The following is a 57,089-nucleotide window of genomic DNA, read 5'->3' as shown; positions in this document are numbered from 1 at the left end:
GAGGAACCGAGACCGAGGGCCATGATCAGGCGCTCGCCGTAGCGGTCGGCCGCCGCGCCCCACGCGATGAGCGTCAGCAGCAGCCCGATACTCGGTGCAGCCACCACGGCCCCGGCTTCACTCAATGAGAGGTTTTCGGCCTCGCTCATCGCGGGGACGAGGAACGGGATGCCGTAGAGGAACGAGCAGCTCGCCGTCTGCGCGGCGTGCCCGAGCCCGAGGATCAGCCAGCGCCTGCGACCGATGGCGTGCTGCCCAACGTCCGTCATTCCGTCCCACCATATGAGAATTGACTCTTATATAGTGGACTTTACTTCGCATGGCTAAGCAACGCAAGGTTATGCGTTGCCGGCCGGGAGGACGTCAGAGCAGAGCGGCGTAGCCCGGTTTGATGACCTTATTGATCAGGTCCAGCCGTTGATCGAAATCGATGAACGCGGATTTCATGGCGTTGATCGTGAACCACTGGACGTCGGCCCAGCCGAAGCCGAAGGCCTCCGACAGCGCGGCGAACTCCGAGGACATCGAGCAACCGCTCATCAGCCGGTTGTCGGTGTTGACCGTGATGCGAAAGCGCAGCTTCGCGAGCAGTCCGATGGGATGTTCGGCGATCGAGTCCGCGGCACCGGTCTGCACATTGGACGAAGGGCAGATCTCCAACGGGATGCGACGATCCCGGACATACGCCGCGAGCCTGCCCAGTTGAACCTCGCCGTCGGCGGAGGTCTTGATGTCGTCGACGATGCGCACACCGTGGCCGAGCCGCTCCGCGCCGCAGTGCTGAATGGCCTCCCAGATCGACGCGAGCCCGAATGCCTCGCCGGCATGAATGGTGAAATGCGCATTGTTCACGCGCATGTATTCGAAAGCGTCGAGATTGCGGGTGGGAGGAAAACCGGCCTCGGGTCCCGCGATATCGAATCCCACGACACCGGCATCGCGATAGCGCACCGCGAGTTCGGCGATTTGCGCCGCCCGCGCGTGCTGGCGCATCGCGCAGAGCAGTGTGCCGGTGCGGATCGGCGTGCCCTTCTCCTCCGCGCGGCGCTCACCCTCCGTGAAACCGGCCTGAACAGCCTTAATCACCTGGTCGAGTGAGAGACCGCGCTCGACGAAGAGCTCCGGCGCGTACCGGACCTCCGCGTAGACGACGCCGTCGTCGGCGAGGTCCTCCACGCACTCCGCGGCGACGCGGATCAGCGCGTCCTCGGTCTGCATCACGCCGCACGTGTGCGCGAACGTCTCCAGGTACGACTCCAGCGATCCGGAGTTCGCCGCGGCCCGGAACCACCGGCCGAGCTCGGCGACGTCGGTGGTGGGCAGCCCCTCGTAACCGGTGGATTCGGCCAGCTCAACGACCGTGCGCGGGCGCAACCCGCCATCCAGGTGGTCATGGAGCAGCACCTTCGGAGCCCTGCGCAGGTCCTGCGCGGTAAGGGCGGTTCTCGTCGACATGCGTCGACGGTACCCGCGCGCACCCTGACCACCGGGGCAACGCGACCGGTCACCTGGGTGGCCGTCGAGTCTCACCTTCGACCTAACACTCAGCCCGGTTGACCAATTCGTTATTCGGCCATCGGAGTTGCACGTCGATGCCGAATTCACGGGGGCGATACGCAGAGCAATTGCGCGGTAGATAAGCTTCCGCCCACGTCCCATCTCCTTTTCCCCGCCGATGAAGGACAACCGCAGTGACGACTGACAACCACCTCGCAGCTCCGTCGTTCGACCGGATGCGCAACATGTTGGTGCGCGCGGCCGAAGTCCGGGAGAGCGAGCAGCAGCAGATCTTCGACGCGCTCGATGACATCTACGCCCGGCTCGCTCCGGTCGACTCGCTCGGAGCTGTGCGCAAGCGGCTGTCCGAGCTGCCCGACCGCACCGAGGTCAGCGTGCTGGCCGAGCGCCTCGACGAGGCCATGACCCGGCTCGAAGCGCAGGACAACGCCATCGCCGACGTCGCGAGGGCGGTGGAGTCCATCGTCGACAAGCTGGCGAAGCCCTTCGCCCAGCTCGACGGAAGGCTCGACGGCGTCGCGGCCCGGTTCGAGGGCGTGGCGGGCCGCATGGACGGTCTCGAGGACAAGCTCGAGAACATCCACCGCAGGCTCGACGAGCTCGGCAGCCACCTGGACAAGCAGGACGACAAGCTGGACGCGATGCCCAGCACGGTCGGCGGCCCGGTGCGCGAGCGCATCGACACGCTGGAGTCCGGTGTCAAGGAGCGCGTCGAGCGGCTCGACTCCGACACCAAGGAGCGGATCGGCAACAGCACCGAGACGCTGCGCACGGCCCTGACCGAGACCGCCGAGATGGTGGACTCCTCGGAGCGCCTCGACAACCTGGGCCAGCGCCTCGAGCAGGTCACCGGCAAGCTCGACGACGTGACCGCCAGGCTCGACAAGGTCGAGGAGGGCTTCACGGCCCGGATCGGCGACCTCGACGGCTCGGTGAAGTCCGGGCTCGCCAAGGTGGAGGGCACGCTCTCGAAGCAGCCGGACAACGACTACTTCAGCTCCGTGGTGCGCAAGAGCAACGAGGAGTCCGAGCGTCGCATCGGCGGTCAGCTCGACGAGGCCATGGCGACCTTCGCGGAGCTGATGCTCGGCGGCGGGCCCGCCCCGCAGACCGTGGCCGTCGCTCCGCCCGCTCCCCGGCAGCCGCGGCGCCGCAACGGCCGCGCGCAGAAGGGCCCCGAGTCGAAGGCCAAGACCAACGGTTCGGAAGCCGACGCCGAGGACTGAGTCCCCGCGCAGCTGACGATGCGGTGAAGGGCACCTTTACTGCGTTCAACGCAGTAAAGGTGCCCTTCACCGCATCCGGGGTGTGTTAGCCGCGGATCACGTCAAGGACTGTGCCCTCGCCCACGGCGGGGGCATCGTCGTGTCCGGGGTTGTGCTCGCCGATGTCGTAGGCGCCCTGCAACGCCGCGAGAGCTCCCGCGACGGCGTCGGGGGTGTCGGTGTGCAGTTCCAGCAGCGGCCGCCCCCGCTCGACGCGCTCACCGGGTTTGGCGAGGCACCGGATGCCGGCGGCGAGCTGGACCGGGTCCTCCTTGCGAGCCCTGCCGGCTCCCAGCCGCCACGCGGCCAGGCCGACCGCGTAGGCGTCGAGCCGCGTGAGGACACCGGTCTCCGAGGCCTCCACCACGTGCACGTGAGCGGGTTTGGGCAGCTCCGCGTCGGGATCGCCGCCCTGCGCGCGGATCATCCGGCACCACGTCTCGTAAGCCTCTCCCGACGCCAGCGCCTCCTCGGCGTCCAGGTGGGACAGCCCGGCGAGGGTGAGCATCTCCCTCGCCAGCGCCAGCGTCAGCTCCACGACGTCGGGGGGCCCGCCGCCCTTGAGCACCTCGACGGCCTCGGCGACCTCGACCGCGTTGCCGACCGCCGACCCAAGCGGGGTGCTCATGTCGGTCAGCAGTGCCGTGGTGGCCACCCCGTGCGCGGCGCCGATGTCGACCAGCGACCTGGCCAGCACCCGCGCCTGCTTTTCGGTCTTCATGAACGCGCCCGAGCCGACCTTGACGTCAAGCACCAGCGCGCCGGAACCCTCGGCGATCTTCTTGCTCATGATCGAGCTGGCGATGAGCGGCACCGACTCCACGGTGGAGGTGACGTCGCGCAGCGCGTAGAGCTTGCGGTCGGCGGGAGCCAGCGTCGGCGTCGCCGCGCACACCACGGCGCCGATCTCGGCGAGCTGCCTGCCGATCTCCTCGGCCGACAGCTCGGCCCGCCAGCCCGGGATGGACTCGAGCTTGTCGAGCGTCCCGCCGGTGTGCCCGAGGCCCCTGCCGGACAGCTGCGGAACCGCGGCGCCGCACGCGGCCACGAGCGGGGCCAGCGGCAGCGTGATCTTGTCGCCGACCCCGCCCGTGGAGTGCTTGTCGACCGTCGGCCTCGCCACGTGCAGCGACAGCCGCTCGCCGGAGTCGATCATCGCTCCGGTCCAGCGGGCCGTCTCGGCGGAGTCCATGCCGTTGAGGAACACGGCCATGGCGAGCGCGGCCATCTGCTCCTCGGCCACGATGCCGCGCGTGTAGGCGTCGACGACCCAGTCGATCTGCTCGGAGGAGAGCCGTTGCCCATCCCGCTTGGCGCGGATGACGTCGACAGCGGCGAACGGTTCCATGGCACTCACCCCGGAAGGTCGGCGGGCCCGAAAGCGTCGGGCAACACCTGTGACATCGGCAGAACACCGCTCGGTGTGTCGACCAGACAGCTCGCGCCACCGAGTTCGAACAGGATCTGCCTGCACCGGCCGCACGGCATCAGCAGGTCACCGGCACCACTGCGGCACGCGACGGCCACGAGCCTGCCGCCTCCGGACAGGCGCAGCTGCCCCGCCATCGTGCACTCGGCGCAGAGCCCGAGGCCGTACGACGCGTTCTCGACGTTGCAGCCCGTCACCAGCCTGCCGTCGTCGACGAGACCGGCGACGCCCACCTGCAGGCCGGAGTACGGCGCGTACGCCAGCTGAGCCGCACGCACCGCCTCCTGCCTCAGCGCCTGCCAGTCGGGCGCGGCCGCGCTCATCCGCCCTCGCCCCTGCGATAGGTACGGCCGATCCATTTGGGTACGCGCAATCGTTGTGCCGCGAGCGAGAGCACCAGCAGCGTCACCACGTACGGCGCGGCGCTGACGAGCTCGGGCGGCACCTGGTCGGAGAGCGCGAACCACACGATGAACAGCACACCGATGACGGTCGCCACGCTCGCCACCGCGTAGCGCTTGCCCCTCAGCTGCACCACGGCGAGCACGAGCAGCGCGATGCCGAGCAGCAGGAGCAGCGCGTGCACGGCGCCCTCGCCACGCAGCTGCATGGCGTCGGTGTAGCCGAACAGGCCGGCACCCGCGGCGACGCCGCCGGGCCGCCAGTTGCCGAAGATCATCGACGCGAGGCCGATGTAGCCGCGGCCACCGGTCTGACCGTCGCGGAACTGGCTGGAGGCCACCGCGAGGATCGCCCCGCCCAGCCCGGCCAGCGCACCCGACATCGTGATGGCGGCGTACTTGTACTTGTAGACGTTCACGCCCAGCGACTCGGCGGCGAACGGCGCCTCGCCGCACGAGCGCAACCGCAGGCCGAAGGCCGTGCGCCACAGCGCGTACGCGGTGGCCACGAACAGCACCAGCGCGACCACGGTCAGCAGCGACACGTCCGTGGTGAGCCCGCGCAGCAGGCCCGCGAGATCCGACACGAAGAACCACTGCAGCTGCTCGATGTCGCCGAGCAGCGTCGACAGCCCCGGAATGCTCACGTGGGGCACGTCCTCGATCGGCGGCGACTGCTTCTGGCCTCCGCCGGGGGCGTCGGTGAAGTACAGCTTCGCGAGGAACAGCGTCAGTCCCGGTGCCGCGAGCGTGATCGCCACACCGGAGATGATGTGGTCGACGCCGAAGGTCACGGTGGCGACGGCGTGGATCAGACCACCGACCGCGCCGAGCGCCACACCGGCGACGATGCCCACCCAGGGGCCGTACTGGTAGCCGAACAGACCGGCCCCGAAGGTGCCGAGCACCATCATGCCCTCGAGCCCGATGTTGATCACACCGGCGCGTTCGGACCAGAGCCCGGCCAGACCGGCCAGCGCGATCGGCACCGCGGCCGTGAGCGCGGCCGCCACCGTTCCGCTGGAGGTCAGGTTGCCCGCGCCCGTGAGCACGCGCACCAGCGACACCACGACGAGCGCGGCGACGGCCAGTGCGAAGTAGATCATCGGCGACCTGCGCCTGCGCGACGGTGCGACGGTGTCCTGCACGCCGACGGCGAGTCCACTGGCGGTCATCCCTGCACCTCCTCCGGCGTCTTGGTGGTACCCAGCGCACGACCGACGTCGCGCTGCTCGAGCCGGAGCTTGTAGCGGCGCACCAGCTCGTAGGCGATCACGACGGACAGCACGATCACGCCCTGCATGATCACGACGATCTCCTTCGGCACGCCGGAGAGGTCCAGCACGTTCGAGGTCTGGTCCAGCGCGCCCCACAGGAACGCGGCGAACGCCATGCCGATGGGGTGGTTGCGGCCGAGCAGCGCGATCGCGATGCCCGTGAAGCCGAGGCCCGCGGGGAAGTCCAATGCGTACGAGTGCGAGTCGCCCAGCAGCTGCGGCAGGCCGACGAGCCCGGCGACGGCCCCGGAGAGCAGCATGCTCGCCAGCACCATCTTCTTGACGTTCACGCCACTCGCGACGGCGGCCGACTCGGACTCACCGGTCGCCTTGAGGTCGAAGCCGAACCGGGTGCGGTTGAGCATGAACCAGTAGGCCACCCCGACCACCGCGGCCAGCGCGACCAGTCCGTAGACGTCCGACGACGAACCCGAATAGGGGATGCCGGGCACCTGGCCGCCCTCGGTGATCGGCGCCGTGCCGATGTTGTTGCTTCCTGCCACCGTCACCGCGAGGCGGTCGGGGTTGAGCAGGAACGCCACCAGTGCCGTCGCGATCGCGTTGAGCATGATCGTCGAGATGACCTCGCTCACGCCGCGCGTGACCTTGAGGAACCCGGCGATGCCCGACCAGACCGCGCCGACCAGCATCGCGGCGAGGATCGTCAGCAGGATGCGCACCACCGACGGCAGCGACTCCATGAAGGAGGCACCGGCGAGCGCGGCCGCGAGCATCGCGGCGAGCCGGTACTGCCCGTCGACCCCGATGTTGAACAGCCGCATCTTGAAGCCGATGGCCACCGCGACCGCCGACAGGTAGTACGTCGTGGCACTGTTGAGCGAGTTGGCGATCGTGCGCGGCCGCTCGAGCGAGCCGATCATGTCCTCGGCCACCGAGAACGGCGGGTGACCCGTGATCGACAGGATGACGCCGCACACGAGCAGCGCGAACACGAGCGCGCCGACGGGAGCCGCGAGGCCGAGCCCGACCGAACGCAGCGAGATCCTTCCCATCAGTTCTCCCCTGTCTCGCGGGACACCCGCGCCCGGTCGGCCCGCATGATCAGGGCTGCGCGATGGTCAGTCATGCGGTCCTCCGTCCCCCGCACCGGTCATGGCGGAGCCGAGTTCCTCCGGCGTGACGGCCGTCGGGTCGTAGGAAGCGACGAGCTTGCCCCGCAGGATCACCGCGAGGCTGTCGGACATGCCGATGAGTTCGTCGAGGTCGGCGGAGATCAGCAGCACGGCGAGGTGCTCGGCGCGGGCCTTGCGGATCTGCTCCCAGATCGCGGCCTGCGCGCCGACGTCGACGCCGCGCGTCGGGTGCGAGGCGATCAGCAGCACCGGGTCACCGCTCATCTCCCTGCCGACGATCAGCTTCTGCTGGTTGCCGCCGGACAGCGACGCGGCTGCCACGTCGATGCTGGGCGTGCGGACGTCGTACTCCTCGACGATCCGCTCGGTGTCGGCCCGCGCGCCCGCGCGGTTGAGCAGCAGACCGCGCGCGCTCGGCGCCCTGGTCTGGTGGCCGAGGATGCGGTTCTCCCACAGCGTCGCCTCGAGCAGCACGCCCTGGCGGTGCCGGTCCTCGGGCACGTAGCCGACGCCCGCGTCGCGGCGCTTGCGGGTCGAGAGCTTGGTGATGTCCTTGTCCTGCAACATGATCCGGCCCGACTGCAACGGGCGGATACCCATCAGGGCTTCCACCAGCTCGGCCTGCCCGTTGCCCTCGACACCCGCGATGCCCAGCACCTCGCCCGCGTGGATGGTGAACGACATGGCGTCGAGCACCGCCCTGCCGTCGGGCGAGGTGACGGTGAGGCCCTCGACCTCGAGCACCGGCGTCTCGGTGACCGTGGACTCGCGCAGCTCCGGCACGGGCAGCGCACTGCCCACCATCAGCTCGGCGAGCTGGCGCGCGGTGACCTCGCCGGGGCTGACGCTGGCGACCGTGGTGCCCCGGCGCATCACCGTGATGTCGTCGGCGACCGAGAGCACCTCGTCGAGCTTGTGCGAGATGAACAGGATCGTCAGGCCCTCGGACTTGAGCTCGCGCAGGTTGCCGAACAGCTCGTCGACCTCCTGCGGCACGAGCACGGCCGTGGGCTCGTCGAGGATGAGGATGCGGGCGCCGCGGAAGAGCACCTTGAGGATCTCGACGCGCTGGCGTTCCCCGACCCCGAGCTCGTCGACGAGCCGGTCGGGCTCCACGCCGAGCCCGTAGCGGGCGGAGATGTCCTTGATCTTGGTGCGCGCGGCCTTGAAGTCGATGCCGCCACCCGAGCGGGGCTCGTCGCCGAGCACCACGTTCTCGAGGACGGTGAGGTTGTCGGCGAGCATGAAGTGCTGGTGCACCATGCCGATGCCGACCGCGATGGCGTCCGCCGGGGTGGTGAGGTCCGTCGGCGAGCCGTCGATCGAGATCGTGCCCTCGTCGGGGCGCTGCATCCCGTAGAGGATCTTCATCAGGGTCGACTTGCCCGCGCCGTTCTCGCCGACGAGCGCGTGGACTGTTCCGGTCCGGACGGCCACGTTCACGTCGGAGTTCGCCACGACTCCGGGGAAGCGTTTGGTGATGCCGCTGAGCTCGACGGCGAGCGCAGGTTCGCTGGTGCTGATGGTGCACGCTCCTTGCCGGTGCTACACGCGAGCCGACGGGCCCGAGGGGTCGCCCCAGGCCCGCCGGCTCACGCGCGCGTTCCGCTTACGTGGTCGAAGGAACCTCGATCTCGCCCGAGATGATCTTCTGCTTGTACTCCTCGAGCTGCGGCTTGATGTCCTCGATCTTGCCGCCGCTCGTGGCGTACTGCACGCCACCGTCAGAGAGGTCGTAGACCGTGTTGCCGGCCTTGAAGGAGTCGCCGTCGACCGACTTGATGAAGTCGTACACGGCCAGGTCCACGCTCTTGACCATCGAGGTGATGATCACGTCCTTCACGTCGTTCAGCGACGGGAGGTTGTACTGGTCGGAGTCGACGCCGATGCCCATGGCGCCCTTCTCCTTCGCGGCACGGAAGACACCACTGCCCGAGCCACCGGCGGCCGCGTAGATCACGTCGGCGTCGGCGTCGAGCATGCCGTTGGCGGCGGTCTCACCCTTGGCGGGGTCGTTGAACCCGCTGTAGTCCGGCGGCTGGGTCAGGTACTTGACCTGCACCGTGGCGTCCGGGGTCACGGCCTTGACGCCCGCGGTGTAGCCGGCCTCGAACTTCTGGATCAGCGGGGTGTTCACACCACCGACGAAGCCGACGCTGTCGGTCTTGCTCTTGAGCGCCGCGGCGACACCCACGAGGAACGAGCCCTGCTCCTCGGCGAAGGTGAGGTTGGCGATGTTGGGGCCGTCGTCGGTGCCCGGCGTGAAGTCGTCGACGATCGCGAACTTCACCTCGGGGAAGTCCGTGGCGACCTTGCCGAGCGGACCCGCGTAGGCGAACCCGACGGCGATGATCGGGTTGTACCCGCCCTCGGCGAGCTGCCGGAGCCGGTCCTCCTTCTGGGCGTCGGTCTCGCCCTGGCTGGCCTCGAGCTCGGTGGCCTCGATCGAGAACTCGTCTTTGGCCTTGTCCAGACCACGAGCCGCGGAGTCGTTGAACGACTGGTCGCCACGCCCACCGATGTCATAGGCGAGCCCGATCTTGAGCTCGCCCGATGCTCCGCCGGAGTCGCCGCCGTCGTCGGACGCTCCACAGCCGGCCAAAGCCAGCACGCCGGCCATGGCGATTGCCGCCAGCGCTCCACCACGCTTTCGACGCACGGTGTGTCTCCCTCCCCGCGGTTGTCGCGGACGAACTGAGAACGGCCCGGCGCTACTGCCGGGTCGACTGGCGAACCGTACCGCTCTGTGAGATTGAGGGCATACGGATGCCACCCCGCGTAACCCAAATGTTTACTGGTGGACCGCGTGCGCAGTCATTCACACACTGTCGGTGACGACGGTCGTGATCACCCGACGCGGTGAACTCCCCGTGAGGAGACCTGGGACACGTCCGTTGTCGTGCTCAGTGTCTGGTCCGTCACAGACAACAACCCGACGTTGAGCCGGCTCGTACGCGCGGGTCTAGCATCCCCTCGTATCCACGCTCGACGACCCTGACCACGGCAAAGTCGCGGTCCCGCCGGGCTAAGTCCATCAGTGACGTTGGAGGCCGTACACCGATGTCCACCACTGCGAGCACCGCCGCCGAGGCGGGAGCGAGTGATCGGGCTGGCGCCTCACGCCGGAGCGGAACGTTCTACCGCGGCGACCCGGGCATGTGGTCCTGGGTGCTGCACCGCATCACCGGCGTGCTCACCTTCTTCTTCTTGTTCGTCCACGTTCTCGACACCGCGCTCGTGCGGGTGTCGCCGAACGCGTACGACGAGGTCATCGAGACCTACAAGACGCCGTTCGTCAACCTGCTCGAGGTAGCCCTCGTCGGCGCCGTGCTCTATCACGCGCTCAACGGGATCCGAATCATCCTCGTCGACTTCTGGTCGAAGGGCCCGAGGCTCCAGCGACCCATGCTGTGGGGCATCGTCGGTATCTGGGTGGTCGTGATGATTCCCGGCACCTACTTCATGCTCGAGCGCACGCTCAGCGAAATGTTCGGAGGCGGACACTGATGGCTGACGCGCTCGCGCTCGACAAGCCGCGCGCCCCGCGCAGGCCCGCCGCCCGGCGGAGCAACTTCGAGCTCTACAGCTGGCTGTTCATGCGCATCTCCGGCCTCGCGCTGGTGGTGCTGGTGCTCGGCCACCTCTTCATCATGAACATCCTCGACGGTGGTGTGCACCGGCTGAACTTCGCGTTCGTCGCCGGTCGCTGGGCCTCGCCGTTCTGGCAGTTCTGGGACCTGTCGATGCTGTGGCTCGCCGAGCTGCACGGCGGCAACGGACTGCGCACGATCATCGACGACTACGCCCGCAAGGACTCGACGCGCTTCTGGCTGAAGATGCTGCTCTACGTGTCGATGGCCGTCATTCTCGTGCTCGGAACGCTGGTGATCTTCACCTTCGATCCCAACATCTCGGCCAGCTGACACCACCACACGGAGTTCGGACATCATGCAGGTTCACAAGTACGACGTGGTGATCATCGGTGCCGGCGGCGCCGGTATGCGCGCCGCGATCGAGTCCGGTCAGCGTGCGCGCACGGCGGTGCTCACCAAGCTCTACCCCACGCGCTCGCACACCGGCGCCGCGCAGGGTGGCATGTGCGCCGCTCTGGCGAACGTCGAAGAGGACAACTGGGAGTGGCACACCTTCGACACCGTCAAGGGTGGCGACTACCTCACCGACCAGGATGCCGCGGAGATCATGGCCAAGGAGGCCATCGACGCGGTGCTCGACCTCGAGAAGATGGGGCTGCCGTTCAACCGGACCCCCGAGGGCAGGATCGACCAGCGCCGCTTCGGCGGCCACACGCGTGACCACGGCAAGGCCGCGGTGCGCCGCTCCTGCTACGCCGCCGACCGCACCGGTCACATGATCCTGCAGACGCTGTACCAGAACTGCGTCAAGCACGGCATCGAGTTCTACAACGAGTTCTACGTTCTCGACATCGTCATGACCGAGACCCCGGACGGCCCGGTGGCCTCCGGCGCCGTCGCCTACGAGCTCGCGACCGGTGAGATCCACGTCTTCAAGGCCAAGTCGATCGTGTTCGCCACGGGTGGCTTCGGCAAGGTCTTCAAGACCACGTCCAACGCGCACACCCTGACCGGCGACGGCATGGGCATCTACGCGCGCAAGGGCCTGCCGCTGGAGGACATGGAGTTCTACCAGTTCCACCCGACCGGCCTGGCCGGGCTGGGCATCCTCCTCACCGAGGGCGCCCGGGGTGAGGGCGCGATCCTGCGCAACGAGTCGGGCGAGCGCTTCATGGAGCGCTACGCCCCCACCATCAAGGACCTCGCGCCGCGCGACATCGTCGCCAGGTCGATGGTGCTCGAGGTGCTCGAGGGCAGGGGCGCCGGTCCGAACAAGGACTACGTCTACCTGGACTGCACCCACCTCGGCGCCGAGGTGCTGGAGACCAAGCTGCCCGACATCACCGAGTTCGCGCGCACCTACCTCGGCGTGGACCCGGTGGAGGAGCCGGTGCCGGTGTACCCCACCGCGCACTACGCGATGGGCGGTATCCCGACCAACGTGCACGGCGAGGCACTGCGCGACAACGACCACGTCATCCCCGGCCTCTACGCCGCGGGTGAGGTCGCGTGCGTGTCGGTGCACGGCGCCAACCGCCTCGGCACCAACTCGCTGCTGGACATCAACGTGTTCGGCCGCAGGGCGGGCATCGCGGCCGCGGAGTACGCGCACGGCCGCGAGCACGTGGAGCTGCCGGAGAACCCGGCGACACTGGTCGAGGGCATGGTCGAGCACCTGCGCACCGCCCACGGCGGCGAGCGGGTCGCCGACATCCGCACCGAGCTGCAGCAGACGATGGACTCCAACGCGGCGGTCTACCGCACCGAGGACACGCTGAAGCAGGCGCTGACCGACGTGCAGGCGCTCAAGGAGCGCTACGGCCGGATCGCCGTGCAGGACAAGGGAAAGCGGTACAACACCGACCTGCTCGAGGCGATCGAGCTCGGGTTCCTGCTCGACCTGGCCGAGCTGCTCGTCAACGCGGCGCTGGCCCGCAAGGAGTCCCGCGGCGGTCACGCCCGCGAGGACTACCCGAACCGGGACGACGTCAACTTCATGCGGCACTCGATGTCGTACAAGATCCTGCCGGACGAGGTCGACCCGGACGCCCCGCTGGGCCTGAGCGGGTTCATCTCGGACATCCGGCTGGACTACAAGCCGGTGACCTTCACCCGGTACGAGCCGATGGAGCGCAAGTACTGATGCCTTCCGACGTACTCGTTCCCGCTGAGGAAGTGAAATGACAGCCGTAGCTGAGAATCCCGTCCACGACACCTCCCAGATCCCGGCGCCGGAGGGCTCGCTCACCATCACGGTGAAGATCCAGCGCTTCAACCCGGAGCTCGACGACGAGCCGCACTGGGAGTCCTACGACGTCCCGGCGCTGCCGACGGACCGGGTGCTGAACCTGCTGATGAACATCAAGAACTATGTGGACGGCACCCTGTCGTTCCGTCGTTCGTGCGCGCACGGCATCTGCGGTTCGGACGCGATGCAGATCAACGGCATCAACCGGCTCGCGTGCAAGGTGCTGGTGAAGGACCTGCTGGCCAAGAAGGGCAAGCAGACCACCATCACGGTGGCGCCGATCAAGGGCCTGCCGACGATGAAGGACCTCTACGTCGACATGGAGCCCTTCTTCGAGGCCTACCGCGCGGTGAAGCCGTACCTCATCGCGTACGGCAACGAGCCGACGCGCGAGCGGACCCAGTCGGCCGCCGACCGCGAGCGCTTCGACGACACCACCAAGTGCATCCTGTGCGCCTGCTGCACCTCGTCGTGCCCGGTGTACTGGGCGGACGGGTCGTACTTCGGCCCGGCCGCGATCGTCAACGCGCACCGGTTCATCTTCGACTCCCGCGACGAGGGGGCCGAGGAGCGGCTGGACATCCTCAACGACGCCGAGGGTGTGTGGCGCTGCCGCACGACGTTCAACTGCACCGACGCGTGCCCCCGCGGCATCCAGGTGACCAAGGCGATCCAAGAGGTCAAGCGCGCGCTGCTGTTCAAGCGCATCTGAGTCCGCGCCGAGCCTGCGCCACATGCGGTGAAGGGCACCTTCCGTGCGTTGAACGCACGGAAGGTGCCCTTCACCGCATCAGGGGTTAGAGCTCCGAGCAGGCGGCTCGGGCGGCGTCCAGTGCCGCGACGAAGTCGTCGCTCTCGGTGTCCATGCGGCGCTGGACGTACTGGCCCACCTCGCGCAGCGCCCCGTTCACCGGCTCGTAGGCGCCGTCCACCTCGGCCGCGGCGGCCGCGAGGGCGGAGGCGGCCGAGAGCCGGAAGAACCCGGACAGATCGGCGTCCAGGTCGACCTCGGGTGTGCGGTCGAGGATGTCGCACGCGGCCGCGGCGTCGGCCTGTGCACCTTCGTCGCCGCTGGAGGAGCTGAACAGCCAGCCCAGTCCCACGCCGCCCCCGCCGACGACGAGGCCCGCGACCAGCCCGAGCAGCACCGGTCCGCGCCGGGACTTCGGAGCGGGCGCCTGTGGCTGGTACTGCGGCTGGAACGGCTGCTGCGGCTGTTGTGGCTGTTGTGGCTGCGCCGACGGCTGAAACGGGGGCTGTGGCTCGGTCACGGCTTGCTGACGTCCTCCTGGTCGGCGGGGCGGTTCCGGTCCGCACGCAGGGCGCGCAGGCCGCGCCAGCCGATCACCCCGATGACGGTGCCGAGCACGAACGACACCACGGCGAGCAGCAGGTGCACCCAGAAAAAGGTGGTGGGCGAGCCGTCGGCTGCCCAGGCGTTGTCCCCGTTCCACAGGTTCCTGACGAAGGTGATCCAGATGACCCAGGACCACACGCCGAAAGCCAGCAGAAAGAGTGACGTGCGGCGAGACATTCGCATACCGCCCAGTATCTATCTCGGCCCCCGAGCTAGCCTTCTCGGGTGCGCAGCGCTGTTCCCGTCCGGGTTCTGATCGTCACTCTCCTGTCCGGGCTCCTGGTCTCGGTCGGGTTGCCCGCGGTCGCGCAGACCGTGCGCGAGCAGCCCCCGGCCTCGTGCCCGAACGAGCTGCTGCCGCCGCCCCCGGTCGACACCTCGGAGGAGCCACCGCCGGGACAGGCGTCCCCGGAGCCCCTCCCGGTGCCCGACCAGCCCGCGGGCGGCGAGCGCATGGCCGAGTGCGGCGTCGTCGTGCCGCCGACGGCCCCGGCCCCGCCGCAGCCCGACCCGGCGGCGGCCTGGCTGGTGCAGGACCTCGACAGCGGCCAGGTGCTGGCCGCGAAGGACCCGCACGGCAGGCAGCGGCCCGCGTCGCTGATCAAGACGCTGCTGGCGCTCGTGGTGATCGACGAGCTCTCCCCCGAGCAGGTCGTGGTGCCCACCGTCGAGGACGCCAACCAGGAGTGCACGTGCGTCGGCATCGTGGCCGGTTCGCGCTACACCGTCGAGGACCTGCTGCACGCGTTGCTGATGCGCTCGGGCAACGACGTGGCACACGCGCTGGGCACCGCGCTCGGCGGAGTGCCCACGGCGGTCGGGAAGATGAACGACCTGGCCAAGCGGCTGGGGGCCACCGACACACGCGCGGCCACACCGTCCGGTTTGGACGGACCGGGGATGATGACCTCGGCCTACGACATGAGCGTGATCTTCGGTTACGCGATGCGCCAGCCCGAGTACACCGACGCCGTCGGCACGCAGCACATGGACTTCCCCGGCGGCACCGGTCAGCCCGCGTTCCCCATCTACAACGACAACCAGCTGTGGGGCAGCTACGAGGGCTTCCTCGGCGGCAAGACGGGCTTCACCGACGACTCACGGCACACCTACGCCGGCGCGGCCGAACGCGACGGCACGCGGCTGTCGGTGATCATCCTGCGTTCCGAACAGCGTCCCGTGCGCATGGCCGAGCAGGCCGAGGCGCTGCTGGACTACGGCTTCGCGCTCGCCGCGTCGGGCGCGGGCCCGGTGGGCCAGGTGACCATCCCGTCGTCGGCCGACGTCGCCTCGGCCACGGCGAGCGAGTCCAACGGCGACGACGTCTCCGCGGCGTCCACGAGCGCCTCGGACCCGTTCGGCACCACGGGCTGGATCGTGACGCTCATCGTGATCGTCATCGTCGGTGTCGGCCTGTTCGTCGGCCACCGCAAGGGCCTGCTGCAGCGGCCCGACGCGTAGGAAGCGCCGGACACGCACTGGGCCGCTCCAGCGGCTCAGCCCGCGCGGGTCTCCGAGCAGTTGTCCGTGGCGGCATCCTGTGCGGTGTGCTCGGGTTCCTGACGGCTTGGCAGGGTCTCCTTCGCGAACGCCCACAGCGCCAGCGCCACGGCGGCCACACCACCGGTGATGACGAACGCGGCGGTGTAGGACCACTGTTCGGCGATGGCACCCGCCGCGAGCGGGCCCAGCACGGCGCCGACGTCGGCGGCCATCTGGAACCCGGCCAGCACCGAACCGCCCCGCGCCTTGGCACCGAGCACGTCGGCGACGGCGGCGTTCTGCGACGGGTTCAGCGCACCGGAGCCGACGCCCGCCACGAACGACGCGGCCAGGAACAGCCACGGGTCGTCGGTCAGCCCCAGCAGGACCATGCCCACGACGAGCAACGTGAGCCCCACCAGCGCGGGCTGTTTGCGGCCCCTGCGGTCGGCGAAGCGGCCCGCCAGCAGCAGCACGGCGGCGTTGGCCGCCGCGAACACCGCCAGTGCGATGCCGGTGAACGACTCGTCCTTGGCCAGTACCGCGGTGACGAACAGCGGGATCAGCGACATCCGCACACCCAGCACCACCCAGCCGTTGGCGAGGTTCGACGCCAGCGCGGCACGGTAGGTGGGGTGGCGCAGCGCCTCGCGGAACGTCATCGCGGGCGCGCCGTCGTCGGCCTGGCGCGAGGCCAGCGCGGAGTGCCGCAGCTGCCACCACACGAGCACCGTGGTGAGCACCAGCGCGAAGCCGTAGAACAGGAACGGCGCGCGCAGCGACACCGCCACGAGCGCGCTGCCGAGCACCGGGCCCGCGATGCCGCCGAGCAGGAAGCTCGTGCCCCACAGCCCGGACGCGCGGCCCCGCAGGTGCACCGGCGAGATGCGGATGAGCAGGCCGATCGCCGAGACCGTGAACATCGTGGAGCCGACCCCGCTCGCCGAGCGGAACAGCAGCAGCTGCCAGTACTCGGTCGCGAACGCGCACAGGATCGTCCCGACGGCGACGATCGACAGGCCCCACAGGTAGGTCGGCCGCTCGCCGAAGCGCGTCACCAGCCGTCCACTGACCGGCGCGAACGCCAACCGCACCAGCGCGAAGGCGCTGACCACGAACGACGCCGCCGTCACGCCGACGTCGAAGCTCGCCGCGAAGTTCGGCAATGCGGGCCCGATCAGGCCGTAGCCGATGGCGATGAGGAAGCTCGCCCCCACCAGCACGTAGATCTCTCGCGGCAGCTTCGTCTGTTCCGGCGCAGGCACCGTGTCGTTCACACTCACCCCTTTACTAACAGGGCGAGCTTAATTGAGCTTCCCGAGTAGGAGCTCTCAGCGACGGCGGCTGCCGAGCCAGGCGAGCAGAGCCCCGGCGCCGAACGCGCCGGCGGCCACTCCCGCACCCGGCCCCCGCTGCACGGTGACGTTCGGCCGGATGATCGCCGGGGCGGGCGGCTCGACGCGGCGCACCACGTTCTCTCGCGCCGTCGCCGTCCATGCCGTCACGAACAGCAGGAACCGCGAGACCAGGTTCGCGAACACCAGCAGACCGATGATGGGACCGAACAGCGCGCCGCTCGGCGAGCTCGAGACGCTGGTCAGGTAGACCGTCGCCACCTGCTTGAGCACCTCGAACCCGATGCCGGCCAGCAGCGCTCCCTTGACCGCGCTGCGCGCGGTGACCTTCTCCCTCGGCAGCTGGGAGATGACCCACAGGAACACGAGCACGTTCGCGGCGAGGCCCAGCACGATCGTCGCCAGCCTCAGCAGGAACCGGGCCCAGCCGACGTCATCGAGGCCGACCAGTCCCAGCAGGTAGCTGCCGACACCACCGCCCACGGCGGCGAGCCCGAAGGACACCAGCAGCGCGACGCCGAGACCGACCAGCGCGAGCAGGTCCTTGAGCTTGGTGGACAGGAACGGCAGCTGCTTCTTGTCCTGGCCCCACTGCGCGGTGAGCGCGTCGCGCAGGTTCGTCATCCAGCCGAGCCCGGAGTACAGCGCCAGCAGCAGACCGAACACCCCGATCCCGGCGCGTGAATCGAGCGCGGCATCGACGATGGTGGCCAGGAAGCTGCCCAGGCCCTCCGGCGCCGAGTTGATGATGCCGTCGCGGATCTCCTGCAGCGCACTTTCGTTGCCGGCCAGGATGAAACCCGCGACCGAGAAGCCGACCATCAGCAGCGGGAACAGCGACAGCACGGAGAAATAGGTGATGGCGGCGGCGTAGTGGTCGCCGTAGCGCTCGGTGAAGGCGTCGTTGGCTCTGAGCACGTGGTCGAACCACGGGTACTTCCGGCGCAGCCGCGGCAGCAGCTTTTCCTTCTCTGCCTTCTCTTCCGTCACGCGATGACGCTAACCAGGGCAAACCACGCTCGCAACGCGAGCGCTCACGAGCGGTGCCCGGTCGACACCGGCGAGGCGCGGCCGTGGCACACCGGCTGTCGTCGTGGCCGCTCGCCATCGGCGACACCGGTGCGCCACGCCTCGCCCGTCAGACCAGCAACAGGTTCCTGCCGTAGGTGGTGGAGCGCTGCCGGGAGGGCCGCCCCGCCAGCACCGCGAGCTGGTCGAGCTCGGCCGTCGTACGCGACGAACCGTGCTCCGAACCGGCCATGCGCGAGATGGTCTCCTCCATCAGCGTGCCGCCGATGTCGTTGGCCCCGCCCCGCAGGATCTGCGCGGTGCCCTCGTCGCCGAGCTTGACCCACGAGCACTGCACGTTGTCGATGCGGCCGTGCAGCGCGAGCCGTGCAAACGCGTGCACCGCGCGGTTGTCGCGCACGGTAGGACCGGGCCGCGCGACGCCGGCGAGGTAGATCGGCGCGTTGTGGTGCACGAACGGCAGACCGACGAACTCGGTGAACCCGCCGGTGTCGTCGGCGATCCCCGCGAGCACCCGCAGGTGGCCGAGCCAGTGCCCTGGATGGTCGACGTGGCCGTACATCATCGTGCTCGACGACTGGATGCCGAGCCTGTGCGCCGTGCTCACCACGTCGATCCACGTCTGTGCCGGCAGCTTGCCCTTGGTGAGCACCCAGCGCACGTCGTCGTCGAGGATCTCCGCGGCGGTGCCCGGGATCGAGCCGAGCCCGGCCTCGCGCAACTCCGTGAGCCACTCCTCCACGCTCACGCCCGCCTTGGACGCCGCCGACACGATCTCCATCGGCGAGAACGCGTGGACGTGCATGTCGGGCACAGCGGCCTTGATGGCACGCACGACGTCGGCGTAGTAACTCACCGGCAGCTTCGGGTCGATGCCGCCCTGCATACAGACCTCGGTGGCGCCCGCCTCCCATGCCTCCACCGCGCGGGCGGCGACGTCGTCGGTGGAGAGGCGGTAGGCGTCGGCGTCCCGCTCGCGCTGTGCGAACGCGCAGAACCGGCACCCCACGTAACAGACGTTGGAGAAGTTGATGTTGCGGTTGACGACGTAGGTGATGTCGTCGCCGACCACGTCGGCCCTGAGCTCGTCGGCGAGGCGGGCCATCGTCTCCAGCGCCTCACCGTCGGCGGTGAGCAGTGCCATCGCGGCCGCGCTGTGCGACTGTTCCAGCAGCGCACCCGGGTAGTCGGCGGCCAGGCGCAGGCCCTCGCGCACGTCGGCATCGAGCCGCTCCGGCGCGGAGCCCGAGCTCGGCACCTGGTCGCGCAGGATGTCCCAGTCGCCGTAGACGCTGTCGAAGTCGCCGCGCCGGTCGCTCGTGCGGCCCTCGGTGTCGATCGCGGCGTGCAGGTCGGCCCTGCCCACCGTGGCGAGGCCGCCGTCGGGCTCCTGCCACCGGTGTCCCTCGATCACCGCGTCGTCGTCGGCGAGCCCGTCCGGAGTCGCGAGCGCGTCGACGTGGGTGTGCAGGCGCACGTCGAGCCACTTCTCGCCGCCGCGCACGTACTTCGGGTAGACCGCCAGCCGCTCGCGGAGGGTGAACCCGGCCTGCGCGGTCCACTCGGCCAGCGAGTCGATCGCGGGCCACGGCCGCTCCGGGTTGACGTGGTCGGGGGTCACCGGCGAGACGCCGCCCCAGTCGTCTATGCCCGCGCGCAGCAGCATCCCGTGCTCGTCGCCGACGAGGTTCGGCGGCGCCTGCACACTCACGCCGGGCGGCATCAGCAGCCGGGCCACGGCGACGGTCGCGGCGAGGTCCTCGAGATCGGCGTCCGGGGCCTCGCGCATCGCCGTGTCCGGCTTGGCGCGGAAGTTCTGGACGATGATCTCCTGGATGTTGCGGTACTGCCGCGCGCGCTGCCGGATCGCGTGCAGCGACTCGGCGCGCTCGGTGAGCGTCTCGCCGATGCCCACGAGGATGCCGGTGGTGAACGGCACGCCCACGCGGCCCGCGTCGTCGAGCACCCGCAGGCGCACCGCGGGCTCCTTGTCGGGGCTGCCGTAGTGCGGCCCGCCCTTCTCCGACCACAGCCGCTCGGCGGTGGTCTCGAGCATCATGCCCATGCTGGCCGCGACGGGCTTGAGCCGCTGCAGCTCCTCCCAGCTGAGCACGCCGGGGTTGAGGTGCGGCAGCAGGCCGGTCTCCTCCAGCACCGCGATCGCGCACGCGCGCACGTAGTCCACAGTGGATTCGTAGCCGCGCTCCTCGAGCCACTGCCGCGCCTGCGGCCAGCGGTCCTCGGGCCGGTCCCCGAGTGTGAACAGCGCTTCCTTGCAGCCGGCCTCAGCGCCGGCCCTGGCGATCTCCAGCACCTCGTCGCGTTCCAGGTACAGGGAGTGCAGCTTGCCCGGCACCGTCACGAACGTGCAGTAGTGGCAGCGGTCGCGGCACAGCCGCGTCAGCGGGATGAACACGCTGCCGCTGTAGGTCAGCACACCGGATCGGCCCTGGTCGGCCAGGTGCGCGTCGCGGACCTTCGCCGCCGCGGCGAAGAGCTGTTCGAGGTCGGCGCCCCTGGCGTGCAGCAGTACCGCGGACTCGGTGACGTCGAGTGCGACGCCGTCCGCGGCGCGTTTGAGCGCGCGGCGCAGGGCGGAGGGTGACGGCGACGGCTCGGGGGGCGCGATCGACACGGGTTCAGGCATGAACCCGAGAGTAGGCGCGCGAAGACCGGACCGTTAAGTGCCGGAGCTGTGAGTGATTACTCGCCCACGCGGGAATAAACAACCGCCTCGGCCGGGATCGGCGCGGGCTCGACGGCGAGGATCGACTCGGCGCGGGTCCTGCGCCGCTGGCGGAGCACACCCGCGGTCATGCCCAGCACGCCGAGCACCACCGCGATCAGGCCGACGGGGCCGAGCAACCCGAACGTCATCGCGTTCGGCTCGGCCTGCGCGGCGGCCGCACTGCCCGCTCCCGCGACGAGCAGGCTTGCCGGAACACCGGTGAGGACAGCGGCGTAGCCGAGCACGCGCGCTGCCGGATGGACCGGCTCACTGTCTGGGTTGCGCACCGGAGTGCCTCCCGGGTCGAGACTGCGGTTCCTGCGTTCGCTCACCTGGACGAGTGAGCGCTGCGTGGAAGAAAGTTACCGAGAGTGTTGACCTCGGCGATCTTCGTGCAACGTCGGCAGACACTAGCGACCCACAGGGACTAACCAACGACGGGGTCGGTGTTGTCGTGACCCCGCTCGACCCACCCCCGGCGTTCCCCCTCGTCAACGAGGGTCCGGGCGAGCGAGCCCAGCGCGGAGGACGCCTCACCGATGCAGGACTTGCGTGCGCGCACCGTGTCGGCGGTGACTCCGGGCGTCCGCCAGGTGCCACCCTGAGCCATCCAGTTCAGCAACAGCGGCTGCAGGCGGTCCATGGCCTTGGCGAAGCGGGCCTCGGGCGTCACACGGGCCTCGAACTCGTCCCACCACGCGCGCAGCAGCTCGCCCTGGTCGGCGGGCAGCAGCCCGAACAGGGCGTCGGCGGCGGCGCGCTCGCGCTCCTCCTGGCTGGTCCGGCCCTCGTCGTCGTAGAGCGGGGTGTCGCCCGCGTAGATCTCGACCAGGTCGTGGACGACGACCAGCTCCACGGTGTGCCCCACGTCGACGGGCTCGTCGGCGTACTCGGCGAGCAGCGTCACCATCAGCGCCAGGTGCCACGAGTGCTCGGCGTCGTTCTCGCGGCGCGCCGCGGCGGCCAGCGGCGACTGCCGCAGCACGGTCTTGAGCTTGTCGACCTCGGCGAGGAAGGTCAGCTGCTCGACCAACCGGGCGGGCAACCCCTCCGGCAACGGACTGACGTCGATCAGGGGCGTGTTCTCGGCTGTCGTCACGGCCCCGAGGCTGTCAGGTGTGCTCGGCCCCGGACAACCGGGTTCAGGACCGCTCGGCGAACGTCGCCGTGACCGGCGCGTGGTCCGACCACCGCTGGTCGTAGGTCTCGGCGCGCTCCACGACCACCGACGTGCAGCGCTGCGCCAGTCCCGGCGTCGCCATCAGGTAGTCGATGCGCCAGCCCGAGTCGTTGTCGAACGCCTTGCCCCGGTAGGACCACCACGTGTACGGGCCGGGGCCCTCCGGGTCGAGCCTGCGCTGCAGGTCGACGTAGCCGACCTCGCCGACCACGCGGTCCAGCCACGCGCGCTCCTCGGGCAGGAAGCCGGAGCTCTTCCGGTTGCCCTTCCAGTTCTTGAGGTCGATCTCGGCGTGCGCGATGTTCCAGTCGCCCACCACGAGCACCTCGCGGCCCTCGGCCTCGGCCTTGCCGCGCAGCTCGGCGAGGTAGGGCAGGAACGCCGCCATGAAGCGCTCCTTCTCGTCCTGGCGCTCCGTGCCGACGTCGCCGCTCGGCAGGTACAGGCTCGCCACCACGAGACCGGGCAGGTGCATCTCGGTGTAGCGGCCGCTGTCCTCGAACTCCGGCTCGCCGAAGCCGACGCGCACCGACTCGGGCTCGGCCCTGCTGTAGAGGCAGACCCCGTTGCGGCCCTTGGCCGAGCTCACCGCGTGCACCGTGTGCCAGCCGTCGGGCTCCCGGAGCTGGGGCGACAGGCTGTCGGAGTCGGCGCGCACTTCCTGGCACGCGACGACGTCCGCGCTCGTGGCGGCGAACCACTCGGTGAAGCCCTTTTTGGCGGCGGCACGCAGCCCGTTGACGTTGACGGTGGAGACGGTCAGCACGTCGCGCAGGTTACCCGGCGGCACCGACAACGACGCGTACTAACCGCACTTCGCGCCGTCGACGGGCTGGAGGAAGTCGTCGTGTGCCCAGCGGTTCTCGCCGAGCTGCCGGAAACCGTTGCGCACCACCGTGGTCGCCTCGGCCTCGGAGTCGTGCTTGTACTTGCCGACGATCTCGGAGTGGGTGCCCGGCTCGGCGCGCACGTTGAGGACGTCCGCCGTCACCGTCACCAGACAGGCGTCGGAGTCACCGCCCTCCGCTCCGGAGGACTCCTGGTCCGAACCGATCGCGAAGACCACGACCACGCCCACGAGCAGCGCGACCAAAATGATCGTCTTCTTCGGAATCCCGAGTACCACTGGCACTCCCCTGGAGGACGGCGTCAGGCGCTTCTCCAGGAGAGTAAGGGCGGACCGGCCGCCGCGACAGGCCCCGACGGAGCAACCACCCGGGCGCGCCAAGATCGTGACCGGCCGATCACCCTACGTCACGAATGGTCCGCACCAGCTCGTCGACGGCATCCAGCCGGTGGGCACTCACCACCGCGTCGCAGTACGGCCACGCCGCCGCCATACCGCCGGCCAGCGGGCGGTAACCGCGCTTCGCCGTGCGCGGGTTGACCCACACCACGCGGTGCGCGATCCGCCGGAGCCGCGCCAGTTGCGTCTCCAGCTCCGCCGGATCACCGGCCTCCCACCCGTCGGAGATCAGCACCACCACCGCGCCCCGCGCCAGGCCGCGCGCGCCGTGCCGGTCGAGGAACTCCCGCAGACTCGCCCCGATGCGCGTGCCGCCGGACCAGTCGGGCGCGGCCTCGCCCGCCTCGCGCAACGCGGTCGCCGGGTCACGCGCCAGGACGTGGGTGATGCGGGTGAGGCGCGTCGCGAACGTGAACACCTCGGCCTTCGCCCCGCCCGCCGCGCACACGAGCACCTGCAGCATCGCCCGCGCCTGCGCCTGCATCGAGCCCGAGATGTCGCACAGCACCACCAGTTTCCTCGGCTTGTACCTCGGGACCCTCCTGCGCAGCAGCACGGGCTCGGCGCCGGTGCGGCGCGCCCTGCGCAGCGTCTCCCGCATGTCGACCCAGCGGCCCGCCGCCGCGGCGCGGTGCCTGCGCGAGACCCGCAGCGGCGTGGCGATCCGGAACCGCCGCATGGCCTCGGCGAGCTGCGCCAGCTCACTCTCGTCGAGCTCGGCGAAGTCGCGGGCGGCGAGTCGCTCCACCGCCGAGCCGAGCGACGGGGTCTCCACGTCGCGTCCCGACGCCCTGCCGCCCTCGGCGGTGTCGAGCCGCCGCGCGGTGCTGCCACCCGAGCCGGTGACGGTCGCCGTGCCGCCCGCTCCCGCGGCGACCACGACCTCGCCCGTCTGCCCGAACACGGCGGCGAACACGCGGTCCAGCACCGCGGTGTCGCCGGGCGCCGACGTCAGCGTCGCCTGCGCGCACCAGTACAACTCCGCCGCGCTCGACGGCGACACCTCCACCACCGACCTGGCGAAGCGGGCCGCGCGGTCGGGTCCCACGGCGAGTCCTTCCTCCCGCAGCAGCGCGCAGAACCGGGCGACGAGCTCAGCCAGCATCGCCGACGGCCCTCGCGAACCCGGCCGCCTCGGCGACCGCGCGGTCCTCCTCGTACTTGAGCACCGCCGCGAGGCTGCGGCGCACCGCGTCGGCGTCGAACGACTCCACGCCGAGCACGTGCAGGGCGCTCGCCCAGTTGATCGCCTCCGCCACACCGGGCGGCTTGTAGAGCCGGAGATCGCGCAGCCGCGCCACCGCGTCGGCCACGCGGGGAGCCAGCCAGCTCGCCGCTCCCGGCACGCGCAGCCGGATGATCGCCGCGACCCGGTCCGGCTCGGGATGGGCGATCCAGTGGTACAGACACCGGCGTTTGAGCGCGTCGTGCAGCTCGCGCGTGCGGTTGGACGTGAGCACCACGATCGGCGGGTGGGCCGCTCGCCGGGTGCCGAGCTCGGGAATCGTCACGCTGGCCTCGGCGAGCAGCTCCAGCAGGAACGCCTCGAACTCGTCGTCGGCCCTGTCCACCTCGTCGATCAGCAGCACCGCGGGGTTCGGGCCACGGTGGTCGATGGCCGAGAGCAGCGGCTTGGCCAGCAGGTAGTCGTCGGTGAACAGGTCGGCCTCGGCCAGCGGCGTCCCGCGCGCCTCGGCGAGCCGGATCGCCAGCAGCTGGCGCGGGTAGTTCCACTCGTAGAGCGCGTCGGCCGCGGCGAGGCCCTCGTAGCACTGCAGCCGGATGAGCGGGGTCCGCAGTGCGCGGGCGAGGGACTTGGCCGCCTCGGTCTTGCCGACGCCGGGCTCGCCCTCCAGCAGGATCGGCTGCGCCATGCGCACCGACAGGAACAACGCGGTGGCAAGGGACTCGTCGGTGAGGTAGCCCGCGCCCTCCAGCACGCGCGCCAGGTCCGCGACGTCGGTGGGTTCGGTGGGTTCACTCATGGGTGCCGTAGCGAGCGGGATCGTCGGTGAACGCCTGCAGGCAGCCCGGCCCGCAGAAGTAGCGGTCGCGGCCCTCGTGCGTCGTCCGCAGCGCGCCCTCGGTGACCGCGACGGTCATGCCGCACACCGGGTCGACGGACTCGGCGGGCGCGCTGACCCGTTCCGGGGCCTCGGCCGCCGCGCGGGGCCGGGTGGCGACCAGCTGCGCGTACACCGACAGCGCGATCTCCTCCGGGGTCCGCGCGCCGAGGTCGAGCCCGGCGGGCGTGTGCACGCGCCCGGTGCTCACGCCGAGCGCCGCGAGCACCTGCTCGCCCCGACGAGGGCTGGCGATCAGTCCGATGTAGCCGACATCGGCCTCCAGCGCGGCCGCTAAAGCGGTGTCCTCGCCCGTGCCGTGGGTCGCGACCACCACCGCGGTGGTCTCCGGGGAGATCGGCTCCCCTGGCGCCGCGGCTCTGACGTCGTAGCCCAGCGCCGCGCCGACGGTGTGCAGCGCCCGCGCGATCGGGGCGTCACCGAACACCTCGACGAGCGCGGGCGGCAGCTGCGGTTCGAGGAAGATCTCCACGGTGCCGCCGGACAGGCACGGGTTGACGACCGTGACGACGCCCTCGGCCACGCCCCGGCCCTCGGCCGCGGGACTGATGCGCAGCAGCGTCGACTCGCCGCTGGCGAGCTGACGCATGCCCTGCAGGCGCACGGACGACTCCGCGCACGTGCCCCCGACGAACCCCTCGAGGGTGCCGTCGTCGAGCACGAGCGCGCGGTCGCCCGGCTTGGCGCTGGTCGGGCGCTGCGCACGCACGACGGTCGCCAGGACGAAGGGTCTTCGCTGCGCCCTCAGCGACTCGGCGTGCGCGAGCAGCCCGGTGTCGGTGCCGGTCATGTGATCGCCAGATCCGTCCGAAGTGGAGTCCCCTGCGCCGCGCTCCACACGGCGGCCGGGGTGAGAGGCATGTCGGCGTGCCGGACGCCGAAGGGGCGCAGCGCGTCGACGACGGCGTTCACCACGGCCGCGGGGGAACCCACCGTGGCCGACTCGCCGATGCCCTTGGCGCCGATGGGGTGGTGCGGCGAGGGCGTCACCGTCTCGCCGAGCTCCCACGACGGGCACTCCATCGACGTCGGCAGCAGGTAGTCCATGAACGAGCCGCCGAGGTGGTTGCCGTCCTCGTCGAACGCCATCACCTGCATCAGCGCCATTCCGACCCCGTCGGCGAGACCACCGTGCACCTGGCCCTCGACGATCATCGGGTTGATGCGCACGCCGCAGTCGTCCACGGCCACGAACCGGCGCACCGTCACCTGCCCCGTGTCGGCGTCCACGTCGACCACGCACACGTACGCGCCGAAGGGATAGGTCAGGTTCGGCGGGTTGTAGACGCACGTGGCGTCGAGATGACCCTCGACGCCCTCGGGCAGTTCGAGGTCCGAGTGCGCGGCCAGCGCGATCTCCTGGATCGTCCTGCCCGCCTCGACGTCGCCGCGCACGAACCAGCGGCCCTTCTCCCACTCCAGGTCATCGGCGCTCACCTCGAGCATCGCGGAGGCGACGATGCGCGCGCGTTCCCTGACCTTCCTGGCCACCACGGCCGCCGCGGCGCCGGACACCGGCGTCGACCGCGAGCCGTAGGTGCCGAGACCGAACGGCGTCTGGTCGGTGTCGCCGTGCACCACGTCGATGTCGTCGGGCGAGATGCCCAGCTCCTCACCGACGATCTGGGCGAACGTCGTCTCGTGCCCCTGCCCCTGCGTCTGGCAGGACAGCCGCAGCACGGCCTTGCCGGTGGGGTGCACGCGCAGCTCGGCGCCGTCGGCCATGCCCAGCCCGAGGATGTCCATGTGCTTGCGCGGGCCCGCCCCGACGGCCTCGGTGAAGAACGCGACGCCGATGCCCATCTGCTCGCCGCGCTCGCGCTTGAGCGCCTGTTCCGCGCGCAGCGCCGGGTAGTCCGCGAGGTCGAGCGCGGCCCGCAGCGCCGTCGGGTAGTCGCCGGAGTCGTACTCCCAGCCGGTCTTGCTGCGGTACGGGAACTGCTCCGGCCGCAGCAGGTTCTTCATGCGCAGCTCGGCCGGGTCCATCCCGAGGTCGAAGGCGAGCACGTCGACGAGCCGCTCCACGAGGTAGACGGCCTCGGTGATGCGGAACGAGCACGCGTAGGCGACGCCGCCCGGTGCCTTGTTGGTGTAGACCCCGGTCACCGAGCAGTGCGCGGCCTCGAGGTCGTAGGAACCGGTGAAGACGCCGAAGAACCCGGCGGGGAACTTCGTCGGCTGCGCCGTGCCGTTGAAGGCTCCGTGGTCGGCGAGCACGTTCACCCGCAGTCCGAGGATCCGGCCGTCCTTGGTGGCCGCGATCTCGCCGTGCATGTGGTAGTCGCGGGCGAAGGACGTGCTCATCAGGTTCTCGGAACGGTCCTCCACCCACTTCACCGGCTTGCCCGTGACGATCGAGCCGACCACCGCGCACACGTAGCCGGGGTAGATCCCCACCTTGTTGCCGAACCCGCCGCCGATGTCGGGCGAGATGATCCGGATCTTGTGCTCGGGCAGTCCCGCGACGAGCGCGTAGATCGTGCGGTGCGCGTGCGGGGCCTGAGTGGTGGTCCAGACGGTGAGCTTGCCCGTGACCGCGTCCATGTCCGCCACCGCGCCGCACGTCTCCAGCGGAGCCGGGTGCACCCGCGGGTACAGCATGTCCTGCGCGGCGACGACCTCGGCGCTCGCGAACACGTCGTCGGTGGCCGCCGCGTCGCCGGACTCCCAGTCGAAGATGTGGTTGTCGGTACGGCCCTCGAGGTCGTCCCTGATCACGGGCGCGTCCTCGGCCAGCGCCTGCCGCGCGTCGATCACGGGCGGCAGCGCCTCGTAGTCGACGTCGATGAGCTCCAGCGCGTCGCGGGCCGAGTAGCGGTCCTCGGCGACGACGAAGGCCACCTCCTGGCCCTGGAAGCGCACCTTGTCGGTGGCCAGCACGGCCTGCACGTCGTGCGAGAGCGTCGGCATCCACGCGAGGTTCAGTCCCGCGAGCGTCTCGCCGGTGATCACGGCCCTGACCTTGGGATGTGCCTGCGCGGCGCTGGTGTCGATCGACACGATGCGCGCGTGCGCGTAGGGGCTGCGCAGCACCGCGCCGTGCAGCATCCCCGGCAGCGTGACGTCGTCGACGTAGGTGCCCCTGCCCCTGATGAAGCGCGCGTCCTCCTTGCGCCGCATGTTGCCGTGGCCCAGCGGCGTCTCGGGCTGTTCGACGGCGGTCATGCCTGCACCTCCGTTCCGGCCTCCTCGACGGTGTGCTCCCGCACGCCCGCCTCGTGCTCGGCGGCCCAGCGCACGGAACGCACGATGTTCTCGTAACCGGTGCACCGGCACAGCTGCCCGGAGATCGCCTCCCGGATGTCGCCTTCGGACGGTGCCGGGTTGTGGTCGATCAGCCAGCGGGCGGTCATCAACATGCCGGGCGTGCAGAACCCGCACTGCAGGCCGTGGCACGCGACGAACCCCTGCTGCACCGGGTCGAGCCCGTCGGCGCCCTCGAGTCCCTCGACGGTGCGCACCTGACGGCCGTCGGCCATCACGGCGAGCACGGTGCACGACTTCACCGGCACGTCGTCGAGCCACACCACGCAGGTGCCGCAGTTGGAGGTGTCGCAGCCCCAGTGGGTGCCGGTGAGCCCGAGCTCGTCGCGCAGGAAGTGCGTGAGCAGCAGGCGCGGTTCGATGGTCCGCGTGTACGCGTGGCCGTTGACGGTGACCGTGACCTCCATGATCATCTCGCCTCCTCCTCGGGGTGCAGTCCGTTCCAGCGGGTGCGCGCGACGCGCAGAACGCGGTCCACGAGCGTCGCGGCGAGGTGCCGCTTGTACGCCTCGGGACCGCGCTGGTCGGCGATCGGGTTGCAGTGCCGCGCGGCGATGCGGCCGGCCTCGGCGAACCGCTCGTCGGTCGCCGGGCCTCCGGTGAGGAAGTCCTCGGCCTCGCTCGCGTGGAAGTTCGGGGCGCCGAGGGCGGTGAGCCCGATGCCGGTCTCGGCCAGCACGCCGTCGGCCAGGCGCAGCTCGGCTCCCGCCGCGGCTACGGCCCAGTCCCCGGCCCTGCGTTCCACCTTGAGGTAGGCCGACGCCGACGACCGGATCGGCACCCGCAGCTGCACGAGCAGCTCGCCCGGCTCGACGACGGTCTGGTACGGGCCGACGAAAAACTCCCGCACCGGGACCGTGCGAACGCCGTCCGCGGACTGGATCACGGCTTCCCCTCGCACCGCGGCGAACGCGGCCGACAGGTCCTCGGAGGGATCCGCCTGACAGAGCGAGCCGCCGACCGTGCCGCGGTTGCGCACCACGGGGTCGGCGATCACGCGCTCGGCGTCGGCGAAGATCGGGAAGTGCTCACCGACCAGCGCCGAGGAGAGCAGATCGGTGTGCCGGACCAGCGCGCCGATGCACAGCGTCGACTGTTCGACGCTGATGGTGGCGAGCTCGTCGAGGTCGTTGATGTCGATGAGCGCTTCGGGCTGGGCCAGCCGGAGTTTCATCATCGGGATGAGGCTGTGACCGCCTGCCACGACGCGGCTCTCCGCGCCGAATCTGTCGAGCAGGGTCAGCGCGTGCTCGACGCTGCTCGCCTTCTCGTACCGGAACTGTGCGGGTACCTGCATACGGCGAGCCTCGCGCCGCTCCGGCGGCGCGGCAATGGCCGGTTAAGCGTTCGGTTATGTAGCCTGATCAGGTGACAGAGGTCACTGCTACGGGCGGTGCTTCATGACCCTCGGCCAGCTCAGCGCCTTCGTGCTCGTCGCCAGGCTCGGCTCGGTGACCGACGCGGCCAGGACCCTCGGGGTGAGCGAGCCCGCGGTGTCGCAGGCACTGGCCGCGCTGCGCAGCCGCCACGGCGACAGGCTCATCGTGCGCACCTCCACCGGGATGACGCTCACTCCGGGTGGCAAGCGGTTGCTGCCCATCGCCTCGCAGATGGTGGCGCTGGGCGCCGACGCCGACGCCGCCGTGCGCGAGGCCACGGGCGCGGCCGAGGAACTGCGCGTGGTGGTCACGAGCACCATCGCCGAGTTCGTCGCCAATCCGCTGCTGGAGGCGTTCGGCATGCGCTCGGGCAACCGCGTCGACTGCTCGGCGGGGCTGGCGAAGACCTCCGAGATGGCGGTGCTGGTGGCCAACCGGCTCGCCGACGCCGCGCTCGGCCCGAAGCTCGACGAGCCCGAACTGGAGAGCGAGCCGATCTTCCGGTACTCCCTCGTCGCGGTGGCCTCGCCGGAGTTCGTGCCCAGCGGCGGACCGCCGGCGTGGCCGTGGCTGGTGGACCCGTCCGGCGCCGACGCGGACAGCGACTCGGCCCGGCTGCTGCGGCTGCTCGGCGTTCCGGACGAGCACGTGCGGGTCTACTCGAACCAGACGGCGGCGTGGTCGGCCGCGGCGCGAGGGGCGGGCGTGTCGATCGCGCTGGAGCACCTCGTGGCCCCGCAGCTGCGGCGGCGCGAGCTCGTGCGGGTGCCGACGGCGCGCACCCCGCTCGCGCTGTACTGGCACGTGACGACCCCCGCGCGCGACCGCTGCTCGCCCGCGGCGGCGTCGCTGCGGTACTTCCTCGGTACGCCGGGGGCGATGCAGGTGATGCGCTCGCCGGGCGGTGGCGTCCCGCCCTCGCGGTTCAGGCCGCCGGTCTACGTGACGATCTGGTCCTGACCCGGTTCGCTAGCCCTGTTTGGTGACCGAGAAGTCACTGCAGGAGGGCCCGCCCACGCGGCCGGTCATCGTGTCGTCCTGCACAGAGGCGACGCCGAGGTCGACCATGACGAAGCCCTCGGGCTGCGAGATCCAGGCGTCCTGACGGAACACGAACTGCCCGTCGGTCTCGGAGCCGATCACGGAGAAGCTGCCCGTCTCCGTCGGCGGCCCGCCCTCGACGGGGAAGAAGGAGAACACGGCCGGCACGGAGTCGCCCTCGGGCTCGGAGATCTCGAGTTCGATTCCTGTCTCGCCCTGCGAACAGGTGTAGGTCCCGCGCCAGATACCGGGCAGCTGCGCGAGATCGATCGACGAGGTGTCCGGCGCGGAGTCCCCTGAGTCGTCGGGGGCTTCGGAAGCGCCGCTCTGCTCGGCCGAGGCGGGCGCGGACGCGGTGCCGGCGACGCGTTCGCCGCACCCGGCGAGTGTCAGCACGAGCAGCAGGGGAAGCAGAACACGGGACCAGGTCGGCACGGCGGAAATACTAACGGCGCGCGGCCCCCTCCGGAGTGTTTCCGGAGGAAACCGCGCGCCGCGTGGTGGTGGTGCGACAGTCAGCTCGCGGGCTCAGCCCTGCGAGATCTTGCGGGCCAGGTTGGCGTCCAGCGTCGCGAGGAAGTCCTCGGTGGTCTGGTACTCCTGCTCCTTGCCGACGAGCAGTGCGAGGTCCTTGGTCATCTTGCCGCTCTCGACGGTCTCGATGACGACCTGCTCGAGCTTGTTGGCGAAGCCGACCAGCTCGGAGTTGCTGTCGAGCTTGCCGCGGTGCTCGAGGCCCCGGGTCCACGCGTAGATCGAGGCAATCGGGTTGGTGGAGGTCGGCTTGCCCTGCTGGTGCTGGCGGTAGTGCCTGGTCACCGTGCCGTGGGCGGCCTCGGCCTCGACGGTCCGGCCGTCCGGCGTGCGCAGCACCGAGGTCATGAGACCCAGCGAGCCGAAGCCCTGCGCCACGGTGTCCGACTGCACGTCACCGTCGTAGTTCTTGCACGCCCAGACGTAGCCGCCTTCCCACTTGAGGGAGGCCGCGACCATGTCGTCGATGAGGCGGTGCTCGTAGGTGAGGCCCTTGGCGTCGAAGTCCGACTTGAACTCGGCGTCGAAGATCTCCTGGAACACGTCCTTGAACATGCCGTCGTAGGCCTTGAGGATCGTGTTCTTCGTCGACATGTAGACGGGAAGGCCACGGTCGAGGCCGTACTGCAGCGAGGCGCGCGCGAAGTCCTCGATCGAGCTGCGGTAGTTGTACATCCCCATGCCGACGCCGCCGCCCTCGGGGAAGTTCGCGACCTGGAACTCGATGGGCTCCGAGCCGTCCTCGGGGGTGTAGGTCATGGTCACGGTGCCGGGACCGGGGACCTTGAAGTCGGTGGCCTTGTACTGGTCACCGTGGGCGTGCCTGCCGACGATGATCGGCTTGGTCCAGCCCGGGACGAGCCGCGGGATGTTCTGGATGACGATCGGCTCGCGGAAGATCACGCCGCCGAGGATGTTGCGGATGGTGCCGTTCGGGCTCCGCCACATCTTCTTGAGGCCGAACTCCTCGACGCGGGCCTCGTCCGGGGTGATCGTGGCGCACTTCACGCCGACGCCGTGCTTCTTGATGGCGTTCGCGGAGTCGACCGTGATCTGGTCGTCGGTGCGGTCCCGCTCCTCGATGCCCAGGTCGTAGTACTCGAGGTTGATGTCCAGGTACGGGTGGACCAGCTTGTCCTTGATGAACTGCCAGATAATGCGGGTCATCTCATCACCGTCGAGTTCGACGACGGTGCCCTCGACCTTGATCTTGGCCATGAGCAGCGGGGCTCCTCTCGCGGATCTTCGCGTTCGTCTTTCAGGCACGTAGTAGCGGTACAAGCGTACTGCTATTTCGAGTCCACCGTCGGCGGGCCCTGGTTACTCACCAGTACGGTTTCCGCCGCGAACTCGGGTCCCCCGCAATCTACGACGCGCGTGGGGGCCCGCGCATGATCCTGTGCTCAGGTTCTCGGCACGAGCTCGCCGAACGCGAGAAGGTGGGCCCATGCGACTGGCGATCAAGACCAAGCCCGAGCACACGACGTGGGCCGAGCTGCTCGACGTGTGGCGGGCCGCCGACGACATCGAACTGTTCGAGTCGGCCTGGAACTGGGATCACTTCTACCCGCTCTCCGGCGACGTGACCGCGCCCAACCTCGAGGGCTGGACGATGCTCGCCGCGATGGCGCAGGCGACCCGGCGCATCCGCATCGGCTGCCAGGTGACGGGCATGATCTACCGCCATCCCGCGGTGCTGGCCAACATCGCGGCCACCACCGACATCATCTCCGGCGGCAGGCTCGAACTCGGCCTCGGCGCGGGCTGGAACAAGCAGGAGTGCGACGCCTACGGCATCGAGCTGCCACCGCTGAAGCAGCGCTTCGACCTCTTCGACGAGAGCGTGCAGGCGATCATCGGGCTGCTCTCCCAGGAGACGACGACGCTGCACGGCGAGCACGTCCGCCTGACCGACGCCCGCTGCGAGCCCAAGCCGGTGCAGCGGCCGCACCCGCCGATCACGATCGGCGGCAAGGGACCCACACGCACGCTCCGCGCGGCGGCGCGCTGGGCGCAGACCTGGCACGCGGGCACCGAGTCGCCGCAGCACTGGCTGGAGCTGAGGGAGATCCTGCACGGCCACTGCGCCGACGTCGGCCGCGATCCCGGCGAGATCACCTGCGCGGTGAACGTCCGCGTGCACGCCGATCGGGGCATCGGCCCCGCGATCGAGGAAGCGGCGGGCTACCGCGACGCGGGAGTCGACCTGCTGGTCTTCAACCTCCCCCACCACAACGAACCGGCTTTCCTGGAAACCCTGGCCACCGCGGCCACCCCACTGACCTGACCCCGGTTGGCTACGTGGTGGCGAACAGGCCCAGCGTGGCCTCGGGGCGGATGCCCCTCAGCTCGCGGTCCCAGATCGCGTAGAAGCCCGCCTCCTCACGCGTGCGCAGCTCGACGCCCTCGGCGGCGGCGACGTCGGGCGAGTTGCGCACGGCCGCCTCCAGCACCTCCTTGGCGCCCGAGCCGTCGCCGAACTGCTCCTTGCCCCGGTGCAGGATCGAGTCCGGCAGCCAGCCCTCGAAGGCCTCGCGCAGGAGCTTCTTCTCCTCGATTCCCGGCCCGATCATCTTGTGCTCGGGCGGAATCGACAGCGCCAGCTCCACCACGTCGCGGTCCAGGAACGGCTCGCGAGCCTCGAGCCCGAACGCCATCGACGCGCGGTCGCAGCGCTGCAGGTTCAAGTGGTGCAGCTCGCCGACGGTCCGCACGAGCTCGGCCTGCAGCGCGTCGGGGTCGGTGAACGGCTCCTCGTGGTAGTAGGGGTAGCCGGCGAAGAGCTCGTCGGCGCCCTCCCCCGTCAGCACCGCGTGCACCCGCTTCGAGGCGTACTCGGCCAGCAGCAGGTTCGGCACCGCGCTGCGTACGAGCGACGGGTCGTAGTGCTCGATCGCCGTCACCGCCCTGGGCAGCGCGTCCACCGCGTCCTGCGGGGACATGAGGATCTCGTGGTGCTCGATGTTGTGGTGCTGCGCGTCGAGGAACTCAGCGACCACCCTCGCGGCTTCCAGGTCGGAGCTGCCCTCGGCGCCGACGGCGAAGGTGGGCAGCGACTGCCCGTTCTTGGCCGCGTACTCGGCGGCCACGGCGGCCACGATCGCCGAGTCGAGCCCGCCGGAGAGGAAGACGCCGACACCGACGTCGCTCATCATGCGGTTCTCGACGGCGGTGACGATGGACTCGCGCACAGCCTTGACCAGCGTGCGGTCCCACACGCCCGCCTCCTCCGCGCGGCGCGCGGGGCGCACGTGGGCGGGAATGGCGTCGGCGAAGCGGACGAGCCCACCGGACGGGCTCCAGCAGTGTCCCGGCGGGAAGCTCTCGACGAGCGGCCGGTCGGCCTCGTCGAAGGCGCGCAGCTCGCTGGCGAACAGGATCACGTCGTCGCGCCGCGCCCAGTAGAGCGGCTTCACGCCGAGCGGGTCGCGCGCGGCGAGGAAGTCACCCTCCTCGGTCGCGAACGCCAGCGCGAACATCCCGCGCAGCCGGGCAAGGCCGACCGGACCGTCGATGATCAGCGCGTGCAGCGCGGCTTCGCTGTCGGACCCGGTCTCGAACAGCTCGTGACCCAGGTCCTCCCTGATGTGGCGGTGGTTGTAGATCTCGCCGTTGGCCACGAGATATGTGGTGGCCCCGGAGTCCGTCAACGGCTGGTGTCCGCCCTCGACGTCCATGATGGACAGTCGCTGGTGACCGAGCCAGACGTTTCCTCTGCGAATTTCTCCGGTGTCATCCGGACCACGGTGTTTGATCCGGTGCAACATTCTCTGGCACTTATCTGTATCGATGTTGCCTACGGCGGCAACGATTCCACACACTGGTGCTCAGCACCTCCTCGGTTACGACCGAGTGTAGTTGAATTTCGCTCAGAAAACCGTGGCGTGCATTACTCCTGGTCTCTCGACTGCCGTTCGACCTGCTCCTACCCTGGTTTTCGACGGAGGAGGTCAACGATGCAAGCTTCCGTGGGAGACCGGATCCGCGTACATGGCCGCACCGTGGGGGCCGGTGAACAGCAGGGCGAAATCGTCGAGGTTCGGGGAGAGCAGGGCCACCCGCCTTATCTCGTCCGGTTTTCCGACGGCCACGAAGGTCTCGTTTTCCCGGGGCCGGACTGCGAGGTCGAAGGTCACCTGGACTGAGCGGAAACCGGCGCGGGCGCGGATGCGCGCTCGCGCAGCCCGAACACGGCGAACACCCCACCCACCACGGTCAGCAGCGCGGCGATCTCCGGTAGCAGCGCCGCGCCGCCGTGCCGGAGCACGAGCCCGCCGACGACACCGGACAGCCCCACTCCGAGATAGATCGCCGAGGCGTTGAGCGAGAGCAGCAGCCCTGCCGACGACGGGGCCAGTGTGATGAGCCGGTGCTGGATGGGCGGGTTGAACGACCACGTAGCCACGCCCCACAGGAACAGCACCACCGCCGCGCTCGCCGTGGTCGTCGCGACGACCGGCAGCAGCGCGAGGATCACCACGATCGCGACGATGACCGCGTAGACCGGGCGCCGGGAGCCCCACCGATCGGTCACGCGCCCGCCGAGGACGTTGCCGAGCGCGGCGCCGACGCCGTAGCAGACCAGCAGCACACTGATCGCCGAGCCGCTGACGCCCGCGGTCGCCCCGAGCACCGGCGTGATGAAGGTGTAGACGCTGAACGCCGCGAGGCAGCCGAACACGGTGGTGGCGAGCACGGCCAGCACGCGCGGGTCGCGCGCGACGGCGAAGCGCTCCGCGAGACTCACGGCCGGTGGCGCCGCGACCGGCGGCAACAGCACGCGGACCGCGCAGGCCGCCGCGAACGAGAACCCGGCCACCAGCGCGAACACGCCGCGGTAGCCGAGGGGCTCGGCGAGCAGGTTGCCCAGCGGCACGCCCGCGACCAGCGCGAACGTCAGCCCTCCGAACACGAGCGCGACCGCCCTGCCCCGGCGCTGCGGTGGACTCAGCTCCGCGGCCACCGCGCTCGCCGCCGGCGTGAACACGGCGGCCCCGATGGCGGTGACCACGCGGGCCGCGAACAACGACGTGTAGTCGGGCGCGAGCGCCGCGAACACGTTGCCCGCACCGGTGACGGCCAGTGCGGCGACCAGCAGGCGTCTGCGCTCCCAGCGGCCGGTCGCGGCGGCGAACAGTGGCGAGCCGACGGCGTAGGCGATGGCGAACGCGGTGACGAGCTGGGCCGCGGCCGTCTCGGAGACCGCCAGTTCCCCGGTGAGCGCGGGCAGCAGCCCCGCCACCACGTAACCGCTGGTGCCCACCGCGAACGCACCGAGGGCGAGCACGGCGGTCCTGGGTACTGGGGTGCTCATCGAGCTCCTTGTTTCACGGCCATCGAAGTTCGACAGCGACCGTACTACGATTCCCGTCGAACTTCGAAGGTCGTCGTACAATCGCCCGCATGAGCACCGAGGCTGTCCCACCGCCGCGCCTGCCGGATCGGTCCGAGATCCGGATCGAGACCGTGCTCGCCGCGCTGGCCGACCCGGTGCGACTGGAGCTCGTGCGACAGCTGGCCGCAACCGACCGGGAGCTCGCCTGCGGGGCCTTTGACGTCTCGGTGAGCAAATCCACACTGACCCACCACCTGCGAACCCTGCGCGAGGCCGGCGTCATCGGCGGCCGCCCCCAGGGCACCGCGAGGCTGAACTGGTTGCGGCGCAAGGATCTCGACGAGCTCTTCCCCGGCCTGCTGAGCGGCGTACTGGCCGCGCGCCGGTAGTCCTCGCGTTACCGCGTGGGCCCCGTGGGGATCGTCACCCGCGAGCGGGATGACACCGTCGCCGCCTTGCGTTGACACTGGATCGGGAGACAGCCCAGCGACAGAGGGGTCACACGCTGGCCTGTCTTTCTTTGTGCCTTCGGCCTTTATCGATCCAGCTCTTGTTTTTCGGAGGAAGACTGTGCCCATAGCGCTGCTCGCGCTGGCCATCGGTGCCTTCGGCATCGGCACTACCGAGTTCGTCATGATGGGCGTGCTGCCGCAAGCCGCCACGGACTTCGGGGTCTCGATCCCCGCCGCCGGATACCTGATCTCCGGCTACGCACTGGGGGTGGTGGTCGGCGCGCCCCTGCTGACCGTGCTCGCCGTGCGACTGCCCCGCAAGACCATGCTGATGGCGATGATGGGGCTGTTCATCGCGGGCAACACCTTGTTCGCCCTCTCGCCCAACCACGAGCTGGGCGTGCTCTTCCGCTTCCTGGCCGGCCTTCCGCACGGCGCCTTCTTCGGCGCGGGCGCGGTGGTGGCGTCGAGCCTCGTCGGCAAGGGAGAGAAGGCCAAGGCCGTCTCGATGATGTTCATGGGCCTCACGCTCGCCAACGTGATCGGCGTGCCGCTGGGCACGCTGCTCGGCCAGCAGGTCGGCTGGCGCGCGACGTTCCTGCTCGTCTCGCTGATCGGCGTCGCCGCACTGGTCAGCATCGTCAAGCTCGTGCCGCATCAGGGCAGGCCGGCCGAGGCCTCGCTGCGCGGCGAGCTCTCGGCGTTCCGCAAGCCGCAGGTGTGGCTGGCGCTGGCGATCGTCACGTTCGGCCTCGGCGGCGGGTTCGCCTGCCTGAGCTACGTGACGCCGATGATGACCGACGTCGCCGGCTTCCAGCCCACCACCGTGACCCTGCTGCTGTCCCTGGCCGGACTCGGCATGACGCTGGGCAACTTCCTCGGCGGCAGACTCGCCGACCGCGCCCCGATGCCCGCGCTGTGCGGAGCGCTGATCGGGCTCGGCGTGGTGCTCACGGCGTTCACCGTGACCGCCGAGAGCAAGGTCGGCGCCGCGATCACGATCTTCCTCGTCGGCGTCTCCGCCTTCATGGTCGGCCCGATCCTGCAGGCCCGCGTGATGGAGAAGGCCGGCGGCAGCCCGTCGCTGGTGTCGGCGGCCGTGCAGTCGGCGTTCAACATCGCCAACTCGATCGGCGCCTACCTCGGCGGTCTGGTGATCGCGGCGGGCATGGGTCTCGTCGCGCCGAACTGGGTGGGCGCGCTGCTCGCCGCGCTGGGCCTCGGCCTCGCCGTGGTGTCGGCGACGCTCGACCGGAGGGAGAACGCGGCCCTCGCCGCGGAGGCCGCGGCGCTGGCCTCGAACTCGGGCTCACTGACCGCCCGAGCCTGACGCCCCGATACCGCGGTGAAGGGCACCTTTACTGCGTTGAACGCGGTAAAGGTGCCCTTCACCGCATTCGTCGTGGTCGTTCCGGGCCACGCTCAGCCCAGCGGGCCGCCGGTGATCGTCAGCGCCACGAAGAGGATCAGCAACCCCATGCCCGCGTAGCTCAGCACGTCGACCGCGCGCCCCCGGATCTGCAGCAGGCCCGCCTGCTCGTCCGACAGCGCCGCCCGCAGCACCGCGGCAACCAGCAGCGCGCCGCCGATCAACGCGGCGCCCTGGCGCCAGTGATACATCCCGATCCGCACCGCGGCGATCGCCACGAGCAGCATCACCACCGCGAACGGCAGGTGGACCAGTAACCGGCGGCGGTCCGGCCGCGGCGTCGTCACGCTCACCTCGCCGCGGCCCGCTCGGCGGCCTCGACGACGTTCGACACGAGCATGGCCCGCGTCATCGGGCCGACCCCGCCGGGGTTGGGAGCCACGTAGCCCGCGATCTCCGCGACGCCGGGCGCCACGTCGCCGGTGAGCTTGCCGTCGACCCGCGAGACACCCACGTCGAGCACCGCGGCGCCCGGCTTGACCATCTCGGGCGTGATCAGACCAGGCGAGCCCGCCGCGGCCACGACGATGTCGGCCCGCCTGACCTCGGCGGCCAGGTCGCGCGTGCCGGTGTGGCACAGGGTGACGGTGGCATTCTCGCTGCGCCGGGTCAGCAGCAGCCCCAGCGTCCTGCCGACGGTGATGCCCCTGCCGACCACGGCGACCTGGGCGCCGGCCAGCGGCACGTCATGGCGGCGCAGCAGCTCGACGATGCCCAGCGGCGTGCACGGCAGCGGCGCCGGCTCGTTGAGCACCAGCCTGCCGAGACTGAGCGGAGCCAGCCCGTCGGCGTCCTTGGCCGGGTCTATGCGCTCGAGGATCGCGCCGGAGTCGAGGTGCGCGGGCAGCGGCAGCTGGACGATGTAGCCGGTGCAGGCGGGGTCGGCGTTGAGCTCGTCGATGACGGCCTCGAGCTTCGCCTGCGAGATGTCGGCGGGCAGGTCCCTGCGGATCGAGTTGACGCCGACCTTGGCACTGTCGGCGTGCTTCATCTTCACGTACGCGTGCGAGCCGGGATCGTCGCCGACAAGCACGGTCGCGAGCCCGGGGACGATCCCCCGCTCGGCGAGCGCGGCCACCCGCGGAGCGAGCTCCGCGAAGATGGCGTTCTTGGTGGCCTTGCCGTCGAGAATCGTCGCCGTCACGACCCCGATTGTTTCAAAGCCGCGCCGGTCGGTCGCCGCCCGCCCATGCCCGCGATGACGATGGCGACGAGCGCCACGGCGCAGCCGATCACCGTGGCCGCGGTGAGCTGCGTGGCCCCGGCGGGCAGGAACGTGTCCAGCACGACCGAGCCGATGAGCTGGCCCGCCACCGAGCTGAGCCCGAGCAGCAGCACCCCGATCCAGGTGACCACGACCGAGGCCGTCGCGATGAACACGATCCCGACCAGTCCGCCCAGGTAGAGCACGGGGTTGGTCGGCCAGCCCTGCGGCCCGCCCCTGCTGAGCAACGAGACGATCCAGGCGAGCACGAGCATCACGGTGCCCGCGGTGAAGTTGATCAGCGTCGCGGCCAGCGCGCTGCCGGACACGGCTCCGACGTGGCCGTTGAACGCCTGCTGCACGGCCATGCCCGCACCCGCGGCGCACGGCAGGACCAGCAGCCACAGCCGCGACGGGTCCGAGCCGGCGCCGAACTCGCCCACGAGCGATCCGCCCACCGCGAGCACGGTGAGCAGCGCTCCGGCCACCCTCGGCCACGAGGTCGGTTGCCTGCCCGCGGGGCCGAGCCCGGCGCGGTCGACCAGCAGCCCGCTCACGGTCTGCCCCGCCACGACGCCGACTGTGAACATCGCGACCCCGATCACCGCCACGGTGACGGACTGAGCCAGCACATAGGTGCCTCCCGCGATGCCACCCAGAAGGTGCCACGGCCGCAGGACACCCGTTCGCACCGCGGTGACGGCCCTGCCGACCCCCGCGCGCATCGACCGGGACACCGCGAGCCAGAGCAGCAGCAGGAGCAGGCCACCCCCGAACGAGAGCACCGCGGCGAGCGCGGAGTCGTCGAGCTCGGTGCCGAGCTGCCCGTTCACCCTGCTCTGCACCGCCATGGCGAGGCCGGTGACCAGTGCGAGCGACACACCTCCGAGGCGTTTCGCTCGAGGCGTGGGATGAGTCGCGACGGTCGAAGGAAGTTTCGCCGCCCGACCTGTACGCGGGGTAGCCATCGCCGCCCATTGTCGGCCCGGCCCCTTCGATCCGGTTGCCTCGATGCGGTGATCTGTGGCGAGCCACACTTCTCAGGGTTGACGCCGAATGCGAAGTATCAGGAACAACGGCGTGGATGTCGCAGTGCCCCGTGCATTGGCGCCACTAATTAGTCAAGATGATGACGTGGCACTTCCGACCCAGCTGAACGCAACCGAGCAGGACACCCTGGTCAAGCAGATCGGTCTCTCCTTGCTCCGCGCCGCCCCACGCGACTGGCGGCGTGTGACCGCGGAGTACCGCGCCGTGGGGAGGTACCACGAGCTGACCGGCGAGGTCGTGACGTCCGACGGCACCACCCAGGAGTGGATGGCGACGCATGACATCGCGACCCTGTTCGGCAGGCTGCGCGCTGGTATGTACCGCGAGGGCCGGGGCACCTGGTTCAACGCGCGCTACCAGCTCGACCACCCGTCCAGCTACAACCTCGAGTACGACCGCGACGAACCGCACTGGGACCTGGCTCCACCTCCCCAGGCTTACGCGGACGAGCTGCGGATGTTCCCCCGATCCGAGGACAACGTGCCGGACTGGCTGATGCGGCGCATGTCCGGCCTCGGCCCGGAAAGGCCTGGTCCGCGGTTCCGCATGGCCCGGATCTTCGATGGCGTCGGCCCCAACGGCCCCGTGATCAACCGGCCCGAACTCGACGTCGAGGAGCAGGACCGGATGCTCGACTACCTCGACGGCGCGCCCGTCGTGGTGCCCGGCCGCGGCTACGACATCGACCGGCTGGCGAACACGCCGGAGAGCACCGTGCCGATCGCCTTCCACAGCGACGGCACGTGGATCTGGCCCGCGGCGGTCAACTACTACCTGCGCGAGTACGGCGTCGCGCCGGAGCCCGACCTGCTGCAGCACATCCACGCCAACGGGTTCGCCATCCCCGACGTCGCCGACCCGGTGCGGCAGGCGGCGGCCGCCCACATCACCCGAGGCCAGGGAATGCAGCAGCGGCCCACGCCCCCTCCGCCACCGCCGCCCGCACCCGAGCCCGTGGTCGAGGACGTGCAGCACGACGAGGAGCCGCCGTTCGACGCGCACTTCGACGAGCACGCCGCCGAACGCACGCGCCTCGCCGAGCCGGCCCGCTTCGAGGAGCCCCGGCACTTCGACGAGCCGGAACGGTTCGACGAGCCCGAGCACTTCGACGACGCACAGCGAGCCGACGAGCGCGAATCGGACGACTACGACACCGCCGAGCACGCCGCGACCTCCGACTACGTCAACGACCGCGAGCACTACGAGCGCGACGAGCACGAGGACGACCTGGCAGAGCAGGGCACCACCTTCACGCCGGTGCCCGGCTTCGACAACGGCGCGCCGACCACCATCACGCCGGCGGCGACGGCCATCGACGTGAACGGCGAGCCGCAGCTCGAACCGCTGGTGGAGCCGCACCTCGACCCGGAACCGCCCATCGAGGACGAGCCGTTCGTGCCGCCGTCGCAGCAATCGACCAAGGCGGAGCACCTGCCCGCCAGGGCCGCGCTGGACGACGACGGCGGCCCGCCGACCCAGTTCTCGATGGCCCCGGCGCCGCCGATGCACGACGATCCTGAGCTCGACGACCTGCAGGAGAAGCTCGACGAACTCGGTGTGCCGCAGTCGGCGTACCGCATCGGCGAGCCGACCGAGCGTGGCTGGAGCATCGAGGAGGTCCCCGAGGGCTGGCGGGTCGGCTGGTACGACGATGGGCTCAAGAGCCCCGCCGTGTTCGGTGACGCAGCCGACGCGACCGCGTTCATGCTGGGCAAGTTGATGCTCGCCCCGGCAGGCGTGGGTGAGGTGCCACACGCGGCGCCTCCGCCGCCTCCCGCGCCTCCGGCACAGCCGCCGTCCCCGGCTCCCGTGCCGGAGGACCGCGAACGCCAGGCAGCACAGGCGCAGCAGGCACCCTCGCCCGCCCGGCCCATGATGGCGACGCTCTCGCCCGAGGTGGCCACCGGCGTGCGGCAGCCGCCCCCGGTGCGGGAGGGCGCCCAGCCCGACGTTCCGGCACGTCCGGCTCCGCCAAGGGACGAGCCCCAGGGCGGCAGGCGCGCGGTCGGCGGTGCGGCGATCCCGGCCGCGTCGGGCGGCCTGCCTCAGCGGGAGGCACCGCCGGCACCTCCGGCACCGCCTGCGGCGCCGACACCGCCCCGGCGCGAGCCGAGGCCTGCCGAGCAGGCCGAGTCCCGGTCCGGCGGAGGCGGGGGCCAGCAGTGGCCGATCCAGCCGATGTCCGGCGAACCGCCGCTGACGCTGTTCCGAGGCAAGGAGCTGCAGACCCTTCCGGTCGGCAGCGAGCTCGACCGCTTCGGCGGCGCGAACGGCAACCTCACCTACGCGGCGGGCACGCCGTTCGAGGAACGTTCGCTGGTGCCGGAGTGGATCAGCCGTCCGTACCACCTGTACCGGGTGCAGCGGCCGCTGGAGGCGCTGCACGGGGTCGCGATCCCGTGGTTCAACCAGCCCGGCGGCGGCGCGGCCTACCTGCTGCCCGCCACCATCGAGGAGTTGCTGGCCGAGGGCGACCTCATCGAGCTCGACCCCGGCGAACCGCCCATCGACTGAGCGCGGTGCGGTCTCGTCGTCCGGCTCACTGGACGACGAGACCGTGCGCCGCCGCGTAGGCGATGGCGGTGTCCAGGTCCACCAGCGCACCGGTGAGCCGGGCCTGCCGCAGGCCGTTGGCGTCGATCCGCGCTCCGCGCAGGTCGGCGTCGGAGAGCCGGGCGTCCAGCAGGCGCGCCCCCGACAGGTCGGCGTCGCGGAGGTTGGTCTCGCGCAGGTCGGCCTCGGTGAGGTTGGCCTCGCGCAGCCGGAGTCCCGACAGGTCGACGCCCTTGAGCTTCGCGCCGCCCAGCGACGCGAGCGACAGGTCGCAGTCCCGCACCGTGATCGGCCGCAATCTGCAGTCCAAAAAGGACGAGCCGAGCAGCGAACAGCCTGTCCACGCCGACGAACCGAGCCCGGTCCTGTTGAAGGTGCACGACCGGAACGCCGACGACGTGTGCCGGGACTCCCCCAGATCGGCGCCACTGAAATCGCACTGGTCGAACGTGCACCCGCGCGTCACCAGACCTCGCAGGTCCGCGTCGGTGAAGTCGCAGCGCACGAACGTCCGCTTCTCCCATTCCGCGCCAGGCAGCACGGCGTCCCGGTAGTCTTCGTCCACTTCGGACTCACTCATGCGGAGATTATCCCACTTCCCTGGTTGTCACCACGTGATGCGGTCGTAGAGCGCACGCAGCTTCGCCGCACGGCCGGGGTGGGTCGAGCCGACCCAGGCGATCCTGCCGAGCAGGTGCGTGCGGAAGTCCGGGTGCCCGTGCCGGTTCTGAGCGGCCGGGCCGGTGCGAACACAGTTGTGCAGGGTCGCGCGCAGGGCGTCGTAGTCCTCTCTCGGCGCCGCGGGAGCGGTGTTCACCACGAGACCGGCGACCCGCTGCCGCTGATGCGCTCCGGCGACCGACGTTTTCGTATCCCTGAGCCGGAATCCCTCGTCACTCGCGATCCGGCGCACGCCGGGCAACAGCCGGTGCAGCGCGAGCCGCGCGTCACCGGAGAACGCCAGGTCGTCGGCGTACCGCGTGTAGGTCGCGCCGAGCACGCGGGCGAGCCCGGCGAGCCGGACATCGAGGTGACAGGCCACCGCGTTGGCCGCCGACGGCGACGACGGAGCGCCCTGCGGCAGGTGCGGTCTCGCGAGGTGCTCAAGCAAGCGTCGGCGGACCAGGGCGTCCCCGGCACGAGGTGCCGCCGAGAGCACGTCGGCCGGGGTCTCGGTGGCGAGCAGACCGGCCAGCAGCTGCGCGACCCCAGCCGGATATCCGGCCAGGGCCAGCAGGCCCTGCAGTCGAGTGGCGGGAACCGCCGCGAAGAACCCCTCCAGGTCCAGTCGCACCACCAGGTCCCGCCTTGCGTGCGGGCCAGCGCACGTGGCCGCCGACCTGCCCTTGCGGAAGCCGTGAGCCGCATCGTGCACCGGCAGCGCGGCCAGCACGTGCCGCACCACTCGCCGCTGCAGTTCGGCCAACCTCGGCTTTGGCTGCTCCAGCAATCGCACGCCACCACTGCGCGTAGGCACCCAGCGGTAGCGGTAGTGCCGCAGTGAGGCACGCGCCCGCCGATTCCACCCCCTCGCGTCCGCGAACCAGTAGAGCTCACCCTCGGTCAGGTCAAGCGCCTGCGCGCACTCCCGCACCGTCCGCCACCGCGGAACGTCCCACCGCCACACGGGCCACGGCTCCACCGGCACGACGGCGGAGCCGGGCAACGTGCGCACCGGCAGCGGCGGATACCGGCGCAGGGCGTCGACGAAGCCCGCAACCGACGGCGACCCGCCGGGGAAGGTCTCCAGCAACCGCTGCGCGAGCAGTCGCGCATCGTCCCCGTCGAGCCTGCTGTGCCCTTCCAGCCGGGACGCGAGCTCGGTCTGTTCCCACAGCCCTGCGAGAGCGATTGCGGCGAGTTCCTCAGCCTGACGGCGGCGCGCGGCGACCCGGCGTTCGACCGCGCTCATCCGGCGGTCCTCTGGGGGAGGTGGGCGACGCGGAGGTGACCGCATCTCCGTTCGTCCTCGCGCCGGAGCCACGCGGAGCATGCGTACGCGCGTGGGGCGCGATCGTCATCCGATGTCGAGCTCCCCGGGGTTGCCCCGGAGTGGGTGGGTCCTCCCACCTGCTCACCTCCGCATCGCCACACCACCTCGACCATAACCGCTGCGGCCGTGTCGGGGAGGGCAGACGACCGAGCCAGGTGACCACCGCGAGCACCAGGAAGTGGATCGGACCAGGGCCACGGGTCATTGGAAGTCCCTGGACTTGGACGAGATCCGCATCGGCAGGTGCTGCAGCCGGTCGGCCAGCAGACTCACCACACCATCGGCTCGTTCGACCACGCCCCGGATCAGCATCGCCTGGCTCGACCGCGCGATCCGGTGGTAGCGCTGCCACAGACCGGCGGTGCAGACGACGTTGACCATGCCGGTCTCGTCCTCGATGTTGAGGAACGTGATCCCGCCCGCCGTTCCGGGTCGTTGCCGGTGGGTCACCGCGCCCCCGATGAGCACGCGTTGCCCGTGCTCGACCTCCTGCAGTCGCACAGCGGTGACCACACCGAGCGCGTCGAGGCGGTCCCGGATGAACTGCGTCGGAAAGCTGTCCGGCGACAGCCCCGTGGCCCACACGTCGGCGACGGCGAGGTCGAGTTCTCCCATGCCGGGCAACGTGGGCGCACTCGCTCCCGGTGTACTGCCCGGCAGCTTCTCCGGCCGTTCCTCGGCCACGGCTCCCGCCGCCCAGAGGGCCTTGCGCCGATCGCCCTCGAGACTGCCGAAGGCGCCCGCCGTCGCGAGTGCCTCGACCTGGGGCGTGGTCAGCCGCACGCGCCGGGCCACGTCGGTCATGTCGCGATAGGAGCCACCGCTGTCCCGCTCCTCGGCGAGTCGTTGCGCGAGCTCGGCGCCGATGGTGCGCACGGCACCCAGTCCGATACGAACCGCGAGCCCGGAACCGCCGTCCCCCAAGGGTTCCAGGCCCGCGTCGGCGAGGCTGGCGTTGACGTCGGGACCGCGCACGGTGACCCCGTGCCGCCGGGCATCGGCCACCAGCGACTGCGCCGAGTAGAAACCCATCGGCTGCGCCCGCAGCAACCCCGCGCAGAACGCCTCGGGGTGATAGAGCTTGAACCACGCACTGGCGAACACCAGGTACGCGAAGCTCAGTGCATGGCTCTCCGGGAAGCCGAAGTTGGAGAACGCCCGCATCTTCTGGAAGATGTGCTCCGCCATCTTCTCGCCGACACCATTGCGTGCGGCTCCCTCGTAGAACCGCTGCCGTAGGCGTTCCATCTTCCGGCCCGACCGCTTCGCCCCCATCGCGTGCCTGAGTTCGTCGGCCTCGGCGGCCGTGAAGTCCGCGACGTCGAGCGCGATCTGCATCATCTGTTCCTGGAACAGTGGCACACCCAGCGTCTTGTCCAGCGCGTTGGCGAGCAGCGGGTGGTCGTGCTCCCACTCCTCCTTCTTGGTGTAGCGCCGGATGTAGGGGTGCACGGAACCGCCCTGGATGGGTCCTGGCCTGATCAGGGCGACCTCGATGGCCAGGTCGTAGAACGTCCTCGGCGCGAGCCTCGGCAACGTCGCCAGCTGGGCCCGGCTCTCCACCTGGAACACACCGATGGCGTCGGCGCGGCTCAGCATCCGGTACACCTTCTCGTCCTCGAGCGGCATCTTGCTGAGGTCCACCTCGATGCCCTTGTGCTCGCGCACCAGGTCGATCATGTAGTGCAGCGCGGAGAGCATGCCGAGCCCGAGCAGGTCGAACTTCACCAGCCCCACCGAGGCGCAGTCGTCCTTCTCCCACTGCAGGACGCTGCGGTCCTCCATCCGCGCCCACTCGATGGGGCAGACCTCGCTCACCGGCCGGTTGCAGATCACCATCCCGCCCGAATGGATCCCGAGATGGCGGGGGAAGTCCTCCAGCTCCGCGGCGAGCCCGAGCACGCTGCCGGGGATGTCGTGGTCGGTCTCGTTCCGGGTGTTGCGCAGCGGTCCCCAGCGGTCGATCTGCTTACTCCAGGCGTCCTGCTGGCCCGGCGAGTGCCCGAGCGCCCTGGCGGCGTCGCGTACCGCCGAGCGCGCCCGGTAGGTGATCACGTTGGCGACCTGCGCGGTGCGGAGCCTGCCGTGCTTGCGGTAGACGTACTGGATCGCCTCTTCGCGCCGGTCCGACTCGATGTCGAGGTCGATGTCCGGGTAGCCGTCGCGGTCGGGGGCGAGGAACCGCTCGAAGAGCAGTTTCCACTTCACCGGGTCGACCTTGGTGATGCCGAGCGCGTAACAGACCGCGGAGTTCGCCGCGGAACCCCTGCCCTGGCACAGGATGTCGTTGTCCCGGCAGAACCGCACGATGTCCCACACGATCAGGAAATAACCGGGAAACCCCAGCCGCTCGATGATCTCGAGCTCGTGGTCGAGCTGCCGGTAGGCGTCGGGCCGCTGTGCCCGGGTGCCGTACTGCTCCAGCGCGCCCGCGAAGGTCCGCTCGCGCAGGAAGCTCGTTTCGTCGTGACCGTCGGGGACGTCGAACGGCGGCAGTTCGGGTGCCACCAGGTGCAGCGGGAACGCGAACCGGGTGCCGAGCAGCGCCGCTCGTTGCACCGCGCCGGGATAGCGGGCGAAGCGCGCCTGCATCTCCGCGCCGGAACGCAGGTGCGCGGTGCCCGCGGCGGCCAGCCAGCCCTCCATCTCGTCGAGCCCCCTGCGGGCTCGGATGGCGGCCACCGCCTGCGCCAGGTACGCCCGTCGCGGCACGGCGTAGTGCACGGCGTTGGTGGCCACGGTGGTCAGACCCAGCTCTGCCGCGATTCGCGCGAGCGCGTCGTTGTCCGCGGTGTCGAGCGGCCTGCCGTGATCGATCAGTTCCACGTACACGTCGTCGTGGCCGAACCGGTCCACCAGGTCTCGCAGCCGCAGCGCGGCGGCCTCGGGGCCTCGCTCGGCCAACGCTCTGCGGACCGAGCCTTTCCGGCAGCCGGTGAGGACCGCGCACCGGCCGGCCACCTCGGCCGCGATCGTGTCGAGGTCGTAGACGGGCCTCCCCTTCTCGGCTCGCTCGGACGGTGGCAGGTCCTCGTCGTGCCCCTTCAACTGCCCCGCGGTGATGGCGCGGCACAGGCTCGCATAGCCCTGCTCGCCCTTCGCCAGTAGCAACAGGTGCTCACCACCGGGGTCGGCGACCCCGTTCTGCGGCCCGGAGAGGCCGAGACTGAGCTCCGTGCCGAACACCGTGCGCACGCCGACCTCGCGCGCTGCCTCGGCGAACCGGGCGACGCCGTACATGCCGTCGTGGTCGGTGAGCGCGACGGCGTCGAGCTCCAGCCGCGCCGCTTCCTCGACCAGTTCCTCCGGATGGCTCGCCCCGTCGAGAAAGCTGAAGTTGGAGTGGCAGTGCAGCTCCGCATAGGGAACGCGGGTGTCGGCACCGGTGTGGTCCTCGCTGCGCAGGGCACCGAGATCGGCGGGCCGGAGGTAGCGCTCCCGTTTACGTGTCCACGCGGGACTGTCGTTGCCGTCGCCCATCGGCTCGCCCGGCCGCGTCTCACCGGAGAGGCTGCGTTCCAGTTCCCGCCACGGGACCGGCGGATTGTTCCAGCCCATGGCTACCCGCGGTTCTCCGGCGATGTTCGCGGCGCGGGGACCACGGGACACAACGTCTGGGCCGCGTGCAGCTCGACGAGCGAGTACCACGGGTCGACCGGGCTCTCGGCCCTGCGCTCGGCACCGCCGAAGAGGAATTCGTCGTCCACTAGTCGTACATCCCTTCTACTGTCCACAGGGGACTTCGCTTGGCCTGCCACTCGAGCAGCAGCGCGATGTCGGACCGCGAGCCGCTCATTCCCTCGAGCACCACCTGCATTCGCACGCGGGTCTTCGCCTCGGGCATCCACCACCGCGCGAGCACGGGCCACGGCCCCGCCCAGCCGAGAACCCGGCGTGGGGCTCCGCCGTCGATCGCCACCCGCTGTGGTCTGCCGGTCAGCCGGTGGCGGTCGGTGACGCTCACCTCCACGCCCGCCGCCCCGGAGACGACGACCGGCACCCGTTCCTCGAACACCGTGGCCGGAGACGGTGCGGGCAGCTGTTCCGGCCAGGGCGCGTCGTGCCCCTCGGACGGCGTGCGCTGATCGCCCCACGGCACCAGGCGGAACCGCTCGGCGGGACCACGTCCGCCCTCGACGACGGCGGTGAAGACGCTGTCCGGCCCCAGCAGGCCCTGCACGTGGACCAGCGCTCTGGCCGCCCGGTCGGCCTCCGGTGTGTGTTCGCCGCCGTCGCCGCCCTGCCACAGACCGAGCTGCAGCGATCTGCCCTCGACCGTCTCCCCCGGTTCCAGCCGTAGCTCGGAGACACCGGCCGTGGGCCGCTGTCCGTCGCCGGCCCGCAACCAGCCCTCGAACTGCCAGCGCACGCGGTCGGCGATGCCCTCGGGGGTGAGCGGCTCCGCGCACCGCCAGACCCGGCTGAGCTCCTCACCGCGCTCGGTGGTGGCGTAGATGCCCAGCCTGGTACAGGCGAGCCCGCGGGCGGCGAGTCCGGAGTGGAATCTCCCCGCCAGCGTCTTCGCCATGAACGCGGCAACGTCGATTCGCTCGAGCGGAGGATCGAACGTCTCGGTGACGAAGAGCTCCGGCGGTGGCCGCCGCCGGTGTGGCGGCCGTTCGTCCTGCCCGTTCGCGAGCCGGTGCGCGAGCACCCCGACGCTGCCGAACCGCGCGACCACGTCCCGTTCGGACAACGCGGCGAACGCTCCGAGAGTGCGCAGTCCCAAGCGGCGCAACAGATCCACCAGCTCGGCCCGCTCGGACCCCGGCTGGTCGAGCTCGGTGACGCTCAACGACGCGAGGAAGCTCGCGCCCGTACCCGCCTCGACGAGCAGCGAACGGTGCGCGGCGAGCGTCGCGGCGAACAACCCGTCGGAGACCCCGATCTGGCACTCGACGCCCGTCTCCCCCGAGACGTGGTCGACGAGCAACTCGACGAGTGTGTCCTCGCCACCGAAATAACCCGCCGCGCCGCTGACCGGCACCGCCACCAGTCCGGGCCGGACGGCTTCCACTCCGACGACCAGCTGCTCCACCGCCGCCACGACGGGTTCGAACAGCCGCGCGTCCCGGTCCGGGTCCTCGGCGAACACCGCGAGCTCAGGGCAGCGGGACTGGGCTTCCCTCCTGCGCATGTCCCGCCGGACACCGGCGGCCCGCGCGATCGCCGAGCACGCCACGACCCGGTTGGCCGCGAACACCGCGGCGGGCAGGTGGGCGGGAAGCCCGGCGGCCGCTCCCGCGGCGACCACCGGCCAGTCCGGGCACCACAGCACCAGCATGCGCGGCGGCCGGGAGAGAACCGGAGCGGTCATCCCACCTTCACCTCCTCCGCGGAGGGCGCAGCGCCCCCGGAGGGAAGAGCCGGGCGGACGGGGTCGACTGCCCGCACCACCACCCCGTCCGGCCCGAGCAACAACGAGGTACGGACAGGCCGCGCCGCGGCTCCCCGACCTCCGACCTCGACGGCCACCTCGCGTTCCCGCAGGTAGCCATGGCCCTCCTCGAGCCCCGACCAACTCACCGGAGCACACCGCAGCTCCACCTCGGCTCCCGGCCACGGACCGAGCGAGAGCAGCACCGCACCGCGATGCCGGGCGCGCGCCGCCAGCCTGCGCGCGGTCTGGGTCCCGCCGAACCGCCCCGGTGGCCCAGCGACGACCAGGTCCACTCCGTCGAGCAGTGCGGCGGTCGCCGAGGCGAAGTCCGCGCCCGGTCTCGGCACCAGGGCCAGCCGGCTCACCTCGACCCCGAGCTCCCGCGCCGCACTCAGCCCGACTCTCGGTACGCCCACCACCGCTGCCCAGGACCCACTCGAGGTCGCCTCGGCCAGCAGCGCGAGCAGCAGCGAGGTGGAACCGTGGACCGCGACCGTGCTGCCCCTGCGCAGCCCGCCCCACGGCAGCAGTCCGGCGAGCGCGGGAAGCACCGGCAGCACACGGCCGGTGGCCTGCGCGTGCACGGCGGTGGCCGCCACCCCGCTGGCCGTGCTGACCCCGGGAAGCGAAGCCAGCCGCGCCACCGCCGACAGTTCAGACAGCTCCGACGACTCCGGTGCCTCACCGGACCTGACGGCCGACAGCTCCGCCACCGATCCGCCTGACATCGACACCACCTCCCCTCGCCGACAGCACGAGCAGCGCTCACGCCCGAGACCTGAGCCCTGCGTTCATTTCGGTCGCCGCGGGGAAGACGGCTTGTATCGAACATGTGTTCGATACGCTCAAGTCAACACTGCCCTCATCTCGCTGTCAAGGCGAACAGACCCGTTGGCGCGAACGGAGCGCGCACGGCAGGAACGAGAGCACGAAGAGCGCCGTACAGCGACGGCGAAGGGAGAAACGCACACGGCCGGCGCGATGGAACAGATCCACCGCGCCGGCCGGGAAACGTCAGTGAGCGAAGTGCCTGGTGCCGGTGAGGTAGAGCGTCACGCCAGCGGCCTCGGCAGCCGCGACCACCTCGGCGTCGCGGACCGATCCACCCGGCTGCACCACGGCGCGGACACCCGCGTCGAGCAGCACCTGAAGACCGTCCGGGAACGGGAAGAACGCGTCCGAGGCCGCGACCGACCCCTTCGCGCGATCACCCGCGCGCTGCACGGCCAGCCGCGACGAGTCGACGCGGTTCACCTGACCCATGCCGACGCCGACGGTGGCGAGCTCGTTCGCCAGCAGAATCGCGTTGGACTTCACGGCCCTGATGGCCCGCCACGCGAAGGCGAGATCCGCGAGCGTGGCCTCGTCGGCGGCGGCACCCGTCGCGAGCGTCCAGTTGGCCGGATCGTCGCCAGGCGCGTCGATGCGGTCAGCCGTCTGCACCAGCACGCCGCCGGAGATCGGCCTGATCTCGACCTGCGCGCCGACCGGCTCGGGCAGCCGCAACAGCCGCACGTTCTTCTTCCGCGTGAGCACGTCCAGCGCCTCGGCGTCGAAGGCGGGCGCGAGCACGACCTCGGTGAACACGTCGGCGATCTGCTCAGCCATCTCCAGATTCACCGGCCGGTTGCTGGCGATGACGCCGCCGTATGCCGACACCGGGTCGCACGCGTGCGCCTTGCGGTGCGCCTCGGCGATGTCGGCGCCGACCGCGATGCCACACGGATTGGCGTGCTTGATGATCGCGACGGCCGGGTCGGCGAAGTCGTAGGCAGCCCTGCGCGCCGCGTCGGTGTCGACGTAGTTGTTGTAGGACATGGCCTTGCCGTGCAGCTGCTCGGCGTGCGCCAAACCGGGTTCTGCGTGCTGGTACACGGCGGCGCCCTGGTGCGGGTTCTCGCCGTAGCGCAGCACCTCGCCGCGCTCCCACGTGGAGCCAAGGAAGTCGGGGAAGCCCGAGTCGTCGGCGGGCGCGTACGAGCTCGCGAACCACGAGGCGACGGCCAAGTCGTAGGCAGCCGTGTGCGCGAACGCCTGTGCGGCCAGCCGCTTGCGCTCGGCGAGGTCGAATCCGCCTGCACGCACGCGCTCGAGCACCCGGTCGTAGCCGGCGGGGTCGACGACCACCGCGACCGAACCGTGGTTCTTCGCCGAGGCCCGCACCATGGCCGGACCACCGATGTCGATGTTCTCGACACAGTCCTCGGGGCTCGCGCCGGAGGCGACGGTCTTGGTGAACGGGTACAGGTTCACCACCAGCAGGTCGAACGGCGCGATGTCGAGCGCCTTCAGCTGCTCGACGTGATCGGCCCTGGTCATGTCGGCGAGCAGCCCCGCGTGCACCCTCGGGTGCAGCGTCTTCACGCGCCCGTCGAGCGACTCGGGGAACCCGGTGACCTCCTCGACCGGCGTCACCGGCACACCGGCGTCAGCCAGTACCTTCGCGGTGCCGCCGGTGGACACGATCTCGACGCCCGCCGCGTGCAGACCGGTCGCGAGCTCGAGCAGGCCCGACTTGTCCGACACCCCGATCAACGCGCGCCGAACCGGCCGCTGCCCCGCTCCTGGGGTCTGCTCGCTCACGAGAACCTCACCTTCCGTCCCTCCACCGTGCACCCCGCACGGCCAAGCTTCGCGATCACGTCCACGAGCAGGCGGCGCTCGACCACCTTGATGCGCTCGTGCAAGCTCGCCTCGTCGTCGTCGGCGTCCACGGTGACGGCCTCCTGGGCGATGATCGGCCCGGTGTCGACACCCGCGTCCACGAAGTGCACGGTCGACCCGGTGACCTTCACCCCCAGCTCCAGCGCGTCCGCGACCGACCGGATACCGGGGAACGCGGGCAGTAGCGCCGGATGCGTGTTGATCACCCGGTTCGGGAAGTGCCCCAGGAACCGGGAACCCAGGATCTTCAGGAAACCCGCGGAGACCACCAGATCCGGCTGGTACGCGGCGACGGCGTCGGTGAGCGCCTTGTCCCACGCCTCGCGGTCGGGATGATCGCCCATCTTGATCGAGAAGTTGGGAAGGCCCGCGCGCTCGGCACGCGCCAGCGCCTCGATGCCGTCACGGTCGGCCCCGACCGCCACCACGGTGGCCGGGTACGAGGGCTGATCGGTCGCATCGAGAACCGCTTGAAGCAGCGTCCCCGAGCCTGACGCGAGTACCACCAACCTCGCTGGGGTAGGCAGCTCCAACCTGCTAGCCAGAACGGTCTCCTTGCCGGGCAGTGCGCCGCGGCGCACATAGCTTGACCTGGTGACTCCACCCTAAACTCCGACGAGTTGATCTTGGCGGAGAGGTGTCAGCCCTGCTTGCCGGAGTCCTCGTCCTTGCTGGAACCCTCGTCGTCGCGGGGCTTCTCGGTGGGCTCGCCGTCGACGGGCTGCTCCGCCTCGGCCTTCGCCGGTTCGTCGGCGGGCTCGTCGTCCGGCTCGTCGGCGGGCTCGGCGTCGGGCTCATCGGCCGCGGCGTCCGCGGTCTCCTCGTCCCGATCGGCCGAGGCGTCGTCGTCGAAGTCGTCGTCCTCAGGCTCGTCCTGCTCGCCGGTCTCGTCGGCGTCGTCGTCCTCCGGATCGGCTTCGGCGACCTCGGTCTCGTCTGTGTCCTGCTCGCCGTCCTCAGGCCCGCCGTCAGCGGACGGTTCCGGCTCGACCGCTGCCTCGGGTTCCGGCTTGGGCTCGGGCTTGGGTCGAGGACCGGCGAACCAGGCGACCAGGCCACCCGGCACCGCGATCCACAGGAACGTGGCGATCGAGACCAGGCCCAACGGGATCGACACGGGATCGAACACGCCCGAGCCGAGCCTGCCGCCCGCGAGCGTGCCCACGACCACGGTGCCGAACCCGACCAGCGCACCCGCGACCCCGACCGTGCGCAGTCGCGCGACCGGACTGTCGTGGCAACGCCGCAACGTCCAGCCCACGAGTAGCCCCGCCGCGACCGGCAGCAGCACGAACACCGGCCACCACGACGCCTGCTCCTCCGGCATCGCCGCGAGCAACGGCACGCCCGGCACCGGCCCGCCGGTGAACTCGTACGGGCTCAGCGCCACCTCGCCGAGAGAGAATCCCGGACCGGCCGCGAACCCGAGCGCGAGCACCACCGCGTTCGGCACGTACCCCAGGGACAGCAACAACATTCCCGCCGCACTGCCCACGCCCGGCGCGTTCTCGGCGAACAGGGTCCCCACCGTCGGCACCGACAACGCGGTCCCGATCAACAACGTCAGCGACCCGGCGGTCAGCAACGCGACCAGGCCGAGCGCACCGGCACGCATACCGTGCAGGGCGAGCGGATCGAGGTGCCTGCCGATTCCGTCGACGAAACCGCACCGGCGGGCCACCCCGGCCGTGGCCGACGCACCCGCGACCAACGCGGGCACCAGGAAGGCGGTGAGCGGCTCGACGCTGACGCTGGCGCCGTTGGAGAGCAACGAGATTCCCAGCCCCAGCACGCCGTGGGCACCGGCCATGGTCGCGACGACCGGGATGGCGTGCGCGGGATCCGTGCACTCCAACCGCTGGGCCGCGCTCGACGCGGTGCGCGCCACGAGCAGGCACACCGCGATGGTCGGCAGCAACGGCAGAGCGCCGAGAGTCTGGCCCTCGATCTGCAACGGCACCTGGTAGGCGCTCAGCCAGCCCGGTGCCGCCGCGAACAGCACACCCGGAGCGTGGAACTGAGACCTGGTCGCGATGGCCGTCACCAGCGCGAACAGCGTGGCCACCACCGCATAACCCGTGACGGGAGGCCACAACGCGGCGGCGAGCAGCGCCCGAACCCGTCCCCCGCCAGGCGCACGCTCGCCGGCGTCAGCGGCCGAGGCGCGCGTACGCGTGGCGAGAAGGTCCATGCTTTGACCATCGCATCGGGGTTCGGCCGTCCGAGTGAGCCACGCCGCCAGAGCCGGATGACGACGCCCACACCCCACCCGGTCGGGTCAGTGCGAACACGACGAAGGCGCCCACGGCCTCGGCCGCGGGCGCCTTCGTGAAACGCAGGTCAGCTGTTGGACTGGCCGAACCCACCGGGCGGCGTGCCCGGCTGGTTCTGCTGCCCGCCCTCGGGCGACTGCTGCTGGAAGAACTGGCCCTGCTGCGACGCGTAGGTCGTCGGCTGCTGGCCGGGCTGCGGCGGCGCGACGGGCTGCGCGAACTTCGTCGGCTGCGGAATGCCGCCCGACTGGTCCGGCGCGGGCTGCTGCTGGCCGTACGGCTGCGGCTGCTGCTGCTGGCCGAACCCGCCCTGGTGCTGCTGGGGCTGCTGGCCGTACGGCTGCTGCGGCTGCTGCTGGCCGTAGGGCGAGGCCGGCTGCGGCGCGGGCGGCTTGATCACACCGGCGTCGAGCAGGAAAGCACCCACCGCCACGAGCATCTGGATGATGCCGAAGATCAGCACCATCACGCCACCGGCCTGCAGGTCGAACGGCGCCGTGAACACGGTGAACAGGAACGGGAGGGCGCCGCCGACCGCGAAGACGGCAGGCCACGGACCGGGCTTGACGTCACCGGGGAGGACGACGAAGACCGCGGTGAGCGCGCTGATGAACAGCAGTGCCGGGACCCAGCCGTAGCCGGCCCCGTAGAAGCTGGTGCTGCCGCCGATGTTGGCGAAGGCGAGGAACAGGTTCAGCACACCGAGACCCGCGGTGGCCAAGTACAGAATCTGGGGCAGGCCCAGCTTGGGTCCGCCGCCGGTAGACGGCGCCGCCCCGGGGTAGTGCTGTTGGTGCTGCTGGGGGCCCTGGCCGGGAAATCCACCCGGCGCGCCGCTCGGGAAGGTCATCCGTGTTCTCCTGTCGTGTACTCGCTGACAACGCGCGGTCAATCCTGGCCGGTTCGCCCAGCGCCCCAGGCTCGTCGCCATCCCGAGAACCAGGACGACTGCGGCAACGGAACGTTAGCGCACAGCGAACCGGAGAAGCGGCCGGCTCTTAGACGCTTCACCCAGGCGATCGGTTTCCTCTCGCCCGGCCTTTGTAAACGAAGGAGCCGGGCACCGCGCGGTGCCCGGCTCCTGCCGTAATTGTGCTCCCCGCTCTACAGGGACTTGTACAACTCCCTCGCCAGTTCGGCGGTTTCGGTGGGGGTTTTGCCGACCTTGACGCCTGCGGCTTCGAGGGCTTCTTTTTTGGCTTGGGCGGTGCCGGCGGAGCCGGAGACGATGGCGCCGGCGTGGCCCATGGTT

General features: G+C 70.5%; 52 protein-coding genes and 1 pseudogene (1 of these 53 running past the window's edge). 12 read left to right on the top strand and 41 right to left on the bottom strand.

Annotated elements, in window-relative coordinates:
• A protein-coding gene (locus tag JHE00_RS33800; protein WP_200326163.1) for an MFS transporter crosses the window boundary here: on the bottom strand, window positions 1-269 show its 5' end (the start). 925 nt of this gene lie to the left of the window's left edge; 269 of the gene's 1,194 nt are visible here — the first part of the coding sequence; it begins with the start codon at window positions 267-269; the stop codon falls past the left edge of the window.
• A gap of 94 nt (window positions 270-363) precedes the next feature.
• Window positions 364-1,455: an adenosine deaminase gene (locus tag JHE00_RS33795; protein ID WP_200326190.1), complete on the bottom strand. Its 1,092-nt coding sequence runs from the start codon at window positions 1,453-1,455 to the stop codon at window positions 364-366.
• Window positions 1,456-1,691: 236 nt separating this feature from the next.
• Between JHE00_RS33795 and JHE00_RS33790 the strand changes: the two genes are divergently transcribed.
• Entirely contained in the window at window positions 1,692-2,744 is a 1,053-nt protein-coding gene (locus tag JHE00_RS33790) for a PA containing protein (protein WP_200326161.1), read from the top strand.
• Window positions 2,745-2,829: 85 nt separating this feature from the next.
• Here the strand turns inward: JHE00_RS33790 and JHE00_RS33785 are convergent, their stop codons facing one another.
• The 6 genes from JHE00_RS33785 to JHE00_RS33760 form a co-directional block, all read right to left on the bottom strand.
• Window positions 2,830-4,131 (bottom strand): thymidine phosphorylase, encoded by a 1,302-nt coding sequence (locus JHE00_RS33785; protein ID WP_200326159.1) that lies wholly within the window; start codon window positions 4,129-4,131, stop codon window positions 2,830-2,832.
• A gap of 5 nt (window positions 4,132-4,136) precedes the next feature.
• Window positions 4,137-4,535 (bottom strand): cytidine deaminase, encoded by a 399-nt coding sequence (locus JHE00_RS33780; protein ID WP_200326156.1) that lies wholly within the window; start codon window positions 4,533-4,535, stop codon window positions 4,137-4,139.
• Window positions 4,532-5,788, bottom strand: coding sequence for an ABC transporter permease (locus tag JHE00_RS33775; RefSeq protein WP_200326154.1), 1,257 nt, complete (start codon window positions 5,786-5,788; stop codon window positions 4,532-4,534). The genes JHE00_RS33780 and JHE00_RS33775 overlap by 4 nt, the downstream gene beginning before the upstream one ends.
• A complete protein-coding gene (locus JHE00_RS33770) occupies window positions 5,785-6,903 on the bottom strand; it encodes an ABC transporter permease (protein ID WP_200326152.1) in 1,119 nt (372 codons plus the stop codon). The genes JHE00_RS33775 and JHE00_RS33770 overlap by 4 nt, the downstream gene beginning before the upstream one ends.
• Before the next feature lie 66 nt (window positions 6,904-6,969).
• Entirely contained in the window at window positions 6,970-8,508 is a 1,539-nt protein-coding gene (locus JHE00_RS33765) for an ABC transporter ATP-binding protein (protein WP_200326188.1), read from the bottom strand.
• Between the two features lie 85 nt (window positions 8,509-8,593).
• Window positions 8,594-9,643, bottom strand: coding sequence for a BMP family lipoprotein (locus tag JHE00_RS33760; RefSeq protein ID WP_200326150.1), 1,050 nt, complete (start codon window positions 9,641-9,643; stop codon window positions 8,594-8,596).
• A 401-nt stretch (window positions 9,644-10,044) separates the two neighbouring features.
• Between JHE00_RS33760 and sdhC the strand changes: the two genes are divergently transcribed.
• Genes sdhC through JHE00_RS33740 form a run of 4 tightly spaced genes read left to right on the top strand, consistent with a single transcriptional unit; the run spans window position 10,045 to window position 13,537 of the window.
• Window positions 10,045-10,491, top strand: coding sequence for a succinate dehydrogenase, cytochrome b556 subunit (gene sdhC, locus JHE00_RS33755; protein WP_200326148.1), 447 nt, complete (start codon window positions 10,045-10,047; stop codon window positions 10,489-10,491).
• Window positions 10,491-10,907, top strand: coding sequence for a succinate dehydrogenase hydrophobic membrane anchor subunit (locus JHE00_RS33750; RefSeq protein ID WP_200326147.1), 417 nt, complete (start codon window positions 10,491-10,493; stop codon window positions 10,905-10,907). The genes sdhC and JHE00_RS33750 overlap by 1 nt, the downstream gene beginning before the upstream one ends.
• Before the next feature lie 25 nt (window positions 10,908-10,932).
• Window positions 10,933-12,720: a succinate dehydrogenase flavoprotein subunit gene (gene sdhA / locus JHE00_RS33745; RefSeq protein ID WP_200326145.1), complete on the top strand. Its 1,788-nt coding sequence runs from the start codon at window positions 10,933-10,935 to the stop codon at window positions 12,718-12,720.
• A 37-nt stretch (window positions 12,721-12,757) separates the two neighbouring features.
• Window positions 12,758-13,537, top strand: coding sequence for a succinate dehydrogenase iron-sulfur subunit (locus JHE00_RS33740; protein WP_200326143.1), 780 nt, complete (start codon window positions 12,758-12,760; stop codon window positions 13,535-13,537).
• A gap of 85 nt (window positions 13,538-13,622) precedes the next feature.
• Here the strand turns inward: JHE00_RS33740 and JHE00_RS33735 are convergent, their stop codons facing one another.
• Both JHE00_RS33735 and JHE00_RS33730 read right to left on the bottom strand, forming a co-directional pair.
• A complete protein-coding gene (locus JHE00_RS33735) occupies window positions 13,623-14,096 on the bottom strand; it encodes a hypothetical protein (protein ID WP_200326141.1) in 474 nt (157 codons plus the stop codon).
• Window positions 14,093-14,365: an SCO4848 family membrane protein gene (locus JHE00_RS33730; protein ID WP_200326140.1), complete on the bottom strand. Its 273-nt coding sequence runs from the start codon at window positions 14,363-14,365 to the stop codon at window positions 14,093-14,095. Before JHE00_RS33730 ends, JHE00_RS33735 begins: the two co-directional genes overlap by 4 nt.
• 42 nt (window positions 14,366-14,407) lie before the next feature.
• Between JHE00_RS33730 and JHE00_RS33725 the strand changes: the two genes are divergently transcribed.
• On the top strand, window positions 14,408-15,643 hold the full coding sequence (locus tag JHE00_RS33725) for a D-alanyl-D-alanine carboxypeptidase (RefSeq protein ID WP_200326139.1): 1,236 nt from the start codon (window positions 14,408-14,410) through the stop codon (window positions 15,641-15,643).
• Between the two features lie 35 nt (window positions 15,644-15,678).
• Here JHE00_RS33725 and JHE00_RS33720 read toward each other — a convergent pair whose 3' ends face one another.
• From JHE00_RS33720 to JHE00_RS33660, 13 genes are all read right to left on the bottom strand, one after another.
• Window positions 15,679-16,941, bottom strand: a complete 1,263-nt coding sequence (locus tag JHE00_RS33720) for an MFS transporter (protein WP_200326138.1) — start codon at window positions 16,939-16,941, stop codon at window positions 15,679-15,681.
• A 54-nt stretch (window positions 16,942-16,995) separates the two neighbouring features.
• Entirely contained in the window at window positions 16,996-18,009 is a 1,014-nt protein-coding gene (gene yhjD, locus JHE00_RS33715) for an inner membrane protein YhjD (RefSeq protein ID WP_200326137.1), read from the bottom strand.
• A 148-nt stretch (window positions 18,010-18,157) separates the two neighbouring features.
• Window positions 18,158-20,695, bottom strand: coding sequence for a bifunctional FO biosynthesis protein CofGH (locus JHE00_RS33710; RefSeq protein ID WP_200326136.1), 2,538 nt, complete (start codon window positions 20,693-20,695; stop codon window positions 18,158-18,160).
• A gap of 56 nt (window positions 20,696-20,751) precedes the next feature.
• Window positions 20,752-21,108 carry a hypothetical protein gene (locus tag JHE00_RS33705; RefSeq protein WP_372440529.1) on the bottom strand — a complete coding sequence of 119 codons (357 nt, stop codon included), beginning with the start codon at window positions 21,106-21,108 and terminating at the stop codon, window positions 20,752-20,754.
• A gap of 95 nt (window positions 21,109-21,203) precedes the next feature.
• Window positions 21,204-21,875, bottom strand: coding sequence for an HD domain-containing protein (locus tag JHE00_RS33700; protein ID WP_200326135.1), 672 nt, complete (start codon window positions 21,873-21,875; stop codon window positions 21,204-21,206).
• 43 nt (window positions 21,876-21,918) lie between these two features.
• Window positions 21,919-22,722 (bottom strand): exodeoxyribonuclease III, encoded by an 804-nt coding sequence (locus tag JHE00_RS33695; protein WP_200326133.1) that lies wholly within the window; start codon window positions 22,720-22,722, stop codon window positions 21,919-21,921.
• 39 nt (window positions 22,723-22,761) lie between these two features.
• Window positions 22,762-23,082, bottom strand: a complete 321-nt coding sequence (locus tag JHE00_RS33690) for an SH3 domain-containing protein (RefSeq protein WP_200326131.1) — start codon at window positions 23,080-23,082, stop codon at window positions 22,762-22,764.
• Between the two features lie 118 nt (window positions 23,083-23,200).
• Window positions 23,201-24,307 carry a vWA domain-containing protein gene (locus tag JHE00_RS35735; protein WP_200326130.1) on the bottom strand — a complete coding sequence of 369 codons (1,107 nt, stop codon included), beginning with the start codon at window positions 24,305-24,307 and terminating at the stop codon, window positions 23,201-23,203.
• A complete protein-coding gene (locus JHE00_RS33680; RefSeq protein WP_200326129.1) occupies window positions 24,297-25,187 on the bottom strand; it encodes an AAA family ATPase in 891 nt (296 codons plus the stop codon). The genes JHE00_RS35735 and JHE00_RS33680 overlap by 11 nt, the downstream gene beginning before the upstream one ends.
• The gene (locus tag JHE00_RS33675; RefSeq protein ID WP_200326128.1) at window positions 25,180-26,076 is read right to left on the bottom strand and encodes an XdhC family protein; all 897 of its coding nucleotides are present in this window, start codon (window positions 26,074-26,076) and stop codon (window positions 25,180-25,182) included. Before JHE00_RS33675 ends, JHE00_RS33680 begins: the two co-directional genes overlap by 8 nt.
• Window positions 26,073-28,451 carry an aerobic carbon-monoxide dehydrogenase large subunit gene (locus JHE00_RS33670; RefSeq protein WP_200326127.1) on the bottom strand — a complete coding sequence of 793 codons (2,379 nt, stop codon included), beginning with the start codon at window positions 28,449-28,451 and terminating at the stop codon, window positions 26,073-26,075. The genes JHE00_RS33675 and JHE00_RS33670 overlap by 4 nt, the downstream gene beginning before the upstream one ends.
• On the bottom strand, window positions 28,448-28,957 hold the full coding sequence (locus tag JHE00_RS33665) for a (2Fe-2S)-binding protein (RefSeq protein WP_200326186.1): 510 nt from the start codon (window positions 28,955-28,957) through the stop codon (window positions 28,448-28,450). Before JHE00_RS33665 ends, JHE00_RS33670 begins: the two co-directional genes overlap by 4 nt.
• 2 nt (window positions 28,958-28,959) lie before the next feature.
• On the bottom strand, window positions 28,960-29,847 hold the full coding sequence (locus tag JHE00_RS33660) for an FAD binding domain-containing protein (RefSeq protein ID WP_200326126.1): 888 nt from the start codon (window positions 29,845-29,847) through the stop codon (window positions 28,960-28,962).
• A 103-nt stretch (window positions 29,848-29,950) separates the two neighbouring features.
• Between JHE00_RS33660 and JHE00_RS33655 the strand changes: the two genes are divergently transcribed.
• Window positions 29,951-30,889 (top strand): LysR family transcriptional regulator, encoded by a 939-nt coding sequence (locus tag JHE00_RS33655; RefSeq protein WP_200326125.1) that lies wholly within the window; start codon window positions 29,951-29,953, stop codon window positions 30,887-30,889.
• A 9-nt stretch (window positions 30,890-30,898) separates the two neighbouring features.
• Here the strand turns inward: JHE00_RS33655 and JHE00_RS33650 are convergent, their stop codons facing one another.
• Window positions 30,899-31,405 carry a hypothetical protein gene (locus tag JHE00_RS33650; protein ID WP_200326123.1) on the bottom strand — a complete coding sequence of 169 codons (507 nt, stop codon included), beginning with the start codon at window positions 31,403-31,405 and terminating at the stop codon, window positions 30,899-30,901.
• Between the two features lie 93 nt (window positions 31,406-31,498).
• Entirely contained in the window at window positions 31,499-32,722 is a 1,224-nt protein-coding gene (locus tag JHE00_RS33645; RefSeq protein WP_200326121.1) for an NADP-dependent isocitrate dehydrogenase, read from the bottom strand.
• A gap of 229 nt (window positions 32,723-32,951) precedes the next feature.
• Here JHE00_RS33645 and JHE00_RS33640 point away from each other — a divergent pair, with 229 nt between their 5' ends.
• Window positions 32,952-33,791: a TIGR03560 family F420-dependent LLM class oxidoreductase gene (locus JHE00_RS33640; RefSeq protein ID WP_200326119.1), complete on the top strand. Its 840-nt coding sequence runs from the start codon at window positions 32,952-32,954 to the stop codon at window positions 33,789-33,791.
• Window positions 33,792-33,801: 10 nt separating this feature from the next.
• Here JHE00_RS33640 and asnB read toward each other — a convergent pair whose 3' ends face one another.
• Window positions 33,802-35,325 (bottom strand): asparagine synthase (glutamine-hydrolyzing), encoded by a 1,524-nt coding sequence (gene asnB, locus JHE00_RS33635; RefSeq protein WP_200326117.1) that lies wholly within the window; start codon window positions 35,323-35,325, stop codon window positions 33,802-33,804.
• 135 nt (window positions 35,326-35,460) lie between these two features.
• On the opposite strand from asnB, the gene JHE00_RS33630 reads away from it, so the two are divergent.
• A complete protein-coding gene (locus JHE00_RS33630; protein ID WP_200326115.1) occupies window positions 35,461-35,649 on the top strand; it encodes a DUF1918 domain-containing protein in 189 nt (62 codons plus the stop codon).
• Here the strand turns inward: JHE00_RS33630 and JHE00_RS33625 are convergent.
• Window positions 35,637-36,818 carry an MFS transporter gene (locus JHE00_RS33625; RefSeq protein WP_200326113.1) on the bottom strand — a complete coding sequence of 394 codons (1,182 nt, stop codon included), beginning with the start codon at window positions 36,816-36,818 and terminating at the stop codon, window positions 35,637-35,639. The genes JHE00_RS33630 and JHE00_RS33625 overlap by 13 nt on opposite strands.
• Window positions 36,819-36,907: 89 nt before the next feature.
• On the opposite strand from JHE00_RS33625, the gene JHE00_RS33620 reads away from it, so the two are divergent.
• A complete protein-coding gene (locus tag JHE00_RS33620; RefSeq protein WP_200326111.1) occupies window positions 36,908-37,228 on the top strand; it encodes an ArsR/SmtB family transcription factor in 321 nt (106 codons plus the stop codon).
• 181 nt (window positions 37,229-37,409) lie between these two features.
• Window positions 37,410-38,621: an MFS transporter gene (locus JHE00_RS33615; protein WP_200326109.1), complete on the top strand. Its 1,212-nt coding sequence runs from the start codon at window positions 37,410-37,412 to the stop codon at window positions 38,619-38,621.
• A 92-nt stretch (window positions 38,622-38,713) separates the two neighbouring features.
• Here JHE00_RS33615 and JHE00_RS33610 read toward each other — a convergent pair whose 3' ends face one another.
• From JHE00_RS33610 to JHE00_RS33600, 3 genes are all read right to left on the bottom strand, one after another.
• Window positions 38,714-38,947 (bottom strand): DUF3017 domain-containing protein, encoded by a 234-nt coding sequence (locus JHE00_RS33610; protein WP_200326184.1) that lies wholly within the window; start codon window positions 38,945-38,947, stop codon window positions 38,714-38,716.
• A 62-nt stretch (window positions 38,948-39,009) separates the two neighbouring features.
• The gene (locus JHE00_RS33605) at window positions 39,010-39,864 is read right to left on the bottom strand and encodes a bifunctional methylenetetrahydrofolate dehydrogenase/methenyltetrahydrofolate cyclohydrolase (protein WP_200326107.1); all 855 of its coding nucleotides are present in this window, start codon (window positions 39,862-39,864) and stop codon (window positions 39,010-39,012) included.
• On the bottom strand, window positions 39,861-40,805 hold the full coding sequence (locus JHE00_RS33600) for a DMT family transporter (RefSeq protein ID WP_307832222.1): 945 nt from the start codon (window positions 40,803-40,805) through the stop codon (window positions 39,861-39,863). The genes JHE00_RS33605 and JHE00_RS33600 overlap by 4 nt, the downstream gene beginning before the upstream one ends.
• A 253-nt stretch (window positions 40,806-41,058) precedes the next feature.
• On the opposite strand from JHE00_RS33600, the gene JHE00_RS33595 reads away from it, so the two are divergent.
• A complete protein-coding gene (locus tag JHE00_RS33595; RefSeq protein ID WP_307832221.1) occupies window positions 41,059-43,488 on the top strand; it encodes a TNT domain-containing protein in 2,430 nt (809 codons plus the stop codon).
• Window positions 43,489-43,513: 25 nt separating this feature from the next.
• Here the strand turns inward: JHE00_RS33595 and JHE00_RS33590 are convergent, their stop codons facing one another.
• The 11 genes and pseudogenes from JHE00_RS33590 to JHE00_RS33540 form a co-directional block, all read right to left on the bottom strand.
• Window positions 43,514-44,107, bottom strand: a complete 594-nt coding sequence (locus JHE00_RS33590; RefSeq protein ID WP_200326102.1) for a pentapeptide repeat-containing protein — start codon at window positions 44,105-44,107, stop codon at window positions 43,514-43,516.
• Between the two features lie 27 nt (window positions 44,108-44,134).
• Entirely contained in the window at window positions 44,135-45,439 is a 1,305-nt protein-coding gene (locus tag JHE00_RS33585; protein WP_200326100.1) for a reverse transcriptase family protein, read from the bottom strand.
• 282 nt (window positions 45,440-45,721) lie between these two features.
• Window positions 45,722-49,078, bottom strand: coding sequence for an error-prone DNA polymerase (locus JHE00_RS33580; protein ID WP_200326098.1), 3,357 nt, complete (start codon window positions 49,076-49,078; stop codon window positions 45,722-45,724).
• A 2-nt stretch (window positions 49,079-49,080) separates the two neighbouring features.
• Window positions 49,081-49,227 (bottom strand): hypothetical protein, encoded by a 147-nt coding sequence (locus JHE00_RS33575; RefSeq protein WP_200326096.1) that lies wholly within the window; start codon window positions 49,225-49,227, stop codon window positions 49,081-49,083.
• Window positions 49,227-50,837: a DNA polymerase Y family protein gene (locus tag JHE00_RS33570; protein WP_443678465.1), complete on the bottom strand. Its 1,611-nt coding sequence runs from the start codon at window positions 50,835-50,837 to the stop codon at window positions 49,227-49,229. Before JHE00_RS33570 ends, JHE00_RS33575 begins: the two co-directional genes overlap by 1 nt.
• The gene (gene imuA', locus JHE00_RS33565) at window positions 50,834-51,628 is read right to left on the bottom strand and encodes a DnaE2-dependent mutagenesis accessory factor ImuA' (protein ID WP_230425484.1); all 795 of its coding nucleotides are present in this window, start codon (window positions 51,626-51,628) and stop codon (window positions 50,834-50,836) included. Before imuA' ends, JHE00_RS33570 begins: the two co-directional genes overlap by 4 nt.
• A 286-nt stretch (window positions 51,629-51,914) precedes the next feature.
• Window positions 51,915-53,483 carry a bifunctional phosphoribosylaminoimidazolecarboxamide formyltransferase/IMP cyclohydrolase gene (gene purH / locus JHE00_RS33560; protein WP_200326094.1) on the bottom strand — a complete coding sequence of 523 codons (1,569 nt, stop codon included), beginning with the start codon at window positions 53,481-53,483 and terminating at the stop codon, window positions 51,915-51,917.
• Complete coding sequence (purN, locus tag JHE00_RS33555) at window positions 53,480-54,097, bottom strand: phosphoribosylglycinamide formyltransferase (protein ID WP_200326092.1); 618 nt, start codon at window positions 54,095-54,097, stop codon at window positions 53,480-53,482. The genes purH and purN overlap by 4 nt, the downstream gene beginning before the upstream one ends.
• Before the next feature lie 107 nt (window positions 54,098-54,204).
• A complete protein-coding gene (locus JHE00_RS33550; RefSeq protein WP_200326090.1) occupies window positions 54,205-55,755 on the bottom strand; it encodes a cell division protein PerM in 1,551 nt (516 codons plus the stop codon).
• A 149-nt stretch (window positions 55,756-55,904) separates the two neighbouring features.
• Complete coding sequence (locus JHE00_RS33545) at window positions 55,905-56,687, bottom strand: DUF5336 domain-containing protein (protein ID WP_200326088.1); 783 nt, start codon at window positions 56,685-56,687, stop codon at window positions 55,905-55,907.
• Window positions 56,688-56,941: 254 nt separating this feature from the next.
• Window positions 56,942-57,089, bottom strand: a pseudogene (locus JHE00_RS33540) (succinate--CoA ligase subunit alpha); the annotation flags it as partial.

The organism is Prauserella cavernicola, assembly GCF_016595675.1.
Lineage (GTDB): Bacteria > Actinomycetota > Actinomycetes > Mycobacteriales > Pseudonocardiaceae > Prauserella_A > Prauserella_A cavernicola.
The sequence above is the reverse complement of the archived record's forward strand: the minus strand, read 5'-3'. Positions and strand labels throughout refer to the sequence as shown.

Bases quoted from the DNA above. Each gene is read 5' to 3' on its own strand.
- JHE00_RS35735 (WP_200326130.1), bottom strand. From the start codon at position 24,307: ATGCTGGCTGAGCTCGTCGCCCGGTTCTGCGCGCTGCTGCGGGAGGAA.
- JHE00_RS33620 (WP_200326111.1), top strand. From the start codon at position 36,908: ATGAGCACCGAGGCTGTCCCACCGCCGCGCCTGCCGGATCGGTCCGAG.
- JHE00_RS33570 (WP_443678465.1), bottom strand. From the start codon at position 50,837: ATGACCGCTCCGGTTCTCTCCCGGCCGCCGCGCATGCTGGTGCTGTGG.
- JHE00_RS33630 (WP_200326115.1), top strand. From the start codon at position 35,461: ATGCAAGCTTCCGTGGGAGACCGGATCCGCGTACATGGCCGCACCGTG.
- sdhC (WP_200326148.1), top strand. From the start codon at position 10,045: ATGTCCACCACTGCGAGCACCGCCGCCGAGGCGGGAGCGAGTGATCGG.
- JHE00_RS33750 (WP_200326147.1), top strand. From the start codon at position 10,491: ATGGCTGACGCGCTCGCGCTCGACAAGCCGCGCGCCCCGCGCAGGCCC.
- JHE00_RS33640 (WP_200326119.1), top strand. From the start codon at position 32,952: ATGCGACTGGCGATCAAGACCAAGCCCGAGCACACGACGTGGGCCGAG.
- JHE00_RS33780 (WP_200326156.1), bottom strand. From the start codon at position 4,535: ATGAGCGCGGCCGCGCCCGACTGGCAGGCGCTGAGGCAGGAGGCGGTG.
- sdhA (WP_200326145.1), top strand. From the start codon at position 10,933: ATGCAGGTTCACAAGTACGACGTGGTGATCATCGGTGCCGGCGGCGCC.
- JHE00_RS33665 (WP_200326186.1), bottom strand. From the start codon at position 28,957: ATGGAGGTCACGGTCACCGTCAACGGCCACGCGTACACGCGGACCATC.
- JHE00_RS33655 (WP_200326125.1), top strand. From the start codon at position 29,951: ATGACCCTCGGCCAGCTCAGCGCCTTCGTGCTCGTCGCCAGGCTCGGC.
- imuA' (WP_230425484.1), bottom strand. From the start codon at position 51,628: ATGTCAGGCGGATCGGTGGCGGAGCTGTCGGCCGTCAGGTCCGGTGAG.
- JHE00_RS33550 (WP_200326090.1), bottom strand. From the start codon at position 55,755: ATGGACCTTCTCGCCACGCGTACGCGCGCCTCGGCCGCTGACGCCGGC.
- JHE00_RS33740 (WP_200326143.1), top strand. From the start codon at position 12,758: ATGACAGCCGTAGCTGAGAATCCCGTCCACGACACCTCCCAGATCCCG.
- JHE00_RS33770 (WP_200326152.1), bottom strand. From the start codon at position 6,903: ATGGGAAGGATCTCGCTGCGTTCGGTCGGGCTCGGCCTCGCGGCTCCC.
- JHE00_RS33785 (WP_200326159.1), bottom strand. From the start codon at position 4,131: ATGGAACCGTTCGCCGCTGTCGACGTCATCCGCGCCAAGCGGGATGGG.
- JHE00_RS33670 (WP_200326127.1), bottom strand. From the start codon at position 28,451: ATGACCGCCGTCGAACAGCCCGAGACGCCGCTGGGCCACGGCAACATG.
- JHE00_RS33580 (WP_200326098.1), bottom strand. From the start codon at position 49,078: ATGGGCTGGAACAATCCGCCGGTCCCGTGGCGGGAACTGGAACGCAGC.
- JHE00_RS33585 (WP_200326100.1), bottom strand. From the start codon at position 45,439: ATGAGCGCGGTCGAACGCCGGGTCGCCGCGCGCCGCCGTCAGGCTGAG.
- JHE00_RS33590 (WP_200326102.1), bottom strand. From the start codon at position 44,107: ATGAGTGAGTCCGAAGTGGACGAAGACTACCGGGACGCCGTGCTGCCT.
- JHE00_RS33545 (WP_200326088.1), bottom strand. From the start codon at position 56,687: ATGACCTTCCCGAGCGGCGCGCCGGGTGGATTTCCCGGCCAGGGCCCC.
- JHE00_RS33710 (WP_200326136.1), bottom strand. From the start codon at position 20,695: ATGCCTGAACCCGTGTCGATCGCGCCCCCCGAGCCGTCGCCGTCACCC.
- JHE00_RS33675 (WP_200326128.1), bottom strand. From the start codon at position 26,076: ATGACCGGCACCGACACCGGGCTGCTCGCGCACGCCGAGTCGCTGAGG.
- JHE00_RS33625 (WP_200326113.1), bottom strand. From the start codon at position 36,818: ATGAGCACCCCAGTACCCAGGACCGCCGTGCTCGCCCTCGGTGCGTTC.
- JHE00_RS33645 (WP_200326121.1), bottom strand. From the start codon at position 32,722: ATGGCCAAGATCAAGGTCGAGGGCACCGTCGTCGAACTCGACGGTGAT.
- JHE00_RS33795 (WP_200326190.1), bottom strand. From the start codon at position 1,455: ATGTCGACGAGAACCGCCCTTACCGCGCAGGACCTGCGCAGGGCTCCG.
- JHE00_RS33775 (WP_200326154.1), bottom strand. From the start codon at position 5,788: ATGACCGCCAGTGGACTCGCCGTCGGCGTGCAGGACACCGTCGCACCG.
- JHE00_RS33610 (WP_200326184.1), bottom strand. From the start codon at position 38,947: ATGCTGCTCGTGGCGATCGCCGCGGTGCGGATCGGGATGTATCACTGG.
- JHE00_RS33680 (WP_200326129.1), bottom strand. From the start codon at position 25,187: ATGAGTGAACCCACCGAACCCACCGACGTCGCGGACCTGGCGCGCGTG.
- JHE00_RS33660 (WP_200326126.1), bottom strand. From the start codon at position 29,847: ATGCAGGTACCCGCACAGTTCCGGTACGAGAAGGCGAGCAGCGTCGAG.
- JHE00_RS33730 (WP_200326140.1), bottom strand. From the start codon at position 14,365: ATGCGAATGTCTCGCCGCACGTCACTCTTTCTGCTGGCTTTCGGCGTG.